This is a genomic window from Kitasatospora sp. NPDC048545, assembly GCF_040651155.1.
In the GTDB taxonomy this organism is placed as follows: domain Bacteria; phylum Actinomycetota; class Actinomycetes; order Streptomycetales; family Streptomycetaceae; genus Kitasatospora.
Genome location: NZ_JBEZIQ010000033.1, coordinates 56,154 through 112,949, shown reverse-complemented (window position 1 = coordinate 112,949; position 56,796 = coordinate 56,154). Strand labels below are relative to the sequence as shown.

The 56,796-nt window shown below is 73.2% G+C and carries 51 protein-coding genes and 1 tRNA gene (1 of these 52 cut by a window edge); 35 read left to right on the top strand and 17 right to left on the bottom strand.

The features are described 5' to 3' along the window. Window positions 1–105: 105 nt before the first annotated feature. Complete coding sequence (locus tag AB0D10_RS28285) at window positions 106–1,545, bottom strand: MFS transporter (RefSeq protein WP_360261738.1); 1,440 nt, start codon at window positions 1,543–1,545, stop codon at window positions 106–108. A 186-nt stretch (window positions 1,546–1,731) separates the two neighbouring features. Here AB0D10_RS28285 and AB0D10_RS28280 point away from each other — a divergent pair, with 186 nt between their 5' ends. Beyond that, window positions 1,732–2,079 (top strand): helix-turn-helix transcriptional regulator, encoded by a 348-nt coding sequence (locus AB0D10_RS28280; RefSeq protein WP_360261736.1) that lies wholly within the window; start codon window positions 1,732–1,734, stop codon window positions 2,077–2,079. A gap of 92 nt (window positions 2,080–2,171) precedes the next feature. On the opposite strand, the gene AB0D10_RS28275 is transcribed toward AB0D10_RS28280, so the two are convergent. The 6 genes from AB0D10_RS28275 to AB0D10_RS28250 all read right to left on the bottom strand — a co-directional run bounded on the left by AB0D10_RS28275 (window position 2,172) and on the right by AB0D10_RS28250 (window position 8,322). After that, a complete protein-coding gene (locus AB0D10_RS28275) occupies window positions 2,172–3,299 on the bottom strand; it encodes an NADH:flavin oxidoreductase (protein ID WP_360261760.1) in 1,128 nt (375 codons plus the stop codon). Between the two features lie 70 nt (window positions 3,300–3,369). Beyond that, a complete protein-coding gene (locus tag AB0D10_RS28270) occupies window positions 3,370–4,023 on the bottom strand; it encodes an NADPH-dependent F420 reductase (protein WP_360261734.1) in 654 nt (217 codons plus the stop codon). Window positions 4,024–4,146: 123 nt separating this feature from the next. Further along, window positions 4,147–4,860, bottom strand: coding sequence for an AAA family ATPase (locus tag AB0D10_RS28265; RefSeq protein ID WP_360261732.1), 714 nt, complete (start codon window positions 4,858–4,860; stop codon window positions 4,147–4,149). Window positions 4,861–5,470: 610 nt separating this feature from the next. Continuing rightward, complete coding sequence (locus tag AB0D10_RS28260; protein ID WP_360261730.1) at window positions 5,471–6,058, bottom strand: helix-turn-helix domain-containing protein; 588 nt, start codon at window positions 6,056–6,058, stop codon at window positions 5,471–5,473. 123 nt (window positions 6,059–6,181) lie between these two features. After that, window positions 6,182–7,339, bottom strand: coding sequence for an oxidoreductase (locus tag AB0D10_RS28255; RefSeq protein WP_360261728.1), 1,158 nt, complete (start codon window positions 7,337–7,339; stop codon window positions 6,182–6,184). Next, complete coding sequence (locus AB0D10_RS28250) at window positions 7,336–8,322, bottom strand: ScbA/BarX family gamma-butyrolactone biosynthesis protein (RefSeq protein ID WP_360261726.1); 987 nt, start codon at window positions 8,320–8,322, stop codon at window positions 7,336–7,338. Before AB0D10_RS28250 ends, AB0D10_RS28255 begins: the two co-directional genes overlap by 4 nt. 159 nt (window positions 8,323–8,481) lie before the next feature. Between AB0D10_RS28250 and AB0D10_RS28245 the strand changes: the two genes are divergently transcribed. From AB0D10_RS28245 to AB0D10_RS28195, 11 genes are all read left to right on the top strand, one after another. Beyond that, window positions 8,482–9,219 (top strand): ScbR family autoregulator-binding transcription factor, encoded by a 738-nt coding sequence (locus tag AB0D10_RS28245; protein ID WP_360261724.1) that lies wholly within the window; start codon window positions 8,482–8,484, stop codon window positions 9,217–9,219. 23 nt (window positions 9,220–9,242) lie between these two features. Then, window positions 9,243–9,929 (top strand): HAD-IB family hydrolase, encoded by a 687-nt coding sequence (locus AB0D10_RS28240; RefSeq protein WP_360261722.1) that lies wholly within the window; start codon window positions 9,243–9,245, stop codon window positions 9,927–9,929. A gap of 347 nt (window positions 9,930–10,276) precedes the next feature. Then, entirely contained in the window at window positions 10,277–11,488 is a 1,212-nt protein-coding gene (locus tag AB0D10_RS28235) for a hypothetical protein (protein ID WP_360261720.1), read from the top strand. Beyond that, entirely contained in the window at window positions 11,469–12,293 is an 825-nt protein-coding gene (locus AB0D10_RS28230; protein WP_360261718.1) for an alpha/beta fold hydrolase, read from the top strand. Before AB0D10_RS28235 ends, AB0D10_RS28230 begins: the two co-directional genes overlap by 20 nt. 450 nt (window positions 12,294–12,743) lie before the next feature. Continuing rightward, entirely contained in the window at window positions 12,744–13,868 is a 1,125-nt protein-coding gene (gene pdhA, locus AB0D10_RS28225; protein ID WP_360261715.1) for a pyruvate dehydrogenase (acetyl-transferring) E1 component subunit alpha, read from the top strand. A 1-nt stretch (window position 13,869) separates the two neighbouring features. Then, window positions 13,870–14,868: an alpha-ketoacid dehydrogenase subunit beta gene (locus AB0D10_RS28220; protein WP_360261712.1), complete on the top strand. Its 999-nt coding sequence runs from the start codon at window positions 13,870–13,872 to the stop codon at window positions 14,866–14,868. Window positions 14,869–14,879: 11 nt separating this feature from the next. Next, window positions 14,880–16,277, top strand: coding sequence for a dihydrolipoamide acetyltransferase family protein (locus AB0D10_RS28215; protein WP_360261710.1), 1,398 nt, complete (start codon window positions 14,880–14,882; stop codon window positions 16,275–16,277). Between the two features lie 51 nt (window positions 16,278–16,328). Next, window positions 16,329–17,345 (top strand): AvrD family protein, encoded by a 1,017-nt coding sequence (locus AB0D10_RS28210; RefSeq protein WP_360261708.1) that lies wholly within the window; start codon window positions 16,329–16,331, stop codon window positions 17,343–17,345. Between the two features lie 111 nt (window positions 17,346–17,456). Next, window positions 17,457–18,473 (top strand): beta-ketoacyl-ACP synthase III, encoded by a 1,017-nt coding sequence (locus tag AB0D10_RS28205; RefSeq protein WP_360261706.1) that lies wholly within the window; start codon window positions 17,457–17,459, stop codon window positions 18,471–18,473. A 134-nt stretch (window positions 18,474–18,607) separates the two neighbouring features. Beyond that, window positions 18,608–18,844 (top strand): phosphopantetheine-binding protein, encoded by a 237-nt coding sequence (locus AB0D10_RS28200; RefSeq protein ID WP_360261703.1) that lies wholly within the window; start codon window positions 18,608–18,610, stop codon window positions 18,842–18,844. 60 nt (window positions 18,845–18,904) lie between these two features. Further along, entirely contained in the window at window positions 18,905–20,311 is a 1,407-nt protein-coding gene (locus AB0D10_RS28195; protein WP_360261700.1) for an FAD-binding oxidoreductase, read from the top strand. Window positions 20,312–20,350: 39 nt separating this feature from the next. On the opposite strand, the gene AB0D10_RS28190 is transcribed toward AB0D10_RS28195, so the two are convergent. After that, a tRNA-Leu gene (locus AB0D10_RS28190) sits at window positions 20,351–20,435 on the bottom strand. Window positions 20,436–20,726: 291 nt separating this feature from the next. Between AB0D10_RS28190 and AB0D10_RS28185 the strand changes: the two genes are divergently transcribed. From AB0D10_RS28185 to AB0D10_RS28175, 3 genes are all read left to right on the top strand, one after another. Next, a complete protein-coding gene (locus AB0D10_RS28185) occupies window positions 20,727–22,058 on the top strand; it encodes a M20/M25/M40 family metallo-hydrolase (protein ID WP_360261697.1) in 1,332 nt (443 codons plus the stop codon). A 247-nt stretch (window positions 22,059–22,305) separates the two neighbouring features. Next, window positions 22,306–22,551 (top strand): chaplin, encoded by a 246-nt coding sequence (locus AB0D10_RS28180; protein WP_360261694.1) that lies wholly within the window; start codon window positions 22,306–22,308, stop codon window positions 22,549–22,551. Window positions 22,552–22,945: 394 nt separating this feature from the next. Then, complete coding sequence (locus tag AB0D10_RS28175; protein ID WP_360261692.1) at window positions 22,946–23,776, top strand: chaplin; 831 nt, start codon at window positions 22,946–22,948, stop codon at window positions 23,774–23,776. A 169-nt stretch (window positions 23,777–23,945) separates the two neighbouring features. Here the strand turns inward: AB0D10_RS28175 and AB0D10_RS28170 are convergent, their stop codons facing one another. Continuing rightward, complete coding sequence (locus tag AB0D10_RS28170) at window positions 23,946–24,152, bottom strand: DUF5703 family protein (RefSeq protein ID WP_360261758.1); 207 nt, start codon at window positions 24,150–24,152, stop codon at window positions 23,946–23,948. A gap of 366 nt (window positions 24,153–24,518) precedes the next feature. On the opposite strand from AB0D10_RS28170, the gene AB0D10_RS28165 reads away from it, so the two are divergent. Beyond that, window positions 24,519–25,124 carry a hypothetical protein gene (locus tag AB0D10_RS28165; RefSeq protein ID WP_360261690.1) on the top strand — a complete coding sequence of 202 codons (606 nt, stop codon included), beginning with the start codon at window positions 24,519–24,521 and terminating at the stop codon, window positions 25,122–25,124. Between the two features lie 166 nt (window positions 25,125–25,290). On the opposite strand, the gene AB0D10_RS28160 is transcribed toward AB0D10_RS28165, so the two are convergent. Together AB0D10_RS28160 and AB0D10_RS28155 are read right to left on the bottom strand one after the other, a co-directional pair. Then, window positions 25,291–27,540, bottom strand: coding sequence for an AAA family ATPase (locus AB0D10_RS28160; RefSeq protein ID WP_360261688.1), 2,250 nt, complete (start codon window positions 27,538–27,540; stop codon window positions 25,291–25,293). 59 nt (window positions 27,541–27,599) lie between these two features. Further along, a complete protein-coding gene (locus AB0D10_RS28155; protein ID WP_360261685.1) occupies window positions 27,600–28,580 on the bottom strand; it encodes an aldo/keto reductase in 981 nt (326 codons plus the stop codon). A gap of 276 nt (window positions 28,581–28,856) precedes the next feature. Between AB0D10_RS28155 and AB0D10_RS28150 the strand changes: the two genes are divergently transcribed. Continuing rightward, window positions 28,857–29,903 carry an LLM class F420-dependent oxidoreductase gene (locus tag AB0D10_RS28150; RefSeq protein WP_360261682.1) on the top strand — a complete coding sequence of 349 codons (1,047 nt, stop codon included), beginning with the start codon at window positions 28,857–28,859 and terminating at the stop codon, window positions 29,901–29,903. A 36-nt stretch (window positions 29,904–29,939) separates the two neighbouring features. Here the strand turns inward: AB0D10_RS28150 and AB0D10_RS28145 are convergent, their stop codons facing one another. Continuing rightward, on the bottom strand, window positions 29,940–30,920 hold the full coding sequence (locus tag AB0D10_RS28145) for a magnesium and cobalt transport protein CorA (protein ID WP_360261679.1): 981 nt from the start codon (window positions 30,918–30,920) through the stop codon (window positions 29,940–29,942). A gap of 196 nt (window positions 30,921–31,116) precedes the next feature. Between AB0D10_RS28145 and AB0D10_RS28140 the strand changes: the two genes are divergently transcribed. The 6 genes from AB0D10_RS28140 (at window position 31,117) to mshC (ending at window position 36,869) form a co-directional block, all read left to right on the top strand. Beyond that, complete coding sequence (locus AB0D10_RS28140) at window positions 31,117–31,809, top strand: histidine phosphatase family protein (protein WP_360261676.1); 693 nt, start codon at window positions 31,117–31,119, stop codon at window positions 31,807–31,809. A gap of 242 nt (window positions 31,810–32,051) precedes the next feature. Next, complete coding sequence (locus tag AB0D10_RS28135; RefSeq protein ID WP_360261673.1) at window positions 32,052–32,621, top strand: DUF3090 family protein; 570 nt, start codon at window positions 32,052–32,054, stop codon at window positions 32,619–32,621. Window positions 32,622–32,665: 44 nt separating this feature from the next. Continuing rightward, the gene (locus AB0D10_RS28130) at window positions 32,666–33,463 is read left to right on the top strand and encodes an SCO1664 family protein (protein ID WP_360261756.1); all 798 of its coding nucleotides are present in this window, start codon (window positions 32,666–32,668) and stop codon (window positions 33,461–33,463) included. Window positions 33,464–33,518: 55 nt separating this feature from the next. Next, on the top strand, window positions 33,519–34,448 hold the full coding sequence (locus tag AB0D10_RS28125; protein ID WP_360261670.1) for an AraC family transcriptional regulator: 930 nt from the start codon (window positions 33,519–33,521) through the stop codon (window positions 34,446–34,448). 124 nt (window positions 34,449–34,572) lie between these two features. After that, window positions 34,573–35,403, top strand: a complete 831-nt coding sequence (locus AB0D10_RS28120; protein ID WP_360261667.1) for a carbohydrate-binding protein — start codon at window positions 34,573–34,575, stop codon at window positions 35,401–35,403. Window positions 35,404–35,639: 236 nt separating this feature from the next. Further along, window positions 35,640–36,869 carry a cysteine--1-D-myo-inosityl 2-amino-2-deoxy-alpha-D-glucopyranoside ligase gene (mshC, locus tag AB0D10_RS28115; RefSeq protein ID WP_360261664.1) on the top strand — a complete coding sequence of 410 codons (1,230 nt, stop codon included), beginning with the start codon at window positions 35,640–35,642 and terminating at the stop codon, window positions 36,867–36,869. A 154-nt stretch (window positions 36,870–37,023) separates the two neighbouring features. Here the strand turns inward: mshC and AB0D10_RS28110 are convergent, their stop codons facing one another. Continuing rightward, window positions 37,024–37,977, bottom strand: coding sequence for a PAC2 family protein (locus AB0D10_RS28110; protein WP_360261661.1), 954 nt, complete (start codon window positions 37,975–37,977; stop codon window positions 37,024–37,026). A 358-nt stretch (window positions 37,978–38,335) separates the two neighbouring features. On the opposite strand from AB0D10_RS28110, the gene AB0D10_RS28105 reads away from it, so the two are divergent. Continuing rightward, window positions 38,336–38,857, top strand: coding sequence for an SRPBCC family protein (locus tag AB0D10_RS28105; protein ID WP_360261658.1), 522 nt, complete (start codon window positions 38,336–38,338; stop codon window positions 38,855–38,857). Window positions 38,858–38,863: 6 nt separating this feature from the next. Here AB0D10_RS28105 and AB0D10_RS28100 read toward each other — a convergent pair whose 3' ends face one another. Continuing rightward, a complete protein-coding gene (locus tag AB0D10_RS28100) occupies window positions 38,864–39,958 on the bottom strand; it encodes a hypothetical protein (RefSeq protein ID WP_360261655.1) in 1,095 nt (364 codons plus the stop codon). A gap of 143 nt (window positions 39,959–40,101) precedes the next feature. On the opposite strand from AB0D10_RS28100, the gene metH reads away from it, so the two are divergent. The 3 genes from metH (at window position 40,102) to AB0D10_RS28085 (ending at window position 46,306) form a co-directional block, all read left to right on the top strand. Beyond that, on the top strand, window positions 40,102–43,614 hold the full coding sequence (metH, locus tag AB0D10_RS28095) for a methionine synthase (protein ID WP_360261652.1): 3,513 nt from the start codon (window positions 40,102–40,104) through the stop codon (window positions 43,612–43,614). Window positions 43,615–43,753: 139 nt separating this feature from the next. Beyond that, window positions 43,754–44,458: an HAD family phosphatase gene (locus AB0D10_RS28090; protein ID WP_360261649.1), complete on the top strand. Its 705-nt coding sequence runs from the start codon at window positions 43,754–43,756 to the stop codon at window positions 44,456–44,458. Between the two features lie 243 nt (window positions 44,459–44,701). Further along, window positions 44,702–46,306: an ABC transporter substrate-binding protein gene (locus AB0D10_RS28085; protein ID WP_360261646.1), complete on the top strand. Its 1,605-nt coding sequence runs from the start codon at window positions 44,702–44,704 to the stop codon at window positions 46,304–46,306. Between the two features lie 100 nt (window positions 46,307–46,406). Here AB0D10_RS28085 and AB0D10_RS28080 read toward each other — a convergent pair whose 3' ends face one another. Together AB0D10_RS28080 and AB0D10_RS28075 are read right to left on the bottom strand one after the other, a co-directional pair. Further along, window positions 46,407–47,078: a response regulator transcription factor gene (locus tag AB0D10_RS28080; protein ID WP_360261643.1), complete on the bottom strand. Its 672-nt coding sequence runs from the start codon at window positions 47,076–47,078 to the stop codon at window positions 46,407–46,409. Beyond that, window positions 47,078–47,986, bottom strand: coding sequence for a RecB family exonuclease (locus AB0D10_RS28075; RefSeq protein WP_360261640.1), 909 nt, complete (start codon window positions 47,984–47,986; stop codon window positions 47,078–47,080). The genes AB0D10_RS28080 and AB0D10_RS28075 overlap by 1 nt, the downstream gene beginning before the upstream one ends. Window positions 47,987–48,154: 168 nt before the next feature. Here AB0D10_RS28075 and AB0D10_RS28070 point away from each other — a divergent pair, with 168 nt between their 5' ends. The 3 genes from AB0D10_RS28070 (at window position 48,155) to AB0D10_RS28060 (ending at window position 51,220) form a co-directional block, all read left to right on the top strand. Then, a complete protein-coding gene (locus tag AB0D10_RS28070) occupies window positions 48,155–49,366 on the top strand; it encodes a site-2 protease family protein (protein WP_360261637.1) in 1,212 nt (403 codons plus the stop codon). 120 nt (window positions 49,367–49,486) lie between these two features. Further along, the gene (locus tag AB0D10_RS28065; RefSeq protein ID WP_360261635.1) at window positions 49,487–50,446 is read left to right on the top strand and encodes a tRNA (adenine-N1)-methyltransferase; all 960 of its coding nucleotides are present in this window, start codon (window positions 49,487–49,489) and stop codon (window positions 50,444–50,446) included. Between the two features lie 114 nt (window positions 50,447–50,560). Beyond that, window positions 50,561–51,220, top strand: a complete 660-nt coding sequence (locus AB0D10_RS28060; protein WP_360261632.1) for a hypothetical protein — start codon at window positions 50,561–50,563, stop codon at window positions 51,218–51,220. Window positions 51,221–51,233: 13 nt separating this feature from the next. Here AB0D10_RS28060 and AB0D10_RS28055 read toward each other — a convergent pair whose 3' ends face one another. Then, complete coding sequence (locus tag AB0D10_RS28055) at window positions 51,234–51,539, bottom strand: ferredoxin (protein WP_360261629.1); 306 nt, start codon at window positions 51,537–51,539, stop codon at window positions 51,234–51,236. Between the two features lie 283 nt (window positions 51,540–51,822). On the opposite strand from AB0D10_RS28055, the gene arc reads away from it, so the two are divergent. The 5 genes from arc to prcA form a co-directional block, all read left to right on the top strand. After that, the gene (gene arc, locus AB0D10_RS28050; RefSeq protein WP_360261627.1) at window positions 51,823–53,589 is read left to right on the top strand and encodes a proteasome ATPase; all 1,767 of its coding nucleotides are present in this window, start codon (window positions 51,823–51,825) and stop codon (window positions 53,587–53,589) included. 228 nt (window positions 53,590–53,817) lie between these two features. Beyond that, on the top strand, window positions 53,818–55,329 hold the full coding sequence (gene dop, locus AB0D10_RS28045; RefSeq protein WP_360261624.1) for a depupylase/deamidase Dop: 1,512 nt from the start codon (window positions 53,818–53,820) through the stop codon (window positions 55,327–55,329). 184 nt (window positions 55,330–55,513) lie between these two features. Beyond that, window positions 55,514–55,732, top strand: a complete 219-nt coding sequence (locus AB0D10_RS28040) for a ubiquitin-like protein Pup (RefSeq protein ID WP_360261622.1) — start codon at window positions 55,514–55,516, stop codon at window positions 55,730–55,732. 160 nt (window positions 55,733–55,892) lie between these two features. Then, the gene (gene prcB, locus AB0D10_RS28035; RefSeq protein WP_360261620.1) at window positions 55,893–56,735 is read left to right on the top strand and encodes a proteasome subunit beta; all 843 of its coding nucleotides are present in this window, start codon (window positions 55,893–55,895) and stop codon (window positions 56,733–56,735) included. Window positions 56,736–56,766: 31 nt separating this feature from the next. Further along, window positions 56,767–56,796 carry the beginning of a proteasome subunit alpha gene (gene prcA, locus AB0D10_RS28030; protein WP_360261618.1) on the top strand. The gene runs 726 nt beyond the window's last position, so only the first 30 of its 756 coding nucleotides appear in the window; it begins with the start codon at window positions 56,767–56,769; the stop codon falls past the right edge of the window.

Sequence of the window (56,796 nt, the reverse complement as noted above, 5' to 3'; positions counted from 1 at the left end):
GCGGACGGTGGTCCGGCCGGGGAGGCCGTCGGTGCTCCCGTGCCGCCTGCGGGGGTTCAGGCGGCGGAGGAGCGGGGGTTGCGGACGCCCGGATCGCGGGGTCCGTCAGCTGCGGGCCGGCCCGGGTGTCGCCGGGGTTTCGGCGCGCCGCTCCGAGCGGGTGACGAGCCGCCAGGCGCAGAGCGCGCCGAGCAGGTAGGAGACGCCGACCAGGACGAACGAGACGGAGGCGCCGCGGCTCCAGTCCGAGGTGGCGTGCAGCACCACGCCGATCACCGCGATGCCCACCAGGGAGCCGATCTGGCGGTTGGCGTTCAGCACCGATCCGGCGACGTTGGCGTGCTCCGGCCCGGCGGAGTCCACCATCGCCGCGGTCATGCCGGGGGAGATGATGCCGGAGCCGAGGCTGGCCAGGCCGATGCCGACGGCGATCAGCCAGTAGGGGGTGGTGGCGGAGACGGCGGTCAGGGCGAGCGAGCAGACGCCCGCCAGCAGCATGAAGACCGTCAGCAGCGGTCCGTTGGCGTACCGCCCGGAGATCTTCGAGTAGACCACGTTCGCCACCGGGGACAGGACGGTGATCGGGATCAGTTCCAGGCCGGCCACGAACGGGCTGGCACCCTGGGCGTGTTGGAAGAACAGGCCGAGCATGAAGATGGTGCCGAACAACGCGAAGTTGAAGAAGAAGCCGACCAGGTTGGCGCCGGAGAACCCGGGGCGGCGGAAGAGCGTCCACGGCATGACGAGCTTGTCGCCGCGGCGCTCGCGCCGGACCAGGAGCACGGCGGCGACCAGTGCCACGGCGTACGCGACGACCACCGGGGTCGCTCCCCAGCCGAGCTGCGGGCCCTCGATCAGGGCGTAGCTGAGCGCCGCGAGGGCCACGATCCAGATCAGGTGGCCGAACGGGGCCGGCCGCGCGGAGCGGGCCTCCGGCCCCGCGACGAACCGCTTCGTCATCAGCATGCCGACGACGCCGATCGGCAGGTTGAGCAGGAAGATGCTCTGCCAGCCGAGCGAGCCCACCATGAGGCCGCCGAGCGTCGGGCCGATGCCCGAGGAGGTGGCGACGATCGCGGACCACAGGCCGAGCATCCGGGTGCGCCGGCGCTTCTCCGGGAACGAGAACACCAGCAGGGACAGCGAACTGGGCATGAACAGTGCGGCGCCGGCGCCCTGCAGCATCCGGGCGGCGATCAGCAGCTCCGGCGTGGTGGACAGCGCGCACCCGAGCGAGGCCAGCAGGAACAGGCCCATGCCCCACATGTAGACCGTTTTCGCGCCGAGCCAGTTGGCGAGGCCGCCGGCCAGCATCAGCAGGGACGCGAAGGTCAGGATGTAGCCGTCGACGACCCAGGTGAGCTGGGTGAGCGTGGCGCCCAGCTTCTCCTGGAGGGTCGCGCCGGCGACGTTGACGATGGTGACGTCCAGGGTGGCCATCACGAAGCCGGTGGCCAGCGCGGCGATCTTCAACCCGCCGGAGGTGTCCGGCGAGGCGGCGGGGGAGGTGTCGGTCTGCGCCGGACTGGTCTCGGCGGTTGTCATCGCTGGTTCCTTCGTTGCGGGTGACCGCTGCGCGCGGAGCGAGCAACTCGCTGTCGGCACGGTCGAGTTGGGTTGGAAGGCGCGGTTCAACTGAAGGGCATATGACGATGCATGTCAAATTGGATGGTGGTCGTCATATGGCTGGAGTCGTACGATGGGCGCGCAGCGAAACCAGAGAGGTGCCACGTGACTGCACACGCCGCCGCAGCAGAACGCATCGGTGACCACCCCGATGCCGCGGACATCACCCTGCAGCGCATCCTGGAGGCCTTCGCGGACCCGGTGCGCCGCAGCATCGTCCGGCAGATCGCCGACGCGCCCGGCGACACCGCCTGCGGCACCTTCGACATCTCGGTGACCAGGTCGACCGGGACCCACCACTTCCGGGTGCTGCGGCAGTCCGGGCTGATCCGGCAGTACTACGTCGGCACCTCCAAGATGAACACCCTGCGCCGCGACGACCTGGAGCAGGCCTACCCGGGCCTGCTGGACGCCCTCATCGCGGCGGCGGACCGCGAGGCCGCCGCCGGCTGAGCACCGCGGCGACGCCGCCCCCGGCCCACCGCGAGGGCACCCGGAGGGGCGCCGGCGCCCAACCCGGATGGGCGCCACCGCCGCGCCCGGAGTCAGTGCAGTGCGGCGAGTTCCGCCGCGTCGAACGGGCGCAGCCCGTCCGTCCGTCCGGTGCGCACCTGCTCGGCCCAGGCCGGGTTCGCCACCAGCGCCCGGCCGACCGCGACCAGGTCGAACTCGCCCGCCGCGAGCCGCTCGGCCACCAGGCCGATGTCGTCGACCTCCGCGCCCTTGCCCTCCACGTACCCGAGGAAGTCGCTGTCGCGCAGGCCGACCGAGCCGACGGTGATGGTGGGCCGGCCGGTCACCTTCTTCACCCAGCCCGCCAGATTGAGCCCGGAGCCCTCGAACGCGGGCTGCCAGAACCGCCGGGTCGAGCAGTGGAAGACGTCGACCCCGGCGTCCACCAGCGGCGCCAGGAAGGTCTCCAGGGCCTGCGGGTCGTCCGCGATCCGGGCCCGGTAGTGCGCCACCTTCCATTGCGAGATGCGCAGGATGACGGGGAAGTCCGGCCCGGTCGCCGCCCGGCAGGCCCGGACCACCTCGGCGGCGAACCGCGTCCGGCCGGCCGGGTCGCCGCCGTAGCGGTCGGTGCGGCGGTTGGTGACGTCCCAGAAGAACTGGTCGAACAGGTAGCCGTGGGCGGCGTGCAGCTCGACGCCGTCGAAGCCCAGGCGACGGGCGTCGGCGGCGGCTCGGGCGAAGGCCTCCACGACCTCGGCGATGTCGGACTCGGACATGGCGCGCCCGGCCGGGCTGCCCGGCTCCCGGCCGGAGGGGCTGATCAGGCCGCCCGGCGGCTCGAACAGCTCGACGCCCTTCGGCGCCGTACGGCGCGCCTCCGTCAGGGACTTGCCCCACAGCAGCGGGTCCTGGCCGACGTGCCACAGCTGGGGGACGATCCGCCCGCCGGCGTCGTGGACCGCGCGGACCACGCCGGCCCAGCCGGCCAGGGCGTCCACGCCGTGGAAGCGCGGCACCGACGGCCGGTTCCCGGCCGCGGGGTGGCCCACGAAGGTGCCCTCGGTGATGATCAACCCCACGCCGTGCCGGGCCCGGCGGGCGTAGTACTCGGCGACGTCCGCGCCGGGCACCCCGCCGGGGGACAGGTCGCGGGACATCGGGGCCATGACGATCCGGTTGTCCAGGGCCAGTCCACCGGCCTTGAACGGCTCGAACAGCGGTGCCGCGGCCGCCGGTCGCGGCGGTGTCGTGCTCACGTGACTGCCTTCCTTCCAGACGGTCCTGCGGTCAGCCGGAGAGGCCGGTCAGCGCCCGCATCTCGCCGGGGGTGAACATGTGCGGGAAGAGCACGCCGCCCGGGTCGAGCGGGGCCGAGCCGTCCAGGCCGCCGAGGTCCACCGGGGTGAAGCCGGCGTCGTGGACCAGCCGCGCCACCACGGCCTTGGCCGGGGCGTCGTCGCCCGCGATCGCGATGGCCCAGAAGTGCCGCTGCCTCGTCCCGCGGGACCAGAGCAGCTCGTCCATGACGTGGGTGAACGCCCGGACCACGGTGGCGGCCGGCAGCTGCTTCGAGGCGTGCCGGCCCTGGGTCACCCCCGGGGTGAGGGTCGAGACCACCCGGCCGTCCTCGGTGAGCGACACCGGGTTGGTGGCGTCGATGACGATCTTCCCGGCCAGGTGCTCGCCGACCTCGCCGAGCACCCCCTCCGCCGCCTCGTACGGGACGGACAGCAGCAGGACGTCGGCCGTCCGGGCCGTCTCGGCGAGCGTTGCCGCCCGGGCCCCGGCGCCCAGCGGCTCGACGAAGGAGGCCAGGTGCTCCGGGGTGCGGGAGCCGAACGTCACCGAATGGCCGGCGGCCAGCCAGTGGCGGCCGACCGGCCGGCCGATGTTGCCGGTGCCGAGGACGCCGAGCTTCAGCGGCGTCGTGGGATTGGTCATGGCAGTGGGTTCCTTCGACGGGGCGGAACGGGGCGGGAGGGGCGGCCCGGGGCGGGCGGGGCGGGCGGGGCGGTGCGTGGGCGGTGCGTGGGCGGTGCGTGGGCGGTGCGAGGAGGTGCGGGCTCAGGCCGCGAGGGACTCGGCCGCGGCGTTGCGCTCGGCCTCGGTGCGGACGTCGAGCTGCTCGTAGTCCTTCTTCGCCGCCTCGATGGCGTCCTCGATCGACAGGACCCGGGGCAGGCCGAAGACCTCGGTGATGCCCTCCAGCCGCTCGGGGATGGTGCCGCCGATGATGTGGGTGGGGATCTTCAACTCGTCCAGCACGTTCAGCAGGTGCTCGTCGGAGAGGACGCGGAAGCGCTCGTTGACCGGGCGGTGGCCGTTCGGGTCCAGCGGGAACTCGATCGGCAGGTGGACGAAGGCGTCGTAGGTCTCCTTGGCGTACTGCTTGAGCGCGACGCCGAGCTGGGCGACGACCTGCTCGTAGAAGCGGATCTCGTCGGTCTTCTCCACCGACTCCAGACCGATGGACTCGTTGGGGTTGATCCCGACGGTGACGCGCACGGTGGCGTAGGTCCACTCGTGCAGAGAGGAGCCGTCCGAGATGTAGCCGCCGGGCAGGTGGCTCTCGTGCACCGCCCGCTCGACGTAGCGGCGCATCACCAGCTGGATCAGCTCGGCCGCGTTGCACTCCTCCAGGGTCTTGCCCGGGACGGCGTGCGGCAGGATCTCCCGCATGGTCTTGGCGTGGGTGCGCGGGACCCCGGTCAGGTGGGCCAGCGCCATGGTGGTGAGGGTCTTGCCGGAGGAGTAGGTGCCGGAGATCGCGAGCTTCATCGTGTGCCTCTCGAAGAACGGACGGCTGTCAGGGCTGTCAGTGCGGCGGTATGGGCGGTGCGGGCGGTGCGGTCGGGGTGTTCGTTCCGGGCCGGCCGGGCGGGACGCGCTGGGCGGACGCACGCGGAAACCGGAGCGCTCGCAAGGGCGGCCGGACGGCGTGGGGAGAGCGGAGGGCGCGGGGGAACGGATTGCCCGGGAAAGGAGAAGCGCGGGGAGCGCTGGAGGGCGGTGGAACGGGGAGCACGGGGAAACGGGATCCACGAAAAGCGCTGAGGACGCGGCTCCCGGCCCGGGGGGCGTCACCGGCGGTCCGGTGAGTCTTTCCGGTCCGGCGGGAAGCGGTGCGTGAGAAAGGCTAGCGGCCGTCGAACTCGTGGTGCCAGGTTTCCCGTTTGCACAGCTGCGCTCTTTTCCTCCGGGCGAAAGGGAACGGCTTCGCGGGGCGAAAGGGGAGGGCTGTGCGGAGCGAAAAGGGGACGGCTTCGCGGAGCGAAAAGGGGAGGGCGGTGCGGAGCGGAACGGGCTGTGCGACTGGCGCCGGGTCCGCAGTTGCACACGGCCGGCGTCCGGTCCGGCCGGGGCCCGGCGCGGGGGAGCCGACCGCAGGTCAGCCGAGGCGGAGGGCCGTGCGCAGTACGTGCCAGGCGTCGTCGGGTTCGACCGGGACGCCGTGCGAGGCGTCCCAGGTCGGCATGTAGGAGAAGCCGTACAGGACGGCCAGGATCAGGTAGGCGAGGGATTCTGCCGGGTAGGACGGCGTGATCTCCCGTTCCTGCTGGGCTCTGCGCACACTCGTGACCATTTCCCGGCGGATGTCGCCGAAGAAACCGTCCGAATCGCCCTCGTAGCGTTCGCAGTCCGCGGCGAGCCGGAGGGCGGCCCGGAAGCGGACGTTGGTTTCGAACTGTCCGCGCATCCGGCCGAGGAGTTCGGTGAGCGCCGCGCCCGCCGTCGGCCGGGGGAGCGTGTCGGCGGGCGCGTCCCGGAGGCGTTTCCAGTGTTCGGCGCTCTCGTCGACCAGTGCGGAGGCGAGTTGGTGTTTGGAACCGAAGTGCGCGTACAGCGCGCCCTTCGTCATGCCCGTCCGGGCCACCACGGCCTCGACCTTGGTGGCGGCGAAGCCGTGGACGGCGAACTCCTCGGCTGCGGCGTCCAGTACGCGTTCACGGGTCAGCCACGCCCTGGCCTGTTTCACCACCGTGGCACCCTCGTCACTCTGTTCATCGCTGGAAACCTACCTATGCGAAGGTTTGTTGTCGAGGGTAGCCGATGCCCGGGCCGGCCACCCGCCGATGGCCGGCCGTTCGCTGACGTACCGTCAGGAGTCGGTCGGGGCCGCCGGACCGAGCAGGGCGTCGGCGTACTCGGCGGCGGCCGCCGAGGGCCCCAGCGCGCCGTGCGTGGCCGCGGTGGTGATGTCGCGCCAGTACCGCTGGAACGGGGAGCCGTCCCGGTGGACGTGCGAGCCCGAGGTGTGGAAGAGGCGGTCCACGGCGGCCGCGCACCAGCGCACGGCCGTGACGGCGTCCCGCCGGTTCTCCGCCACCAGCAGCGGCGTCACCGGGTCCTCGTCGGCGCGCCGGGCCGCCCGCTCCAGGAGCAGCCGGGCCGCCGCGATCTGCGCCGAGCCCTCGCTCAGCGCCCGGTCCGACTCCGTCCGCCGGGCGGTCGCGGCGGCGCTCCAGGCATCCAGGGCGCCCCGGGCCGCGCCGGCCACCGGCGCCGCGAACATCAGCGCGCCGACCAGCTGCACCGGGACCCGGTGGCAGCGGGCCGCGTCCTGCGAGACGGGGTGCCGCAGGTCCGCCATGGTGAAGGAGAGCCGGTCGGGGACGAACGCCTCCGCCACCTCGACCGCGTGGCTGCCCGTCCCGCGCATGCCCAGACTGCGCCAGGTGTCCAGCGCGGTCCAGTCCGCCCTGGGGACGGCGAGGATCCGGTGCTCGGGGCGGTCCGGCGTGCCGGTGCGGCTCGCCAGCAGCAGCCAGTCCGCGTGGTCGACCCCGCTCGCCGTGTCCCACCGGCCGCTGAGCAGCCAGCCGCCCGGCACCCGTACGGCCCGGCCGCGCGGCGGCATGATGGCGGTGGCGACCAGCACGTCGGGGGAGTCGCGCCACAGCGCCGTCCGGCCTTCCTCGGGCAGGTAGGAGGCAAGCCGCCCGTGCGCCGCGAACAGGGCGGCGCACCAGGCGGTGGACGGGCAGGTCCGCGCGACGCTCGTCGAGGCGGCGAGGAGCGCGGAGAACGTCCCGGCCGTGCCGCCGAACCCGCGCGCCACGAAGTGCCGGGGGAACCCGGCGGCGGTGATCGCGGCCACCGTCTCCGCGCCGAGCCGGCGCCGGTCCTCCAGCGCGGGCAGATCCCGCTCCGCCGCCCGGACCACCCGTCCGACGGCCTCGGCGGGGAGCTCCGCGGCATCGGCGGGAAGCTCCGAGGTTTCGGCGGGGCGCTCCGCGGCGTCGGCGGCCCCGCTCACGGGGCGTCCCCGCGGGCCGTCACGTCGTCGAGCGGTGCGTACCCGAGCAGGGCCGAGGCGAGGGTCGCCCCGCTCTGGACGGCGGCGACCTCCGTCGTCCCCGGCTCCGGTCCGGGCCGCGCGGCGACGCGCACCGGCGCGTCCGGCTCCCCGAACGCGGTGAAGGCCGCGCGGACGCGGGTGGGGTCGGGCGGTGCGCCGATCGCGCGGGCGGCCTGCCGGAACGCTTCCAGCAGCACCATGCCCGGCACGTGGTCGGACGGGTGGTCGAAGAGCACCGGGTGGCCGGGGTCGGGGTCGAGCAGGAACGCGCCGGGCGCGCTCCCCGGAGTGCGGGCGAGCAGCACGTGCCGGCCGTCCGCGTACCCGGCCTCCCGGGGGGCGAGCCGCCGGGACTCCCCGGCGGGCGGCCCGGAAGGGGCCGCCGCCTTCCGCCGGGCGCGGTCGCGGACCAGGGCGTAGAACTCGGGGTCCCGGACCTCCCAGTGGATCCCGGCCCGGCCGGCGGTCACGCCGTCGACCGACACCACGGCGTCCAGCGCCAGGCCGGTGCGGTGCGGCGTGGTCGTCGTCCTCGTGCAGACGGCGTCGAGCACGGCGTGCTGCGGGCCGGCGGGCCGGTGCGTCGAACCGGCCCGGGTCAGCCGGAGGTCGAGGGTGTCGAGGACGAACGGGTGGCCCTGCGGGACGCCGTGGAACCGGTGGGACAGGTGGATCAGGGCCTGGCGGACCGTCTCGACCACCAGCAGCGGGTCGGTCGGCAGGCCCGTCCCGCCGTGGTGCAGGAAGCGGTGGCGGTCCCAGCGGGCGGCGACGCGGAACCGGTCGTCGCCCGTGCGGGCGGCGTCGGTGAGGAGGACCTCGCCGGGGGCGGCCTTGTGGACGGCGGCGGCCGGCAGGCGGTGCCGGAACGAGAGTCCGCGCCGGGGCGAGGCCCGGGCGGCCGGTGGCAGGTACCTTGGCGATGCGGTGATGCTGGACATACGAGCACGTCCCCCGTTGGTGAGCCGTTCCCTAAGGTGGTGCCACCCCGCTGCGGACGCGGGTCACCCCCCAGGTGGCCGTTGATCACGGCCCGAAAATATACCTGGGAGAAGGTATATAGCCAGGATCGACGGGACGCGAGAGAGGAACAGAGAACAGTGAGCCAGAGCAAGAGCGCCGCCACCGAGCCGCTGTGGCCGGCGCTGCGCACCGGCGCGACCGGGCCGTGTCTGCGCCAGGAGCGCGCCGAGCGCACCAGGGAGCAGATCCTGCACTGCGCCGCGCGGATCTTCGCCGAGCGCGGCTACGAGCGCACCGGCATCAAGGACGTGGCCGACGAGGTGGCCATGACCAAGGGCGCGGTCTACTTCCACTTCCCCAACAAGCAGGCGCTGGCCGTCGCTGTCGTCGAGGAGCTGTACTCCCGCTGGCCGGTGACGCTGGAGGCGGTGCGGGCCAAGGGCCTCTCGCCGCTGGACACGGTGATCGAGATGTTCAACGCGGCCACCACCGCGTTCCTGGAGGACCCGATCATGCAGGCCGGCACCCGGCTGCAGAACGAGCGCGCCGCCATCGACGTCGAACTGCCGCTGCCGTACGTGGACTGGACGAACCTGATCTCGATGCTGCTGCGCGAGGCCGGGGAGCAGGGGCAGCTGGCGGACCACGTCGACCCCGACGTGGCCGCCCGGGTCGCGGTCGCGGCCTTCTTCGGCGCCCAGCACATCTCCGACAACCTTTACGCACGCGCCGACTTCGCGGAACGCTGGCGCGAGGTGCGCGACACGCTGTTCCCGGCGCTGCGCGCCCGGCCGCGGTCCGCGACCGGGACGCGTGCCGCCGGCGGTGCCCGCGCCGCGAGCACCCGACCCGCCCGAAGCGTCACCCCGAGGTGACCCGAGCCCCCCGAGGAGCCCCCGTGGCCCTGCCCGACCGTCTGGCGTTCAGCGACGTCGACGAGACACTGATCGACTGCAAGAGCATGTTCGACTTCCTCGACCACTACCTCGGCGCCCGGTACGGCCCGCCGGGCGTCCGGCGCGGCCGCCGGCTCCGGGAGGAGATCACCGCGCTGGCCGCCGCCGGGAGCCCGCGCGAGCGGAACAGCCGGACGTACTACCGGGAGTGGGCCGGGGAGCCGGCCGGGGACGTCGCCGCGGCCGGCCGCGCGTGGTTCGCGGAGCGCAGCGCGCAGGCCGGCTTCTGGATCGCCCCCGTCCGGGACGCCCTGGCGCGCCACCGGGCGGCGGGCGGCGCGGTCGTGCTGGTCTCCGGAGCGTTCCCGGCGATCCTCGACCCGATCGCGGAACGGGTCGGGGCGGCGCACCTGGTGTGCAGCCGACCCGAGGTGCGCGGGGGAGTGCTCACCGGCGAACTGGTCGGCGAGCCGGTCATCGGGGAGGAGAAGCGCCGGGCGGTGCGTGCCCTGTTCGACGCCCATCCGCACGTCGATCCGGCGGACTGCCACGGCTACGGCGACCACGCCTCCGACCTGCCGATGCTCACCGAGGTCGGGCACCCGGTGGTGGTCGGTGACCCGGGGCTGGCCGAACTGCTCCCGGGCGCACGGTTGTTGCTGGTCGACGGGGTGGCGGCAGCCGACTGACGGGCACCCGGGCGGCGGTCGCCATGTGACGGTATTGCTGCGGCACGTTACACCCTCGTTAAAATACCTTCCCAAAGGTATGTTCGTGTGCCACGATCGCGGCGGAGCATTCGGCAGCTGCGTCGTGGAGCCACCCGGAGTCCGCGCCGACGGACCCCGCCCCTGCGGGCGCCGTCGGCCGGCCGGGTCCCGCGGCAGCGCGGGCCGGTGCCCCTTTGGCCTGTCTCGACGAGGAGACGACCCAGCAGACCCAGGGAACGGGGCGGTACTTCCCCGAGCCGGGCGGTGACGGCACCACGCACCGCCCGGCCGGCCGCCCTCCCGCGACGCACGCCAGAGGACCCGCCGTGAAGCAAGAGACCGTCAGCGACCGCGCCGAACCGCCCCTCACGCCCCGGCCCGGTCGACCCTCCCCCACACCCCGGACCAGCCGGACACCCCCGGAAGCCGGAGGCTCGGCCCCGGAACCCGGCCGCCCGCCCCAGGAGTGGTCGCCGGCCCTGTCCGAGGTGGTGCCGGTCCCGGTCGTCGCACTGCTGCCGGCCGACTCGCCGCGCACCGGCGGCGAGGACCCCGAACACCTGAGGACCCTGGCCGGACTCGACCAGGACCTCCCGCCGATCATCGTCCACCGCCCCAGCATGCGGGTGATCGACGGCATGCACCGGCTGCGGGTCGCCGCCGCCCAGGGCAGACCCGTCATCCCCGCCCGCTTCTTCGAAGGTTCCGAACGCGACGCCTTCGTGCTCTCCGTCCAGAGCAACACCCGCCACGGCCTCCCCCTGTCCCGGGCGGACCGGGTGGGCGCCGCCCGGCGGATCCTCACCTCGCACGCCGAGTGGTCGGACCGGATGGTCGCCTCCGTCACCGGGCTGTCCACCAAGGCGGTCCGCGAGCTGCGGCGCAGCGAGAGCGGGACCATCCCGCACGCCGCGGCCCGGGTCGGCCGGGACGGCCGGGTCCGGCCGCTGGACAGCGCACTCGGCCGACTGCGCGCGGGCGAGCTGATCACCGCCAACCCCCTCGCCTCGCTCCGCGCGGTCGCCGACGAGGCGGGCATCTCCCCGGGGACCGTCCGCGACGTCCGGGACCGGCTGCGGCGCGGCGAGGATCCGGTGCCCGCCGGGCGCCGCACGACCCGGCCCGCGGACCGGGCCCGCCCGGACCGGACCCGCCCCGCGCCGCCGGCGGTGGGCCCGGCCCCCGGCGCCCGGCAGGCCGGCCCCGGCCCGCAGCAACCCGCCCAGGACCTGGCCCGCGTCATGGAACGGCTGATGAGCGACCCCGCGCTCCGGCTGACGGAGAGCGGCCGCCACCTGCTGCGGATGCTCACCAGCAGCCTCCTGCCGCCCGACCAGCGTGACCAGCTGGCCCGCAGCATCCCGCCGCACTGTGCCGATCGGGTCTCCCGGCTCGCGCTCGAATGCGCCGCCGCCTGGCGGGAGTTCGCGCACCAGGTGGAGACCGCCCGGCCGGGGCAGGATCCCGGCCGCGGTGCCGAGCAGCCGTCGTCCCCCCAGCCCGTGACGGGGAGGGCCGGTGTTCCGGCAGCCGTCTGACCCGGCGCGCCGCCGGCCGGTCGGCGGCGCGCCGCCCGCGGCCGTGGTGTGCAACCGGGCCCGGGCCTCAGTCGCACAGCCGATCGACCCGCGCGTCGGCCCGGTCAGCCTGCTCGGGCTGCACCCGGCCGGCGGCAGTACGGCCTTCTTCTCCGGCTGGCAACGGGCCCTGGGCGAGCGGGTGGAGGTGGTCCCGGTCCGGATCCCCGGCCGGGACCCCGCCGGGGGCCACTGTCGCCAGGGGCTGCCCGGTCTCGTCGCCGCACTGGAACGCGACCTCGGCCCGCTCCTGGAACGGCCCCACCTCCTCTACGGGCACAGCATGGGTGCGCTGCTCGCCTACCGGCTCGCCCGCCGCAGGGCCGAGCACGGGCGACGGCTGCCCGAGCGGCTGCTGGTCGGCGCCTACCCGGCACCCCACCTGCCGCATCCGCTGCAGCGGGCGGCCCGTCTCACGGACGCCGAACTCGTCTCCTGGCTGGTCGACTTCGGGTCGCTCCCGGCCGCGCTGCGCGCCGACACCGGCTGGCTGCGCGAACGGATCTCCCTGGTGCGGGCGGAGATCGGCCTCTGTGCCGGGAATTCCGAGGGATTCACCCACCGGACGCTGCCGTGCCCGGTCGAGGTGTTCTCCGGGGAGGACGATCCGCTGGTTTCGGCGGCGTCCGTGGCCGCCTGGTCCGAACACGCCGGCGGGGGTTTCGCATTGCACCGCCTCCCCGGGGGGCATTTCTTCCCCCGGGAATCGAAGGACGCCTTCTTTCGCCGCCTCGGCGACCTGGTCGCACCGCTGGCGGCCGTCTGACGGCGCCTGCCCGGCCGGAATCCGGGGCCGTGCACAGTGGTTCGGGGCCGTGCGCCGGAACTCGGGGCCGGCTCTCGCGCGGGGCTTCCGAGCCGGTTCCGAGCCGGTTCCGCCCGGAATCCGTACCGGTTTCCGGCCCGGTGCCCCGGCGCGGACCTTACGGTCCGGCGGCACGTTCCGATCGGATGCCCGCGCCGCTTGCGTGACGGCGTGGGCGGCAGGCAGAGTTCTCCGTGCCGGGCCCGAACTCGCCTTTAGGAAAAGGGAGTTCGAATGTCAGGGAAAGGCGGGGCGAGACGCCCGCCGGGCGCCCCGAGCCGCGCCGCCGGCCGACACCGATCCGAGTCGGCCGTGCTCCCCGCTCCCGCTCCCGCATCCGCTCCCGCAGCACCGTCGATCGCACCGGCGACACCCGCTCGCCGACACCCCGCCCAGAGGAAGGAGGTCGCCATGCCGCACGCGCACACGCCGGCCGAGGCCGTACAACTGCTGACCCCGGACGGCGAACGGAAGCACCACCCCGACTACCGGTTCGATCCGACGCCGGACCGACTCCTCGGCCTCTACGAGGACATGGTCCGCGCCCGCCGGATCGACGCCGAGGGGGTGCTGCTCCAGCGCCAGGGCGAACTCGCCCTCTGGCCCTCGCTGTTGGGGCAGGAGGCAGCCCAGATCGGCTCCGCCCGGGCGCTCGACGACGAGGACCACGTCTTCCCCAGCTACCGCGACCACGGCGTGGCGCTCGCCCGGAACGTCGACCCCCTCGACCTCTTCGCACTGTTCCGGGGCACCACCAACGGCGGCTGGGACCCGCGGGAGCACAACGTCCACCTCTACACCCTCGTCATCGGCGCCCAGACGTTGCATGCCACCGGCTACGCGATGGGCGTCGCCAAGGACGGCGCGGAGTCCGCCGTCATCGTCTACTTCGGCGACGGCGCGACCAGCCAGGGCGACGTCAGCGAGGCCTTCAACTTCGCGGCCCTGAACGACGCCCCCGTCGTCTTCTTCTGCCAGAACAACCAGTGGGCCATCTCCGAACCCGCCGACAGGCAGAGCCGGGTGCCGATCCACCGGCGGGCCGCCGGTTTCGGTTTCCCCGGGATCCTGGTGGACGGCAACGACGTGCTGGCCTGCCTCGCCGTCACCCGGGAGGCCCTGCGGCGGGCCCGCAGCGGCGAGGGGCCGACGCTGATCGAGGCCTTCACCTACCGGATGGGCGCGCACACCACCTCCGACGACCCCACCCGCTACCGCGACGCCGAGGAGGTGCGCGCCTGGGAGCTGAAGGACCCGATCACCCGGCTGCGGACGCACCTGCTGGCCAACGGCTGGGCGGACGAGGAGTCCCTCGCACGGATCGACCGGGCGTGCGACGAAGCGGCCCGCTCCGTACGCGCGGCCGTGCGCTCGATGGCCGCGCCCCCGGCGGAGGCCATGTTCGCGCACGTCTACGCGGACGGCCACACCCTGGTGGCGGAGGAGGCCGCGCAGTTCGCCGCCCTCGCCGCCGGTTCGGCCCATACCGCCGGTTCCGCCCACGTGGCCGGTTCCGCCTCCACGGAAGGGGCCTGAGATGGCAGCGCACCGGAATCCGGCCGAGGGGCCGGCCCGCACGGTCGCGCAGGCGATCAACTCGGCCCTGCGCGCCGCCCTGGAGGAGGACCCCCGGGTCCTGGTGACGGGCGAGGACGTCGGCCGGCTCGGCGGTGTCTTCCGGGTGACCGACGGCCTGCAGAAGGACTTCGGCGACGGCCGGGTGATCGACACCCCGCTGGCCGAGTCCGGCATCGTCGGCACGGCGATCGGCCTGGCGCTGCGCGGCTACCGCCCGGTGGTGGAGATCCAGTTCGACGGCTTCGTGTTCCCCGCCTTCGACCAGATCGTCACGCAGCTGGCGAAGCTGCACGCCCGCTCGAACGGCAGGCTCACCCTGCCGGTGGTCATCCGGATCCCGTACGGCGGCGGCATCGGCGCGGTCGAGCACCACAGCGAGTCCCCCGAGGCACTGTTCGCGCACGTCGGGGGAGTGAAGGTGGTCTCGCCCTCGAACCCGGCCGACGCGCACTGGATGCTCCGGCAGGCCATCGCCGGGAACGACCCGGTCGTCTTCTTCGAGCCCAAGCGCCGCTACTACGACCGCGGTCCGGTGCCCCCCGCCGCCGAACTGCCCCTGCACGCGGCCCGGGTGGTCCGGCCGGGGCGGGACCTGACGCTCCTCGGCTACGGGCCGACGGTCGCGACCTGCCTGGAGGCGGCCGCGGCCGCCGGGGAGGAGGGCGACAGTCTGGAGGTGATCGACCTGCGCTCGGTGTCGCCGATGGACTTCGACACGATCGAGGCCTCGGTGCGCCGCACCGGGCGGCTGGTCGTCGTGCACGAGGCGCCGGTCTTCTTCGGCGCCGGCGCCGAGATCGCGGGCCGGATCACCGAGCGCTGCTTCCACCACCTGGAGGCCCCCGTCCTGCGGGTCGGCGGCTACCACATGCCGTACCCGCCCGCCTCCTTCGAGGACTCGTACCTGCCGGACGTCGACCGCGTCCTGGACACCGTCGACCGCGCCTTGGCGTACTGAGGAGAGGAACCGTGACCACGACCGCGCAACGCGTCCGCGACTTCCCCCTGCCCGACGTGGGCGAGGGGCTCGTGGACGCGGAGATCCTCGCCTGGCACGTGCGGCAGGGCGACCGGGTGACCGACGGCCAGGTCGTCTGCGAGGTGGAGACCGCCAAGGCCAGTGTCGAGCTGCCGATCCCGTACGACGGCGTGGTGCACCGGGTCCACGTCGAGGCCGGGACGACGGTCGCGGTGGGTGCCGTCATCATCTCGATCGACACCGGTGCGCAGGGTCCGGAGGCCCCGGCGCCCGAACCGGCCGTGCCCGTCGCCTCCGCCGCCACTGCGTCCGTAGTGCGCGTCGACGTGCCCGCCGAGGAGCCGGACGCGCAGCCCACCGTCCGGCAGCCGGTCCTGGTCGGCTACGGAGTGGCCCCCGGGCGCTCCGGCCGCAGGCCCCGCCGGAACGGATCGGCCGCGCCCGTCCCGGCCGCGCCCGCTGAGCGGGCTGCCGCCAAGCCGCCCGTCCGCAAGCTGGCCAAGGACCTCGGGGTGGACCTGGCCGCGGTCGTCCCCACGGGCGCCGGCGGCGTGGTGACCAGGTCGGACGTGCACGCGGCCCACCAGGCACCGAGCGCTCGGTCCGCCGCGCTCCCGGCCGCCGCACCCCCTGCGGGCGCGTCCCCGGCCGCCGCGCCCCCGGTGGCCCCCGGCCCGTCCGGGGCCGAGGGCGAGATCCGGGTCCCGGTGAAGGGGGTGCGCCGGGCGACCGCCCGGGCGATGGTCGCCAGCGCCTTCACCGCCCCGCACGTCACCGAGTTCGTCACCGTCGACGTGACCCGCACCATGGCCCTGGTCCGGGACCTGAAGCAGGACCCGGAGCTGGCCGGTCTGCGGGTGAATCCGCTGCTGCTGGTGGCGAGGGCGTTCCTGCTCGCGGTCCGGCGTCATCCGGAGGTCAACGCCCGCTGGGACGAGGAGAACCAGGAGATCGTCCGCAAGGAGCGGGTCAACCTGGGCATCGCCGCCGCCACCGAGCGCGGTCTGATCGTCCCCAACATCAAGGACGCGGGCGCCCTGACCCTGCCCCGGCTCGCCCGTGCGCTGGGGGAACTGGTCGCGACCGCCCGCGCGGGCAGGACCGCACCGGCCGCGCTGGCGGGGGGCACGGTCACCCTCACCAACATCGGCGTCTTCGGCGTGGACACCGGGACGCCGATCCTCAACCCGGGGGAGTCGGCGATCCTCGCCTTCGGCGCCGTCCGGGAGCGGCCCTGGGTCCACAAGGGCGAGGTGGTGCCCCGGCAGGTGACTACCCTGGCGCTCTCCTTCGACCACCGGCTGGTCGACGGCGAGCTGGGGTCGAGGGTGCTGGCCGACACCGCAGCCGTCCTGGAACACCCGAAGCGCCTGCTCACCTGGGCCTAGCCGCATCGGGCCCCGCCACTTCCGGGTCCCGCCGACTCTCCGAGGGAAGCCATGACTGACACCGCAGCGCCGATCCGCCCCCGTCGCGTCACCGTCGACGACTACCTGGGCCCGGGAGAGAAACGTTTCTTTGGCGAGGGGTACAAGCGCGCCCGCCAGCGGCTGAGCGACATCCGGGTCGGCGTCGGCCGGGACGGCACCGCCTCCGTTCGCGCGCTCGCCTCCGTCAGCTACCCGGACGACTGGTCGAAGAAGGGCCGGCACAACCAGCGCCCGCACCTCAGCAGCATCGACGTCCTGCTGCTCGCCGGCGAAGCCGCCGAGCTGTACCTCGCCCACGTCCTGGGCCTGGACCCCGAGCAGCGCGGCACCGCACGGCTGCGCCGGGTGCGGATGAAGGCCGGCACCAGCCCCGTAGAGGAGGAGCTCGACGAGTTCCCGGTGGAGGCGACCGTCACCGAACTCCCCGGCGTCGGCCGCGGTCCCCGGCAGCGGGTGTCCGCCGTCGACTGCAGGGTCGGCGCCCTGCGGGTGCGCCTGGAGATCGAGCACCCGGCCGGCACCGCCCACACCGGACCCGGCTCGTACACCGACCCCGACGAGCTGCTCGGCAGCGCGGCGCTGCGCCCGTACGGGACGGCCCACCGGTCCAAGTACCAGGTGATCGAAGGCCTCTCGGTCGACTTCGCGGCGAACTCGGCCGCAGCCACGGTCAGTTCCCGGTTCCGGACGGACGAGGACCGCCCGGTGCGGGGACTGGAGAGCTACAGCCACCGGGCGACCTCGATCCTGGACGTCTTCGTCGCCGCCATCCAGCTCGGCCAGATCCTGCTCTACGAGATCGACGGCGTACCGCGTTCGGAGAGCAACACCCTGTGGATGCGGCAGACCGTGCTCGACATCGCAGACCCGCACCGGCCGGTGACCACACCGGAACGGCTCTCCGTACACCTCGACGGGACCGAACTGCTCACCTCGCGCGACGGCGAGACCTGGCGGCTGGTCGACATCGTCGGCGGCTTCCGGCACATGTCGGTCCGCTGCTCGGCCGCCCACCGGCTGCCGTGACCGCCCCGCCCCCGGCACCCGCCCCGCGAACGCACACCGTGGAAAGGACATCGTGGAAAGGACCCAGACCATGACCGATCGACTCCGCCGCGCCACCCCCGGAGGCCGGTCATGAGCCGGGCCGCCGTCCTCGCGGGCCTCGGCGCCATGGTGCCCGAGCGGGCCGTGGACAACGAGGAGATCTCCCGGATCGTCGACACCGACGACGAGTGGATCCGGACCAGGACGGGCATCGGCCGCCGCTACTGGGCCGACCCCGGCACCGCCACCGGCGACCTCGCGGCGGTCGCCGGCCGACGGGCGCTGGAGTCCGCCGGCGTCGACACCGTCGACCAGGTGATCCTGGCCACCAGCACGCCGAACCGCCCGATGCCCGCCACCGCCCCGGAGGTCGCCAGCGCGCTGGGTCTCGACGGGGTGCCCGGCTTCGACCTGTCCGCCGCCTGCGCCGGGTTCGTCTACGGCCTCCAGTCCGCCGCCGGCGCGATCGCGGCCGGATTCGCCGAACGCGTCCTGGTGATCGGCGCGGACATCTGGTCGACCCGGCTGGACCCGGAGGACCGCGCCACCGCCATCATCTTCGGCGACGGCGCCGGTGCGGCCGTCCTGCGCGCCGGGGACGCCGCCGAGCCGGGCGCCCTGCTCGGCTTCGACCTCGGCAGCGACGGTGCCAACCGGGACCTCGCGTTCCTGCCCGCCGGCGGATCCCGGCAGCGCTCCGAGCGGGCCCCGCTGCGCGACGCGGACAACTACCTCGCCATGCGCGGCAAGGAGATCTTCACGCACGCGGTCGAGCGGATGGCGGGCTCCTCGGAGGCGCTGCTGGACTCGGTCGGCTGGACCGCCGCGGACGTCGACCGGTTCGTCGGCCACCAGGCGAACGTCCGCATCCTGCACACCGTGGCCGACGTGATGACGGTGCCGCGGGAGCGGGTGGTGGTGCACCTCGACAAGGTCGGGAACACCTCGGCCGCCTCGATCCCCCTCGCGCTCACCGACGCCGCCGCCGAGGGCCGGCTCACGCCGGGCCAGAAGGTCCTGCTGACCTCCTTCGGCGGCGGACTGAGCTGGGGTTCGACGGCCCTCAGCTGGCCCGACATCAAGGTGTCCGGCATCGAGACCGCCTGATCCCGGCGCCCCTCTCGTTCCCGGTCCGCCCCGTGCCCCGCCCGGGGCGTCCCGGGCATCCCGTGCACCCGGAGCGACCTGTGCGACCCGTGCAACCCCGTGCGACCCGTGCAACCCGTGTGAAAGGACAGACGATGGACCGCATCACCGAGCGCATCCTGACCATCCTGCAGGACAAGTTCTCCCTCGACGGCGAGCTCACCGCCACGACCGCCTTCTCCGACCTCGACCTCGACTCCCTCGTGCTGCTGGAGCTGTCGGTGATCCTGGAGCGCGAGTTCGGCGCCCGCATCCCGGAGGACGAGATGGCCGAGGCGGGCAGCGTGGCCGGCCTGGCCGCCCTGATCTCCGCCCGGACCGCCGCGGTCTGACGCCCGCCGCCGCACCCCCCTTCCCGCGACCGCCACCCCTCCGACCCACAGGAGTCACCGATGACGCTGAAGAACCGCTCGGGACAGCCCGTCGAGCAGGACCGCATCGACGCCCTCCGCGCCGCGGTCCGCGGCGAGGTGCTCGCCCAGGACGACGAGGGGTACGCCCGGGCGAGGCTGGTGTGGAACGGCTACTTCAACCGCCGCCCGGGCCTGATCGTGCGCTGCGCGGGCGCCGCCGACGTGGTCGACGCGGTCCGCTTCGCCACCGAGAACGACGTGCTGCTCGCCGTGCGCAGTGGCGGGCACAGCTACCCCGGGCACTCGACCATCGACGACGGCCTGGTCGTCGACCTGAGCCGGCTGAAGGGCATCCGGGTCGACCTGCAGCGCGGCGTCGCGATCTGCGAGCCCGGCCTGCTGCTGGCCGAACTCGACGACGAGACCTACCGGTTCGGGCTCGCCGTCACCGGCGGCCAGGTGTCGCACACCGGCATCGCCGGGCTGACGCTCGGCGGCGGGATCGGCTGGCTGTGCCGCGCCCGGGGGCTCACCGTGGACAACCTGGTCGCGGCGGACGTCGTCCTGGCCGACGGCGAGGTGCGGCGGGCGAGCGCGGAGGACGACGCCGACCTGTTCTGGGCGATCCGCGGCGGCGGCGGCAACTTCGGCATCGTCACCTCCTTCGAGTACCGGCTGCACCCGCAGGGCGCCTGCCGCACCGGCGTCGTGGCCTACCGCGCCGCCGACCACGCGGCGGTGGCCCGCGGCCTGTCCGCGTTCGCCGCCACCGCGCCGGACCGGCTGGGCCTGGCCGCCGGGTTCTTCGACCTGGAGGACGGTTCGACGGGCATCGCCGTCCGCTACGTCGACACCGCACCGGCCGGGGACACGGACGCGCTGGTCGACGCCCTGGCCGGGTTCGGCCCCGAGCCGGTGCTGCGGACCGCCGAGACCCTGCCGTACCCGGAGGTGCAGCAGCTCGCCGACGCCGACATGGCCCACCACCGCCGCTACTACACCCGGTCGTTCATGGTCGACACGGTGACCGAGGAGGCCCTCGCCGCCCTGGCCGAGGGGTACCGGTCCCGGACGTCGGAGCTGTCCCAGATCGGCCTGATGCTGCTCGGCGGCCAGGTCGCCCGGGTCGCCCCGGAGGCCACCGCCTACCCGCACCGCGCCCCCGGGTTCCTGGTCACCCTGCTCGGCGGCTGGACCGAGGAGCGGGACGACCGGGCCAACACCGACTGGTGCCGCTCGGTCTACGACACCTTGCAGGAGTTCACCTCGGGCGGCGTCTACGTCAACGAGCTGGTCGACGAGGGCGAGCGCCGCATCCTCTCCGCCTACGGCGAGGGCCACTACCGGCGGCTGTCGGAACTGAAGGCGAAGTACGACCCCAACAACGTCTTCCGGGTCAACCAGAACATCAAGCCCGCCGAGCCCGCCGGGCCGACCGGGCCCTGAAACGAAAAGAACCCCAGACGAATCTGGGGTTCCTGCCGGTGTCCGAGGGGGGACTTGAACCCCCACGCCCGATAAAGGGCACTAGCACCTCAAGCTAGCGCGTCTGCCATTCCGCCACCCGGACCGGGTGTCGCCCTCGCGGCTTCCGATCTCTCGTCCGTCGCGCTGACAGATGTAACTGTAGCAAAGATCGGCTTGGGCTCCCAAAACGGTTCCCGGCCGGGGTGCGGAGCGGGTGGCGGGAGCAAGGGGTGGCGTGTGGCGGGGGCGTGACCAGGGGGTTTCGAGGACGTGCGGGGGGTGGATCCGGCCCGGGGGCTGGGGGAGGATGGACGGACGTGCTCGTACGGCCCGGGTGCAGGTCCCGGGGGTGGCGCGCTGGTGCGTCGGTGCGGGCCAGAGACGAGGAGTGACCGTGAGCGAGCGGAGCGAGTCGGCGGCGCCGAAGGTGACGGCTGAGTCGGAAGTCGCCGGGATCTGTCGCGATCTGATCCGGATCGACACCAGCAACTACGGGGACGGCTCCGGTCCGGGCGAGCGCAAGGCGGCCGAGTACGTGGCCGAGCAACTCGCCGAGTTCGGGCTGGAGCCGCAGATCTTCGAGTCGGCCAAGGGCCGCGCCTCGACGGTCGTCCGGATCGAGGGCGAGGACCGCTCCCGCCCGGGCCTGCTGATCCACGGCCACACCGACGTGGTGCCGGCCAACGCCGCGGACTGGACGTACGACCCGTTCGGCGGCGAGATCGCCGACGGCTGCGTCTGGGGCCGCGGCGCGGTCGACATGAAGGACATGGACGCGATGACCCTGGCGGTCGTCCGCGACCGGCTGCGCACGGGTCGCAAGCCCCCGCGCGACATCGTGCTGGCCTTCCTCGCCGACGAGGAGGCGGGCGGCACCTACGGGGCGCGCTACCTGGTGGACAAGCACCCGGGGCTGTTCGAGGGCGTGACCGAGGCGATCGGAGAGGTCGGCGGCTTCTCCTTCACGGTCAACGACCAGGTCCGCCTCTACCTGGTGGAGACGGCCGAGAAGGGCATGCACTGGATGCGCCTGACGGTCGAGGGCCGGGCCGGCCACGGCTCGATGGAGAACGACGACAACGCGATCACCGAGCTGTGCGAGGCGGTCGCCCGGCTCGGCCGGCACCAGTTCCCGCTGCGGATCACCAAGACCGTCCGGGCCTTCCTGGACGAGCTGTCGGACGCGCTCGGGGTCGAGCTGGACCCGGAGAACATGGACGAGACGCTGCGCGTCCTCGGCGGCATCGCCAAGATGATCGGCACCACGCTGCGCAACACCGCCCAGCCGACCATGCTCGGCGCCGGGTACAAGGTGAACGTGATCCCCGGGCAGGCCACCGCGCACGTGGACGGGCGCTTCCTGCCCGGCTACGAGGAGGAGTTCCTGGCCGAGCTGGACAGCGTCCTCGGTCCGCGCGTGAAGCGCGAGAGCCTGCACTCGGACAAGGCGATCGAGACCGGTTTCGACGGGGCGCTGGTCGAGGCGATGCAGACCGCACTGCGGGCCGAGGACCCGATCGCCCGGGCGGTGCCGTACTGCCTGTCGGGCGGGACGGACGCCAAGTCCTTCCAGGACCTGGGGATCCGCTGCTTCGGCTTCGCGCCGCTGCAGCTGCCGCCGGAGCTGGACTTCGCCGGGATGTTCCACGGCGTGGACGAGCGGGTGCCGGTGGACGGCCTGACGTTCGGCGTCCGGGTGCTGGACCGCTTCATCGACGCCTGCTGATCAGACGACTGGGTCGGCCCGCTCCCGAGGTGTCGGGGGCGGGCCGACCGCATTGTCGGAGCGAATGATTGTGGGATGGGTCGAGGGAGATCGACAGAAACGATTCTTCCCTGAAATCTGGGCCGACTATGTGTGCGAGACCTCACCGTTGCGGGTGAATGGGAAATCTGTTCCGTACCCCGTTCGCCGCAGCGTCGTTCATCCCTGTGCAGCCCGCCGAACGGGTTGCGTTGTCCGTACAGGAGGAATGATGAAGGTCAAGAAGATCGCCGCTGTCGCCGCCGCCACCGGTGGCCTGGTGCTCGCCGCCGCCGGTGTCGCGTCCGCTCACGGCGGTGCGGGTGCCGAGGGTGTGGCCGCCGGTTCCCCGGGTGTCGTCTCCGGCAACCAGATCCAGATCCCGGTGCACGTTCCGGTGAACGCCTGCGGCAACACCGTCAGCGTGATCGGTGTGCTGAACCCGGCGTTCGGCAACCACTGCGCCAACGTCTGAGTCGACCCTCCGGGCCGCCGAGGCCCGTCGAGAGGACCGGACCCGGCCCCCGGGCGGCGGACGCGCCGCCCGGGGGCCTTCGCGCGCGTCGGCCGGCCGACGCACGGCCGGCGGCTCCGGGCGGGCGTGCGGCGGCCCCGGGCGCGTGCGGGGTGACCCCGGGGTGCATGCAGGACGAACCCGGATGCATGCCCGGCGGGCCCGGATACATGCCCGCCGACGCGATCGCTCGATCGGGTGAAGAAGCCGCGTTCGGCCCAACCTCCCCGTTCGCCTCTCGTTAACTCCTGTGCAGCCGAAGACTTTGCGTGATTTGCGGATATATCAAAATTCCGACTTTCATAAGGTTCATGCCAAGGTCGAATACGTCGTCTCGAAAACGTCAGGGGAAAACATGAGGAATGTAGCCAAGAAGGGGATCCTCACGGCCGTGGCCACCGGCAGTGTGCTGGCCTCGACCGCCGGCTACGCCTACGCGGGCGCCGAGGCGCAGGGAGGTGCGGTCGGATCACCCGGCGTCGCCTCGGGCAACTCGGTGCAGGTGCCGGTCGAGGTGCCGATCAACGCCTGCGGCAACACGGTCGACGTGATCGGTGTGCTGAACCCGGCGTTCGGCAACCACTGCGCCAGCGTCAGCGGCGGCCGGCAGGCGGCGCCCCAGGGCGGCCAGGCCGGTCAGTCCGGCCACGGCGGCCAGGGCGGTACCGCGAGTTCCGGCACCGGCGGGAGCCGGGGCACCACCACCGCGGGTTCCTCCGCCTCCGGCACCGCCGCGGGCTCGCCCGGCGTCGCCTCCGGCAACAGCATCCAGGCCCCGGTCCACGTCCCGGTCAACGCCTGCGGCAACTCCGTGGACGTCGTCGGCGTCGCCAACCCGGCCTTCGGCAACGACTGCGCCAATGTCGCGCAGCCCGCCCCGAAGCCCGCCCCGAAGCCGAGCGACGACTGCCCGGAGGCCAGCCACCCGACCCCGCCGCGCACCGGCGGCGAGACCGTCCCGGGCATCCCGCGCGCCGGTGGCCCGTCCACCACGACCCCGGCCGGCGCTCCGAGCATCCAGGCCGTCCCGGTCGCCGACCGCACGCCGGCCGCGCCGGCCACCCCCGCCACGGCCCAGCTGGCCTCCACCGGTGCCGGTGGTGTCGAGCTGCTCGGCGCGGCCGGGCTCGCCCTGCTGCTCGGCGGCGGCGTCCTCTACCGCCGCGCCCGCGCCGGGGCCCGCTGACCCGGTAGGTCGCGGACCCGCGCGTCCTCACCCGCGGCGGCGCGCAGCCGCGCCGGGAACGACACACCCGCGGTGGGAACGACACACCCGCGGCTGCCCGACGATCGGGCGGCCGCGGGTGTCCGAGGATCTCGGGTGGACCCCCGCTCCGGACGGGTCGACCCGCCCGTCACCAGCTCCGGACCTGGCGGATGATCCTCCGCTTGAGCCGGACCGTCCGGCTGCCGTCGGGGAACAGCCTCAGCCGGTCGAGCTCCCAGTGCCCGTACTCGGCGTGCTCGGTGAGCAGTTGGCGTGCCGCGTTGCGCGTGGTGCCGCGCGGCATGCGCAGCGACTGGTACTCGTACTCCGGCTGCCGGACCGGCTTGCGTGGGATCAAAACGCTCCTCCTGGGGATCACCTGCCGGCAAGCCTACGGCCTGCCCCGGACAGTCGGCCCGGGAATTTCCGGCCGTCCTCCCGTGTGGAAGCGGCGGCCCGGGGGCTCCCGGCCCGGGCGGTCGACTGACAGTGCATCAGTCCTGTTGCTGCTGTGGAGGGGATACCCCGATCCCGGAGCGCGAAGCGGTCCCCGGACGGCCCCGCCGGCCCCGTCGCGCGCCCTCTGCGCCGGTCCCGCGCCGGTGCCGCAGGGGGACGTACGTGTGCAGATCGGACATCAGGGGGGAAGTTGCGGTGAAATCGCGGGTGTAGGTGACAACCGCTGTGCGTACCGACACCGCGGGGAGATAGCGTCTGCACCATGTCTGATGCCGCGCAGCCCACCATTGCCGAGGTACGCGCCGCCGCTGAGGCGGTCAAGGCCGCCATCGACCGTCATCTGGAAGCGGTGTCAACCCCCAACGCAGCCGATGATCCCGCCGTGTCCGCCGCCTACGAGCAGCTCGCGACGGCGGCCATCGCCTACGACCAGCTCCTGTACGAGGCCTACGACGAGGTCACGCCCTTCGAGATCCCCGGGGACGAGGGGCCCGGCGGGTACCACGGCCCCGAACAGCCCGAGGCGATCAGCGTGTTGATCCGCCGCGACTACCACGTCGTCGACTCCGAGCGGTTGCGCGCCCAGGCCGAGCGGCTGGACGAGTCGCTGACTCCGGGCGGCGCCGGCGCGGGCGGGGTGAACGCCGCGATCGGCGTGCTGTTCGGCGAATACGAGCCGGACGAGATCGCCGCCCGCAGCGAGGAGTTCGGCCTGGAGGAGGCGGACTCGACGCTCTGGGTCGCGGCGGCGGAGTCGACGGAGCCCGGGGAGTGGCTGCCGGAGCCCTTCGAACACGCCGATCCGCAGCTGCTGATCTGCCGGTTCGACGTGAGCGAGGTCTACGACGACGAGGACCCGGACGACTGAGGCCGTCCGGGACGGGCGACGCCCGGGCGCCCTCAGTCGGCCGGGCGCCGGACACCCGAAACGCACGACGTCCGGGGCGTGCACGACGGGCGGGCCCCATGACCCCGGGGCCCGCCCGTCGTGCACGTCCGCGGCCCGGTCACGCCGGGCCCGAGGACGCCGGGCCTCAGGACACCGAGGCGGCGTTCTCGGCGAGGACCGCCCGCAGCCGGGTGGTGCGCGACTGCGCCGGGCGCTCGGCGACGGCCTGGGCGAGCGCCGGACCCGCCGCGTGCACCACGGACAGGTGCCGCTCGGCCCGGCCGAAGGCGGTGTAGACCCACTGCCGGGTGAGCGCCGGGGCGGCGTCCTCGGGGAGCACGACCACGGCGCCCGGCCAGCGGCGGCCCAGCGCCTGGTGGGCCGTCAGTGCCCAGCCGTGCCGCAGCCGGGCGGCCTCGGCGGGCGGGACCGTCCGGCGCGAGCCGTCCACGTACTCCAGGTGCAGGCCGGTGGCGTCGGCGTCCAGCACCCGGGCCGGGTGGGTGACGCCGGGCGCGGGGGAGTCGACCACCCGGTCGCCCGGGTCGAAGCCGCCGAACCGGCCGGGGCCGGGGTTCAGCCGCGCCTTGGCGGCCGCGTTGAGCACCCGGGTGCCGGCCGCACCGCCGTGGCCGGGGGTGAGCAGCACCACCTGCTCGGCCGGGATGCCGAGGGCGCGCGGGATGGAGTCGGTGAGCAGCTGGACGGCGCGGTGGACGGCCTCGCCCGCGTCCTTGGCGGTCAGGATGACCACCTCCTTGTCCGGCGCGTCGACCGGCTGGAGCTCGCCGATGCCGACGCCGGAGACCAGCTCGCCGATCGGACCGAAGTCCGGGGTGCGGGAGGCGACCGCCGGGCAGACCTTGGCAGCCAGCAGGTCGGCGAAGATGCGGCCCGGTCCGGCCGACCAGAGCTGGCCCGGGTCACCGCTGAGCACCAGTCGGGTGCCGTCGGCGAGCGACTCCAGGACGGTCGCGGCCAGTTCCAGGTCCAGCAGCGGTGCGTCCAGGACGACCAGCAGGTCCAGGGCGAGCATGCCGTCCGGGGCGCGACCGGGGCCGCCGACGCCGGAGAGCAGGTCGGCGAGGGTGGTGACAACGGGAGTCCCGGCCTGGGCCTCGGCCCCGGCCCCGGCCGCGTGGAGCGCGGCGAAGGAGTCCCGGCCCTGGTCGGTCCAGGCGGCGGCCCAGGCCCGCAGCCCGAGGCCGCGGGCGGCGGCGATCAGTGCGGCGGGTTCGGCGCGGGACGCCTCGCCGCCGGTGTGCAGCACCAGGGCGCCGTCGGCGACGGCGCGGATCAGGGCGGTCGCCGAGGAGGAGGGCGCGGCCGCGGCGGCGGCCTCCCAGGCGGTCGGCCCGGGGGCGGCGGGGGCGCCGACGGCCTCACCCGGCTCACCCGGGCCTTCGGCCTCCGCGCTGTCGTCCTCCTGCTCCTCGGCCCCGGGGGCGGCGTCGGACGGGACGGTCTCCTGCTCGGGCCCGGCAGCGGCAGCCTCCTCGGCGTCCGCCTCGCCGACGTCCTCGCCCGGGACGAAGGTGGCCATCAGCTTGACGAGTTCCTCGGCGAGGGTGTCCTCCGCCATCGCCAGCCGCTCCAGCGCGAGCAGTGTCCGGGTCGGCGGCTCGTCGTCGTCCTCGCCCCCGGCCGCGTGCGCCTCGGGGCCGGTCAGCTCCTCCTGGGAGGGCAGCACCCGCCCGTCCTCGACGGCGGACTGGATCGCGGCCGCCGGGTCGGGCATCCGGAGCCGTTCCAGCCCGGCGGCCACCTCGGCCAGGTCCAGGGCCGAGTGTCCGCGCAGCACCGCCTGTTCCAGCAGCCACGGCACCAGCGCCCTGGCGCGGCGCGCGTCGCCGGGCCCGGCGTCGGGGCCCAGCAGCCCGCGGGCGAAGCCGTCCGCCTGCTCGGGGCGGACGCCGGGCAGGCCCAGCACCGCCCACGGGTCCGTGCGCAGCCGCTCGGCCGCGCCCTCGCCGAACTCGGCCACGGCGGCCGGAGCCAGGTCTGCCGGGGCGCCGCCGGCGGTCAGCACCGCGGCGGTCGCCTGGAGCGCGTCGTCGTGCTGCTCGTCGGGCGCCCCGGTGGTCGCCGCGGTCGCGGCCGCCGCAACCGTCGGCCCGGAAGGCCCGGAAGGCCCGGAAGGCGCGACCGGCGAGGGGGCGGCCGGAGCCGCGGCCTGCTCGGCCTGCTCGCCCGGTTCCGCCGGTTCCGCCGTTCGCTGCGCCGGAGCGGCAGCACTGCCGCGTGGACCCAGGCCCTCGGGCCTGGCCCCTCCCAGCCCCTGCGGCCTGGTGCTGAGCATGTCCTTCCGCAGCTGTGCGACCCTGGCCGCCTTCTCCTCCGGAGTCAGCTGAGCCCCGCCGGCCCCCTCCGGAGCGCCGTTGCCCGTGTCACTCATCGTCGTCCGCTCCAAAGGTCACTCCACTGCACGTTCCGCTCGACGATCCGGCCCGGGCCTCACAGCTCGGTCCACCCCTGGTCCGGGTAGCGGTGCACCGGGGACGAGACGTCGTCCAGCGCGCCGCGGATCTCACCCGGAAGCGTAAGCTCCTCCACCGACAACGCCGCCTGCAGCTGTGCCACCGTCCGCGCGCCGACCAGGGCGCTCGCCACCCCGGGCCGGTCCCGGACCCAGGCCAGCGCGACCGCCAGCGGGCTGCTGGCGAGGCCGTCGGCGGCGGTGGCGAGGGCGTCCACGATCCGTCGCGAGCGCTCCCCGAGGTACGGCTGGACGAAGCCGGCCAGGTACGGGGAGGCCCCGCGCGAGTCCGGCGGGACGCCGTGCCGGTACTTCCCGGTGAGCACCCCGCGGCCGAGCGGAGAGCCGGCCAGCACCCCGATCCCGGCGTCCAGCGCGGCGGGCAGCGCCTCCCGCTCGATCCCGCGCTGGAGCAGCGAGTACTCCAGCTGCGCGCCGGCCGGCGGCACCCGCCCATGGTGGGCGCGCTGCCAGGTGGCGGCCTTGGCGAGCTGCCAGCCGCTGAAGTCGCAGACCCCGACGTAGCGGGCGCGCCCGGAGGACACGGCGATGTCGAGGGCGCTGAGCGTCTCCTCGACCGGGGTCGTCGGGTCGAAGGAGTGCACCTGCCAGAGGTCGACGTGGTCGGTGCCGAGGCGGTGCAGCGAGGCGTCCAGGGCGGAGAGCAGGTGGCCGCGCGAGCAGTCGAAGCGGCGGGCGGACTCGGGGACGCTGCCGGCCTTGGTGGCGATGACGAGTTCGGAGCGGGGGATCAGGTTGTCGGTGAGTCGGGACAGCAGGTACTCGGCGCCGCCGTCGGCGTACACGTCGGCCGTGTCGACCAGGTTGCCGCCGGCGTCCACGAACGCCTTGAGCTGCTCGGCGGCCTCGTGTTCGTCGGTGTCGCGGCCCCAGGTCATGGTGCCGAGGCCGAGCCGGGAGACCTGCAGGCCGGTGCGGCCCAGGTGACGCTGTTCCATCGGACGGGCCCTCCACTGGCCGGTGGCCCCGGGTGCCCCGGCAGCCCTGTGAACGCGCAGGTGGGGCAGAGCGCTCCCCACGTCGGCCGAGCGTAGCGGCCGGTGTGCGGACAGGTGCGGAGACCCGCAGAACGATCATCACTGGGGGTGCCGCTCGCCCGCCCGCCCGCGGGGTGGGGCGACCGTGTGACCCGGCCCACCACTACCCGTCAGTAGCATGGCGGGTGCGGGCGCGGTTACCCTCGGCCCGACCCAACCCACTGGAAGGTGCGGCAGATGCGACTCGGTATCAACCTCGGCTACTGGGGACTCGGCATGGACGCCGACAACATCGCCGTGGCCCAGGAGGCGGACCGGCTCGGCTACGCGGTCTGCTGGGCGGCGGAGGCGTACGGCTCGGACGCCGCGACGGTGCTCAGCTACGTCGCCGCGAAGACGGAGCGGATCGACGTCGGCTCGGCCATCTTCCAGATCCCGGCCCGCACGCCGGCGATGACCGCGATGACCGCCGCGACCCTGGACACCCTGTCGGGCGGCCGGTTCCGGCTCGGCCTCGGAGTCTCCGGCCCGCAGGTGTCCGAGGGCTGGTACGGCGTGAAGTTCGACAAGCCGCTGGCCCGCACCCGCGAGTACGTGGAGATCATCCGCAAGGCGATGTCCCGCGAGCGCCTGGTCCACGAGGGCGCGCACTGGACGCTGCCGCTGCCCGGCGGCCCGGGCAAGCCGATCAAGCTCACCGTGCACCCGGTGCGCGAGCAGATCCCGCTGTACATCGCCGCGATCGGCCCCAGGAACCTGGAGCTGACCGGAGAGATCGCCGACGGCTGGCTCGGCATCTTCTTCTCGCCCGAGCACGCCGCGATGTCCCTCGACCCGCTGACCGCCGGTCGCGCCAAGGCCGGGAGGACGCTGGACGGCTTCGACCTCTGCCCGACCGTGAACCTCGCGGTCGGCGAGGACATCAAGGCCGGGGTCGACGCCCTGCGCTCGTACGCCGCGCTCTACATCGGCGGCATGGGCAGCAAGGAGAAGAACTTCTACAACCAGCTGACCCGGCGGATGGGCTACGAGCAGGCCGCCGACGAGATCCAGGAGAAGTACCTGGCCAGGGACTACGCGGGGGCCGCGGCCGCCGTTCCGCACGACCTGATCGACGCCACCTCGCTGATCGGCGACACCGCCCGGATCGCCGACCGGATGCAGGCCTACGCCGACGCGGGCGTCACCACGCTCACCCTGGCCCCCTCCGGGTTCACCCTGGACGAGCGGATCCTGGCGCTGCGCACGGGTGTCGAGGCGCTGGAGCGGGCCGGGCTGGCGTAGCGCCGGACCGGCGGCGCGGACCGGGGGTCGGCGGCACTACAGCCAGTCGTGCCGCTTGAACACCCGGTGCAGGACCGCGCAGACCGCGGCCATCAGCACCAGCACCGCCGGGTACCCCCAGGGCTGGTGGAGTTCGGGCATGTCGTCGAAGTTCATCCCGTAGATGCCGGCGATCATCGTCGGCACGGCGGCCAGCGCCGCCCAGGCCGAGATCTTCCGCATGTCGTTGTTCTGCTGCACGCTGACCTGCGCCAGGTTCGCGTTGAGGATGTCGGACAGCAGCCGGTCCATGCCGTCCACCTGGTCGTTCACCCGGGCCAGGTGGTCGGCGACGTCCCGCAGGTAGGGCGCGGTCTCGGGGCGGACGAAGCGGGTGCCCTGCTCCAGCGTCAGCATCGGTTCCAGCAGCGGGCCGGTGGCGCGGCGCACGGCCATCACCTGACGCTTGTAACCGTAGATCCGCCCGGCGGTGTCGCGGCCGACCCGGCCGGGGGTGAAGATGTCGGACTCCAGCTCGTCCAGGTCGGTCTGCAGTGCGGTGGTGACCTCCATGTAGCCGTCCACGATGGTGTCGGCGACCGAGTGCAGCACCGAGCTGGGGCCGTAGCGCAGCAGTTCGGGTTCCTGTTCCAGCAGGGCCCGCAGGCCGCCGAGCGGGCTGTCCTGGCCGTGCCGGACGGTCATCACGAAGTCGGGGCCGAGGAAGACCATCACCTCGCCGACCGTGGCGACGTGCGCGCCGGGGGCGTAGCCGAGGGTCTTGAGGGCGATGAACAGCGAGCCCTGGTAGGCCTCGACCTTGGGGCGCTGGTGGGCGCGGACCGCGTCCTCGACGGCGAGCGGGTGCAGCCCGAACTCCTCGCCGACGTGGTCGAGTTCCTCGGCGGTCGGCTCGAGGAGGCCTATCCAGACGAAGCCGTCCGGACCGGCCGCGCGGGCGGCGGCGAGCGCGCCGGCCAGGTCGTCGGGGGCCTCGATCCGGCGGCCGTCGCAGTAGGCGGCGCATTGGACGATCATGCGTGCCATTGTCACCCGGCCGCGGCCGGGCGAAACGGACCCGGGGTGGAACGGTTCGCCGGGAGGAGCGCCGACTCCGGGTCGGAGCGGGCCCGGAGCGCCCGGAGCGCCGGGCGCGGGACCGCCCGGTCAGCCGACGGCGACCGGACGGCGACCGGCCTCCACGGCCGGGCCCGGAGGCCGTAGGCTAGGCCCCATGCCCACCCTGCTGCTCGTCCGTCACGGCCGCTCCACCGCGAACACTGCTGGGATCCTGGCCGGTTGGACCCCCGGCGTCGACCTCGACGACACCGGGCGGGCGCAGGCCGTCGCGCTGGCCGACCGGTTGGCCGGCGTCCCGCTGGCGCGGGCCGTCAGCAGTCCGCTGGAGCGTTGTCGGCAGACGCTGGAACCGCTGCTGGCCGCCCGGCCCGAGCTGGGTGGGCCGGCCGAGGACGACCGGCTGGGGGAGTGCCACTACGGCGAGTGGACCGGCCGGCCGCTGGCCGAGCTGGCCAAGGAGCCGCTCTGGCGCACCGTCCAGGACCACGCCGCCGCGGCGGCGTTCCCCGGCGGCGAGTCACTGCGCGAACTGAGCCACCGCACGGTGAGCGCGGTGCGCGAGTGGAACGGGAAGATCGCCGCCGAGCACGGCGAGGACGCGGTCTGGATCGCCTGCTCGCACGGTGACGTGATCAAGGCGGTGGTGGCCGACGCGCTGGGCCTGCACCTGGACCACTTCCAGCGGATCAGCGTCGAGCCCTGCTCGGTCACCGCGATCCGCTACACCCCGCAGCGGCCCTTCGTGCTGAGAATGGGCGACACCGGTGACCTCGCCTCGCTGGCGCCGAGGAGCGGCCCGGCCCCGGCCGCCCCGGTCGGTGACGCGGTGGTCGGCGGCACCGCCTGAGGGGCGCCGTCCGAGCGGTACGGCCCGCGACCCCCGAGGCGCGAGCCCGTGGCGCCGGCTGCGGCGCAAGCCCGCGACACCCGTCCGGGCGGCACCGCCCGCGCCGCGGTGTGCCACCCGCCCGCGGCCGTCGGCTCGGCTCCCCGGCCGGAGCCCGAAGGTCGTAGGGTGACTAACAAGTCCGAACACCCGCGATCCCCCACGGCGGATCCGCGCCGACCGACACGATCCGGAGCGAGAGCGTGACCCGTCAGGTCTTCTTCTACGACCAGCCCGAGCGGTTCGTGGCCGGCACCGTCGGCCAGCCCGGTGCCAGGGCGTTCTACCTGCAGGCCAGTGCCCGGGGCCGGATCACCAGCGTGCTGCTGGAGAAGACCCAGGTCGCGGCGCTCGCCGAGCGCATCGAGGAGGTCCTGGACGAGGCGCTGCGGCGCAGCGGCGGCGACGCCTCCATCCCGGCCGCCGCCCCGAAGGACCTGCTCGACACCGCCCCGCTGGACCTGCCGCTGGAGCAGGAGTTCCGGGTCGGCACGATGGCCCTGGCCTGGGACAGCGTGGACGGCTGCCTGGTGGTCGAGGCGCAGGCGCTGGTCGAGGAGGAGGAAGAGGAGGAGGCCGCCGCCGCGGTCTTCACCGACGACGACGCCGGCCCGGACATGCTGCGGGTGCGCCTGTCCGGCGCGATGGCACGGGTGTTCGCCCGGCGCGCGCTGGACCTGGTCGAGGCGGGCCGCAAGCCCTGCCCGTTCTGCAACCTGCCGCTCGACCCGGAGGGCCACCTGTGCCCGCGCGCGAACGGCTACCGGCGCTGAACACCGAGACGCCGCCGCAGGCCGATCCGGCGGCCGCCGCCGCGCTGGCCGCCGATGTGCCCACCGCCCTCGCGCTGCTGCGCCAGGGCGAACTGACCGTGCACGGCCGGCTGACCGAGGCCTCCAACGCCGCGCTGTACTGCACGGTCGCGCACGGATCGCTGAGCGCGCAGTGCGTCTACAAGCCGGTGGCCGGGGAGCGTCCGCTCTGGGACTTCCCGGACGGCACGCTGGCCGGCCGCGAGGTCGCCGCGTACGAGCTGTCCGCGGCGACCGGCTGGGCGCTGATCCCGCCCACCGTGCTGCGGGACGGCCCGCACGGGCCGGGCATGGTGCAGCTGTGGGTCGAGCCCGACCCGGGGGCCGATCCGCTGCTCGCGCTGCAGGACCCGCGCGGCCCGGAGGAGGGCTGGCTGCCGATCGTCCGGGCCGAGGTCGAGGGCGGGCGCACCGCGCTGCTGGTGCACCACGACGACCGGCGGCTGCGCCGGCTCGCCGTGCTGGACGCGGTGCTCAACAACGCCGACCGCAAGGGCGGTCACCTGATCCCGGCCGCCGACGGCCGGGTGTACGGCATCGACCACGGCGTCACCTTCAACACCGAGGGCAAGTTGCGCACCCTGCTCTGGGGCTGGGCGGGGGATCCGCTGCCGGCCGAGGCGCTGGAGGTGCTGGCCGGGCTCGCGGGGCAGTTGGACGGCGAGCTCGCCGAGCGCCTCGCCCCGCACCTGACGGAGGCGGAGCTGGACGCGACCAGAGCCCGGGTGGCCGAACTGCGTGGCTCCGGCCGCCATCCGCTGCCCTCCGAGGACTGGCCCGCGATTCCCTGGCCGCCGGTCTAGACCGCACTCGCTGATGGTCTGGACCTTTCGCCGGAATCGGTCGCACACTGCTCCGATGGACGCGCGACGGACCACCCCCACCCCCCGAACCGCACCGGACCTGCCGTTGCACCGCCTGCAGGTCCCGCTGCCCCAGCTGCTGCCCTTCGCGATCGGCAGTTTCGACGCGATCGGCCCGCTCTCCCGGGCCGGTTTCCCCCACCGGCACTCGTTCCACGAGATCGTCCACGTCACCGGCGGCCGCGGCGCCCACGTCCTGGACCTCGTCCACCGGCCGCTGGCGCCGCCGCAGTTGTGCGTGATCACCCCCGGTCAGGTGCACTACTGGGCGGAGACCGAGGAACTCACCGGCCGGGTCGTCCTGTTCAACGAGGACTTCCTGCTCGGCCACCCGCAGGACCTGGCCGCCTTGCGGGCCCTGGCCACCCGCCCGGCCCTCGCGCTCGGCGGGCAGGCCGACGCGATCGCCGCCCTGTTCGCCGACATGGAGCACGAGTACCTGACCAGGGCGCCCGGCTACCAGGGCGTGCTGCGGGCGAGCCTGCACATCCTGATCGTCCGGGCGCTGCGCGCCTGCGCCCCGCACGGCGCCCCCGCGGTGCCCGGCCGGCCGGCCGAGGTGGCCGCCGCCTTCACCCGGCTGATCGCCAGGCCGGGCGGGGTGCGGCACTCGGTGGCCTCCACGGCCCAGGAGCTCGGCGTCTCCCCGGGGCACCTGCAGACCCTGGTCAAGCAGGCGACCGGCCGCACCCCGGGCGGGCTGATCCGCCGCCAGCAGACCCTGGAGGCCAAACGGCTGCTCGCCTGCACGGATCTGACGATCCGTCAGGTGGCGAAGGAGGCGGGCTTCGTGGATCCGGCGTACTTCTGTCGCTTCTTCCGGCGGGAGACCGGGATGACGCCGGGGGAGTTCCGGGCCCGGGTCGACGGAAATCACCACGATCCCCGGATCATGTCCATCGCGGTCGCGCCGGACGGCCCGTAGTTTTGCTGCTGGCCGCCGGTGGCCGGTCCGGCGCGCGCGGACGGGCGGCCGGTCCGGCCCTTGTCATGCCCCCACCATGGCAAGGGCCACCCCCACCCCCCGCCTCACGAGAAGGAGACGGCGCATGCCCGAGCCCGACGGCATGATCAGCCGCAAGACCGTACTGAAAGCCGCCGCCGCGCTCGGGGCCGCCCCGCTGCTGGTCGGCGGCGGGGTCGCGCTGGCCCGCGAGCAGGCCGGCGCCGGCCGGACCCCGGACCTCACGCCCGAGTGCCACGACGGCGACGCCCCCACGATCGAGCAGACCGAGGGCCCCTACTTCAAGCCCGACTCCCCGCTGCGCAGCTCCATGGTCAACGACGGCCCCGGTACCCGGCTGGTCGTCAGCGGCTACGTCTTCGGCCTCGCCTGCCGGCCGGTCTCCGGCGTGCTGCTGGACTTCTGGCAGGCCGACGACAGCGGGAACTACGACAACTCCGGCTACACCTTCCGCGGCCACCAGTTCAGCGACGCCAACGGCGCGTTCAAGCTGGACACCATCGTGCCCGGGCTCTACCCCGGCCGCACCCGGCACATCCACGTGAAGCTCCAGGCGCCCGGCCGCCAGGTCGTCACCACCCAGCTGTACTTCCCGGGCGAGCCCCGCAACAGCACCGACACCATCTACGACGCCCGGCTGCTGATGAACGTCCGGCAGAACGGCAACGTCCGCGAGGGCAGCTACGACTTCGTGCTGAACGTGCCGCAGACCCCCGGCACGCCGAGCCCGACGCCCACCACCACCCCCACCGGGACGCCCACCACGCCGCCGAGCGGCACCTGGGCCCCGGGCACCTCCTACCGCGCGGGCGACCGCGTCACCTACTCCGGCGTCTCCTACGTCTGCCTCCAGGCGCACACCGCCATGGCCGGCTGGGAGCCGCCGAACGTGCCGGCCCTCTGGCAGCGGTCGTAGCGGCTCCGGCCGCGTTCCCCGGGGAGCCGGGCGCCCGGTCGGCGGCAGGGCCGGCCGGGCGCTCACCTCTGCCCGGCTCCGGGCGGCCGGGTCCGGAACGGGGGTGCGACTCCGCATGTGGTCGGGAAACCGTGCAATACCAGTCCGGAAGCGGTCGGGCAACGGCAGGAAGCGAATCCAGTCGATCTTGCGCACTGGTTAGGCTTTCAAATGTTCGCAAGGTTAAAGTTGTTTCCATGCATGCCTGGCCCGCCTCCGAGGTTCCCGCCCTGCCTGGTCAGGGTCTCCCCCTCCGTATCCACGACACCGCAGCGGGTACGGTCCGCGAGGTCGTGCCGCAGGACGGCACCGCCCGGATCTACGTCTGCGGCATCACCCCCTACGACGCGACCCACATGGGCCACGCCGCCACCTACAACGCGTTCGACCTGGTCCAGCGCGTCTGGAAGGACGCCGGCCACGACGTCCTGTACATCCAGAACGTGACCGACGTGGACGACCCGCTGCTGCAGCGCGCGGTCGAGACCGGCCAGGACTGGACCGCCCTGGCCGAGCGCGAGACGGCCCTGTTCCGCGAGGACATGACCGCCCTGCGCCTGCTCCCGCCGGCCCACTACATCGGTGCCGTCGAGTCGATCCCGTGGATCGTCCCGATCGTCCAGAAGCTGCTGGCCGCCGGCGCGGCGTACGAGGTGGACGGCGACATCTACTTCTCGGTCGACGCCGACCCGCACTTCGGCGAGGTCTCCGGCCTCACCCGCGAGGCCATGCGCCCGGTCTTCGCCGAGCGCGGCGGCGACCCGGACCGCCCCGGCAAGCGCAACCCGCTGGACGCCCTGCTCTGGCTGGCCGCCCGCCCGGGTGAGCCCGCCTGGGACACCGAGCTCGGCCACGGCCGCCCCGGCTGGCACATCGAGTGCGTCGCCATCGCACTGCAGTACCTCGGCATGTCCTTCGACATCCAGGGCGGCGGCAGCGACCTCTCCTTCCCGCACCACGAGATGGGCGCCGCGCACGCCCAGGTCGCCACCGGCACCCACCCGTACGCCAAGGCGTACGTGCACGCCGGCATGGTCGCCCTGGACGGCCACAAGATGTCCAAGTCGCGCGGCAACCTGGTCTTCGTCTCGGCGCTGCGCCGCGAGGGCGTCGACCCGGCGGCGATCCGCCTGGCGCTGCTCTCGCACCACTACCGCGCGGACTGGGAGTGGACCAAGGACGTCCTGGACGAGGCCGTCGAGCGCCTCGCCCGCTGGCGCGCCGCGGTCTCCCGGCCCGACGGCCCGTCGGCCGAGCAGCTGCTCGCCGAGGTCCGCACCGCGCTCGCCGACGACCTGGACGCGCCCGCCGCGCTGGCCGCCGTCGACCGCTGGGCCGAGCGGCAGGAGGCCGAGGGCGGCACCGACATCGGCGCGCCCGGCCTGGTGAGCCGCACCGTGGACGCCCTGCTCGGCGTCGCGCTGTAGCCCGGCGCCGCACGCGCCACGGCACCACCCGCAGCACCCGCACCACAGCACCACCCGCACCACAGCACCACACGCACCACAGCACCACACGCCGAAGGGGCGTCAGGACCGGTCGTCCTGACGCCCCTTCGGCGGTGCGGTGCCTGCTCCCCGTCTACTCCTCCTCGGAGCCGTCCTGGCTCTCCCGGGCCGGGCCCGGCGCCTCCGGCTCGACCGGACGCTCCGCCGTGGCGTGCCCGGACACCGGCTTCTCGCCGGTCGGCCCGACGTTCTCCCGGCGGCGCAGGTAGCGCTCGAACTCGCGGGCGATGGCGTCCCCGGAGGCCTCCGGCAGCTCCGCGGTGTCCTGCGCCTCCTCCAACTGCTGGACGTACTCGGCGACCTCGGTGTCCTCGGCGGCCAGCTGGTCCACGCCGAGCTGCCAGGCCCGGGCGTCCTCGCCGAGCTCGCCCGGCGGGATGCGCAGGTCCAGCAGGTCCTCCAGCTTGTTGAGCAGCGCCAGCGTGGCCTTGGGGTTCGGTGGCTGCGAGACGTAGTGCGGCACTGCCGCCCAGAGCGTCACGGCCGGGACCCCGGCATGCGTGCAGGCCTCCTGGAGCACGCCCACGATGCCGGTCGGGCCCTCGTAGCGGCTCTCCTCCAGGTCAAGCCGGCGGGCCAGGTCCGGGTCGGAGGTGACCCCGCTGACCGGGACCGGGCGGCTGTGCGGGGTGTCGCCGAGCAGCGCGCCCAGGATCACCACCAGCTCGATGCCCAGCTCGTGCGCGAAGCCCAGCAGCTCGTTGCAGAACGAGCGCCAGCGCATGCTCGGCTCGATGCCGCGCACCAGCACGACGTCCCGGGTCGTCGGCTCGGTCACCCGGATCACCGACAGCCGGGTGGTCGGCCAGGTGATCCGGCGGATGCCGCCGTCCATCCAGACCGTGGGCCGGTTGACCTGGAAGTCGTAGTAGTCCTCCGCGTCCAGGGCGGCGAACACCTTGCCGCCCCAGGTCTCGTCCAGGTGCGCCAGGGCGGAGGAGGCGGCGTCGCCCGCGTCGTTCCAGCCCTCGAAGGCGCAGACCATGACCGGGTCGATCAACTCGGGAACATCTTCCAGCTCGATCACCCAGCGTCTCCCTCCGGTCGGCGACAGGACCGGTGCCGCCCCGGCTGGGTTGCCGGGGCGCCGACGGGCCGGCTGCCGACTGTCGAACCTCTCGTCTCCCATGGAACGCCTCGCCCCATGGTCCCTACCTGCCCAGCCTACGGGCTTTGATGCGCACAGCGGCCGGGCACCGGGACAGTCTGGGGGAGCCGGCCGCCCCGATCCAGCGGATATCGGCGACCCCTTGCCTGGCGGATCGTCAGCGGAGCGTCCGGGCGCGGACCGCTGCGGACCGGTGGCGCAGCGCGACGGGCGTGCCGCGTCGGCCCGGCGGCGCGATGATGAACGGGTGGGGACCGGGCGGAAGGGGCCGACACCCATGAACCGATGGCTGTGGATCGGCGCGGGCGCGGGTGCGGCCGCGCTCGCCGGCGCCGCGCTGCTCGTGGCGGACCGGGCCGGGCGCCGGCTCCCGGTGGAGCACGTCACCGAGGGCGGACTCGAACTGGCCCAGCCGCCCGGCGCGGTCTGGGACGTGCTGACCGACATCGACCTGTACCCGGCCTGGCGCCCCGGCCTCACCCACGTCGAGCGGCTGCCCGCCGCGGCCGGCGGCCGGGTGCGCTGGCGCGAGTACGACCGGCACGGCCACACCACGTTCGAGGTGGTGGCGAGCGAGGCCCCACACCGCCTGGTCACCGGCGTGGCCGACCCGGACCTGCCGTACGGCGGTACCTGGACGTACGTGCTCACCCCGGCCGGGCCGGGCTGCTCGCTGACGGTCACCGAGCGCGGCGAGGTCCGCCGGCCGCTGTACCGGGCCGTCTCGCACTACCTGACCGGCGAGGACGCGACGGTCCACCGCTACCTGGGCGCCCTGGCGCACCGGCTGGCCGGCTGACGGCGGCTACCGCACGTCCACCCAGCCGCGCCGGTACGCCGCCCAGTTCTCGGGCGTCGAGGCGAAGTCCACGTACAGCGCGACGCCGAAGTTCGGCCGCCGCAGGTCCTCCCGGCCCAGGCCCAGCCGGACGCCGCGGACGGCCGCGTCGACGGTCTCCGCGTCGCCCCAGTGACCCCACTTGTCGTCCCAGTAGAACGGCAGGCCGATCAGCAGGTCCACGTCGGCCGGGGTGGCCCGCAGGGCGAGCTCGGTCTGCTGGGCGACGTAGCCGCCGTACAGCGGCTCGGTCGGCATCGAGGTGTCGTAGGTCATCACGGCGATCTGGTCGACCCGGCGGGCGGTCTCGGCGAAGTACGCCGGGTCCCACCACTTGCCGTGGCCGGTGAGCAGGATGCCGGCCGTGTGCAGGCCCGGGACGGGGTCGATCTGCGGGGCCGCGACCGAGAGGGCGGCGCCGCGGGCCGCGGTGACCGGCCGGACCAGGTCGAGCAGGGTCAGCCAGCCGGCCGAGCCGGGGCGGATCGGTTCCATGTCGAAGTGCACGCCGTCGAAGCCCTGGTCCAGCACCTGGCGGGCGGAGGCGGTGACCCGGTCCCTGGTCGGGGCGTCCTCCAGGTCCAGGGCGTCCTTCTCCGGCTTGACCTCGTCGCCCAGCCAGCCCTGCAGCCGCACGCCGGGCAGGGCCCGGTGCACGGTGTCGGTGAACCAGCGGGCGCGCGGGTGGACGGCCGGCGGCAGCGAGCCGTCGTGCTCCAGCGGGCCGGTGTGCACGTAGAGGTCGCGAATGCCGGTACCGGAAAGTTGCCGGGTGAGGGCCTCGACGTCGGCCTCGGTCTTGCGGCCGTCCACCCAGGCGTGACCGAGCCAGACCGCGTCCCGCCCCCGGGTGCGGGCCTCGGCGGCCGGTTCACCCGTGTAGTGCAGTCGGATCGAGACGAACACCGAGCCCAGCGCGGTCACTGGCACGGCCGCCGCCAGCACCAGGACCAGCAGCGCCCGGCGCCACCGGGACCACCGCCGCCAGCGCTCGCGCAGCGCCCGTAGCGGGGCCGTCACGCCCTTGCCGGTTTGCCGTATGCGGCTCCTGAAACTCGCCACGCGGTTGCTCCCCCCTTGCGGTCGAGCGCTCAGGATACGGAATGGGTCGGCGAGCCGACCCGCCGTCCGGATACGCTGGCCACGTGCTTCCCCGAGCAAGCGGGGACGCAAAGCCGACAGCCGTCGCACCAGGGAGAAGCCCCATGGCCACTGCAGCCGATCCGTCCGTCACCCAGCAGAGTCGAGCGAACGCTCTGCGTGAAGCCCTCGCCACCCGGGTGGTGGTGGCCGATGGTGCGATGGGCACCATGCTCCAGGCGCAGGATCCGACGCTGGAGGACTTCCAGAACCTCGAAGGCTGCAACGAGGTCCTCAACATCACGCGGCCCGACATCGTCCGCTCCGTCCACGAGGCCTACTTCGGCGTGGGCGTGGACTGCGTGGAGACCAACACCTTCGGCGCCAACTTCGCCGCGCTCGGCGAGTACGACATCCCCGAGCGGGTCTTCGAGCTCTCCGAGGCCGGCGCCCGGATCGCCCGCGAGGTGGCCGACGCCCACACCGCCGCCGACGGCCGCACCCGTTGGGTGCTCGGCTCGATCGGCCCCGGCACCAAGCTGCCGACCCTCGGCCACGCCCCGTACGAGGCGCTGCGCGAGGGCTTCCAGCAGAACGCGGCCGGCCTGATCGCCGGCGGCGCCGACGCGCTGCTGGTCGAGACCAGCCAGGACCTGCTGCAGACCAAGGCCGCCATCCTGGGCTCCAAGCGCGCGCTCGCCGAGGCCGGGCTGGACCTGCCGGTGCTGGTGCAGGTCACGGTGGAGACCACCGGCACCATGCTGCTCGGCTCCGAGATCGGCGCCGCGCTCACCGCGCTGGAGCCGCTCGGCGTCGACTACATCGGCCTCAACTGCGCCACCGGCCCGGCCGAGATGAGCGAGCACCTGCGCTACCTGGCCAAGAACGCCCGGATCGGCCTGTCCTGCATGCCGAACGCGGGCCTGCCGGTGCTCGGCAAGGACGGCGCCCACTACCCGCTCTCCCCGGCCGAACTGGCCGACGCGCACGACGTGTTCACCCGCGAGTACGGCCTGTCGCTGGTCGGCGGCTGCTGCGGCACCACGCCCGAGCACCTGCGCCAGGTGGTCGAGCGGGTCCAGGGCCGGCCGGTCACCGCGCGCGAGCCGCAGCCCGAGCCCTCGGCGGCCTCGCTGTACCAGGCGGTGCCGTTCCGCCAGGACACCTCCTACCTCGCGATCGGCGAGCGGACCAACGCCAACGGCTCCAAGAAGTTCCGCGAGTCGATGCTGGCCGGTGACTGGCAGGCCTGCGTGGAGATCGCCCGCGACCAGATCCGGGACGGCTCCCACCTGCTGGACCTCTGCGTGGACTACGTCGGCCGCGACGGCGTCGCCGACATGAAGGAGATCGCCGGCCGCCTGGCCACCGCCTCCACCCTGCCGATCGTGCTGGACTCCACCGAGCCGCCCGTGCTGCGGGCCGGCCTGGAGGCCCTCGGCGGCCGCGCGGTGCTCAACTCGGTCAACTACGAGGACGGCAATGCCCCGGACTCGCGCTTCGCCAGGATCGCCTCGCTGGCCCGCGAGCACGGCGCCGGCCTGATCGCGCTGACCATCGACGAGCAGGGCCAGGCCCGGACCGCCGACACCAAGGTGGAGATCGCCGAGCGGCTGATCGCCGAGCTCACCGCCGACTACGGCATCGACGAGGGCTCGATCCTGGTCGACTGCCTCACCTTCACCCTGGCCACCGGCCAGGAGGAGTCCCGCCGGGACGGCATCGAGACCATCGGGGCGATCCGCGAGCTCAAGCGCCGCCACCCGAAGGTGCAGACCACGCTCGGCCTGTCCAACATCTCCTTCGGCCTCAACCCGGCCGCCCGCGTGGTGCTCAACTCGGTCTTCCTGCACGAGTGCGTGGAGGCCGGGCTGGACTCGGCGATCGTGCACGCCTCCAAGATCCTGCCGATCTCCAGGATCCCCGAGGACCAGCGCGAGGCCGCCCTCGACCTGGTCTACGACCGCCGCCGGGACGGCTACGACCCGCTGCAGCGCCTGCTGGAGCTGTTCGAGGGCGTCTCCTCGGCCTCGGTCAAGGCCTCCAAGGCCGAGGAGCTGGCCGCGCTCCCGCTGGACGAGCGACTGCAGCGCCGGATCATCGACGGCGAGCGGAACGGCCTGGAGGCCGACCTGGACGAGGCGCTGACCGGGCGCCCCGCGCTGGAGATCATCAACGACACCCTGCTGGCCGGCATGAAGGTGGTCGGCGAGCTCTTCGGCTCCGGCCAGATGCAGCTGCCGTTCGTGCTCCAGTCCGCCGAGGTCATGAAGACCGCGGTGGCCCACCTGGAGCCGCACATGGAGAAGTCCGACAGCGAGGGCAAGGGCACGATCGTGCTGGCCACCGTCAAGGGCGACGTCCACGACATCGGCAAGAACCTGGTCGACATCATCCTGTCCAACAACGGCTACAACGTGGTCAACCTGGGCATCAAGCAGCCGGTCTCGGCGATCCTGGACGCCGCGCAGGAGCACCGGGCGGACGTCATCGGGATGTCCGGTCTGCTGGTGAAGTCCACCGTGATCATGAAGGAGAACCTGGAGGAGCTCAACCAGCGCAAGCTGGCCTCCAGCTACCCGGTGATCCTCGGCGGTGCGGCGCTCACCCGGGCCTACGTCGAACAGGACCTGCACGAGATCTACGAGGGCGAGGTCCGCTACGCCCGGGACGCCTTCGAGGGCCTGCGGCTGATGGACGCGCTGATCGCGGTCAAGCGCGGCGTGCCCGGCGCGACCCTGCCGGAGCTCAAGCAGCGCCGGCACGCCCGGGTCGAGGCGGAGGAGCCGGAGCCGGAGGTCAACCTCGGGCAGATCCGCTCCGACGTCGCCGTCGACAACGCCGTGCCCGCCCCGCCGTTCTGGGGCGACCGGATCGTCAAGGGCATCCCGTTCGCCGACTACGCCTCCTGGCTGGACGAGGACGCTCTGTTCAAGGGGCAGTGGGGTCTGAAGGCCTCCCGCACCGGTGACGGGCCGTCCTACGAGGAGCTGGTGGAGACCGAGGGCCGGCCGCGGCTGCGGGCCTGGCTCGACCGGCTGCAGACCGAGGGCTGGCTGGAGGCCGCCGTGGTCTACGGCTACTACCCGGCCAACTCCAAGGGCGACGACCTGATCGTCTTTCACGAGGACGGCACCGAGCGCACCCGCTTCACCTTCCCGCGCCAGCGCCGCGGCCGCCGGCTCTGCCTGGCCGACTTCTTCCGCCCGGAGGAGTCCGGCGTGCGGGACGTGGTCGGCCTGCAGGTGGTCACCATGGGCAACCGGATCTCGGAGGCGGCCAACGAGCTGTTCGCCGGGAACTCCTACCGGGACTACCTGGAGCTGCACGGCCTCTCGGTGCAGCTGGCCGAGGCACTGGCCGAGTTCTGGCACGCCCGGGTCCGCTACGAGCTGGGCTTCTCCGGCGAGGACCCGCAGGACGTCAGGGACATGTTCGCGCTCAAGTACCGGGGCGCCCGCTTCTCGCTCGGCTACGGGGCCTGCCCCGAGCTGGAGGACCGCGCCAAGATCGCCGAGCTGCTGAAGCCCGAGCGGATCGGCGTGGTGCTCTCGGAGGAGTTCCAGCTGCACCCCGAGCAGTCCACCGACGCGATCGTGATCCACCACCCGGAGGCGAAGTACTTCAACGCGCGGTAACCCCTCCGTTCTGCTCCGTTCGCGCTTTCCGGACGAAGCGGGCGTATTCTGGATGATCCTGAACGGGCCGGTCCGCTCACCAGCGGGTCGGCCCGTGCCATCCCCGGGCGCCGCCGGGGCCTGCCGGAAGGATCCCACCATGACCACCAGCCCCACCGCCACCCGTGTCCTGGACCACGGGGACGACCGCGGCCTGCAGGCGGTGCTGCTGGACATGGACGGGACGCTGGTGGACACCGAGGACTTCTGGTGGCAGGCCGAGGTCTCGCTCTTCGCCGAGCTGGGCCACCGGCTGGACGAGGCGGACCGCACCCACGTGGTCGGCGGCCCGATGACCCGGGTGATGGACTACCTGGTCGCCAGGACCGGGGTGGACATCGCCCCGGCCGACCTGGGGGTGCTGGTCAACCAGCGCTTCGTGGACCTGCTGGCCGATGGCGTGCCGCTCATGCCGGGCGCCGAGCGCCTGCTCAACACCCTTGCCGCGCACGGGATCCCGGCCGCCATGGTGTCCGCGTCGCACCGGCACGTGATCGACATCGTGCTGCGTTCGCTGGGTGCCCACCACTTCGCCTTCACCATCGGCGGGGACGAGGTGCCGCGCACCAAGCCGTTCCCGGACCCGTACCTGGAGGCGGCCCGCCGGCTGGGTGCGGAGCCGGCCCGCTGCGTGGTGGTCGAGGACACCCCGACCGGGGTGCGCGCGGGCGAGGCGGCCGGCTGCCCGGTGATCGCGGTGCCCTCGGTCGCGGCGATCGAGCCGGCCCCCGGGCGCCTGGTGCTGCCCTCGCTGGAGCAGGTCGACCTCGACCTGCTGCGCTCGCTGGTCGCCTCGCGGGTCTGAAGGTCCGTCAGCTCGGATGTGATTGTCATCTCATTGCGGCTCGGGCCTACCGGCCGGTAAGCGGCTCGACGGGGCTCCGACCCCGGGAGGCGGGGGGAGAAAAAGGGCATTGGCTGACATCTTGTCGGTCGGGCGGGATGCCCCGAACCGCCGTGTCCCAAACGTCACCTGCGCGGGTATCGGTCGTGCGTGTTCGATATGGCACGCTACTCGGGTTTCGTGCCACCGATAAGGACGCGCCCCGTGAAGACTTCAGGTGAACGCCTCGCCGTACTCGGCTGTGCCGGTCTGGTCGCCATGACGGTGGCCGGCTGCGGATCGGTGACCGACGCCGTCAAGGGGGACAGCGGCAAGTCCATCACCATGGGCACCGCCCAGCTGACCGGCAGGTTGGACCCGGCGACCTCGTACGACTCCGGTTCCTGGCTGGTCACGCGCAACGCCTTCCAGTCGCTGCTGACCTTCCCCGCCGCCGCCAGCACGCCCACCCCGGACGCCGCGCAGTCGTGCGAGTTCACCGGTGGCGAGGCCACCGAGTACCACTGCACCCTGCGGCCCGGGCTGAAGTTCTCCAACGGTCACCCGCTGACCGCCGAGGACGTGGTCTTCTCGATCGAGCGCACCAAGAAGATCAACGACGAGAACGGTCCGGCCTCGCTGCTCTCCTCGATCAAGTCCGTCGAGGCCAAGGGCGACGCCGAGGTGCTCTTCCACCTCACCGCGCCCGACGCCACCCTGCCGGCCAAGCTGGCCACCCCGGCCGGCGCCATCGTGGACCACCAGGTCTACCCGGCGGACAAGGCGCTGCCCAACGACAAGCTGGTCGGCTCGGGCCCGTACCGCGTGGACTCGGTCGAATCGGTGAACGGCGGCAAGCAGATCGCCAAGGTCGCGCTGTCGGCCAACGACAAGTACGGCGGCGACGCCAAGCTGCGCAACAGCAAGTTCACCGTGAAGTACTTCGACAAGGCCGACGACCTCAAGGCCGCACTCGACAAGGGCGACGTCGACCTCACCGACAACAGCCTGGAGCCGAACACCGCCGCCCAGATCCGGTCCGACCAGCAGGGCGGCAAGACCGACCTGCAGGTGACCGAGGGCGACAGCAACGACACCCGCTCGCTGGTCTTCAACACCAAGGACCCGGTCTTCGGCAACCCCGCCGTCCGCCAGGCCGCCGCGCAGCTGATGGACCGCAAGGCCCTCGCCCGCGACGTCTTCGCCCGGACCGTCCAGCCGCTGTACGCGATGGTCCCGGCCGGCGTCACCGGCCACACCACGGCCTTCTTCGACCGCTACGGCGACCAGGACGCGGCCAAGGCCAAGAAGATCCTCACCGACGCCAAGGTCCAGACCCCGGTCAAGCTCACGCTCACCTGGTCCCGTTCGCGGGCCGGCAGCAACGAGGCCGACACGCTGAAGAAGCAGCTGGAGGCCGGCGGCCTCTTCCAGGTCACCGTCCAGCAGGAGGCGGACTGGGAGGCCTACAAGAAGGGCTGGGCCGACGGCAAGTACCAGGCGTACGTCATCGGCTGGTTCGCCGACTACCCGGACCCGGACAACTACATCGCCCCGCTGCTGGTCAACGGCGGTGCCTACCACCACGGTTGGGACGACCCGCGGATCAGCGGCAGGCTGGTGCCGGACGGCCTCAAGCAGGCCGACCGCAGCGCGGCCGCGGCCGGCTACGGGCAGATCCAGCAGATCGAGGCCGAGAGCGTGCCGCTGATCCCGCTGTACCAGAACAAGGCCTTCTACGCGGCCCGTTCGTACGTCACCGGCGTCGAGTCCACCGTCGACACCACCGGCTTCTTCCGCTTCTGGGAGATCAGCCGCAGCGGCAAGTAGCGCACGCACCACGGCGGCCCGTCCGCTCCCCCCGTCGCCACGGGGGAGCGGACGGGCCGCCGTCGTGTTCCCGCAGGCCGTCACCGGCCGCGGGAGGCCGTCACAGGGTGCCCGGACGCACCAGGCCGCTCTCGTAGGCGTACACCGCCGCCTGCACCCGGTCGCGCAGCTGGAGCTTGGTCAGCACGTGGCCGACGTGGGTCTTCACGGTGGTCTCGCTGACGAACAGCTCGGCCGCGATCTCCGCGTTCGACAGCCCGCGCGCCACCAGCTTCAGCACCTCCAGCTCACGGTCGGTCAGCGCGCTCAGCGCCTGCGGCGGCGCTTCGTCGCCCGACGGCAGCTTGGTGGCGTACATGTCCAGCAGCCTGCGGGTGATGCTCGGCGCCAGCATCGCCGCGCCGTCCGCGACCACCCGGATCGCCTGCACCAGCTCCTCGGCCGGCACGTCCTTCAGCAGGAAGCCGCTGGCGCCCGCGCGCAGCGCCTCCACCACGTACTCGTCCAGGTCGAAGGTGGTCAGCACCAGCACCTTGGCCGGGCCGTCCCGCCCCGGGCCGGCGATCCGGCGGGTCGCCTCGACGCCGTCCATCCTGGGCATCCGGATGTCCATCAGCACCACGTCGGGCTGCAGCGCCCGCACCTGGTCCAGCGCCTGCTGACCGTCCCCGGCCTCGCCGACCACCACCAGGTCGGACTCGGCCTCCAGGATCATCCGGAAACCGGTGCGCAGCAACGGCTGGTCGTCGACCAGCAGCACACGGATCGTCACTAGGACTCCTTGCTCATCGGATCCCCCGTGGGATCGTCTTCATCCGACGTACGGGCCAGCGGAAGCGGGTACGGCGGCGGGGTGCCGCCGAACTCCGGGCAGCTGGCCTGGTGGTCGCACCAGTCGCAGAGGCGGTTGCGGGTGGCCGGGAAGTCCCCGGTGGCCACCGCGAGCCCGATGCGCTCCCACAGCGCCTGCAGCTTGCGCTCCACCGCGAGCAGATCGGCCTGGTCCGGGTCGTAGCTGACCACGTCCCCGCCCCCGCCGAGGTAGACCAGCTGGAGGCGCTTGGGGATCACGCCCTTCCAGCGCCACACCACCAGCGCGTAGAACTTCATCTGGAACATCGCCTTGCCCTCGAAGTCCCGCGAGGGCGCCCGGCCGGTCTTGTAGTCGACCAGCCGGACCTCGCCGGTCGGGGCGACGTCGACCCGGTCGATGTAGCCGCGCAGCAGCAGCCCCGAGTCCAGGGCCGTCTCCACGTACAGCTCCCGTTCGACCGGGTGCAGCCGGGTCGGGTCCTCCAGCCGGAACCACTGGCCGACCAGCTTCTCGGCGTCCGCCAGCCAGCGGGTCAGCGCCGCGCCGTCCGGGCCGTCCGGGAACAACGAGCCCAGCTCCGGCCGTTCACCGAGCAGCCGCTCCCACTGCGGGCGCAGCAGGCCCAGCGCCCGTTCCGGCGTGCGCTCGGCTGCCGGACTGTCGAACAGCCGCTCCAGCACGGCGTGCACCAGCGTGCCCCTGGTCGCCGCCGAGCTCGGCGGCTCGGGCAGCCGGTCGATCACCCGCAGCCGGTACAGCAGGGGACAGGTGAGGAAGTCCCCCGCCCGGGACGGGGACAGGCCGGTCGGCGGCGTCGCCGGGCGCACCGGGGCCCCGGTGGCGCTGGTGGTGTCGGTCTGCTGCATGGCTACGACCCTATTGCCCTTTGCTGTCATCCCGCTGCCACCGTGCTGCCACCGGGACGCGCACAGTGGGTATGAAGGCACCAGGAGGGGCGCGAGGCCTCGGAGCGCCACGATCACGTAGCGTGGGCGCACCGGGGTACGACGGGGGCGACGACCGAAGGGATCACGGTGAGCGACAGCAGGGGGCAGCAGACCTCCGACCAGCCACCGCAGGACGACCGCGGGCGCCCGGCCGGGCAGCCACCGGAGCGCCGCGGCGGCCTCCTGATGGGCCGGCCCTTCGGTGTGCCGATCTACGTCACCCCCTCCTGGTTCGTCATCGCCGCGCTGATCACCTGGGTGTTCGGCGGGCAGCTGAACGACGTGCTGCCGGACCTCGGCGGTGCCCGCTACCTGGTCGCGTTCTCCTTCGCGGTCGCCTTCTACGCCTCCGTCCTGGTCCACGAACTCGCCCACACCCTGGTCGCGCTGCGCTACCGGCTCGGGGTGCGGCGGATCCAACTGCAGTTCTTCGGCGGCGTCTCCGAGATCGAGAACGAGGCCACCACGCCCTGGCGCGAGTTCTGGCTGGCCTTCGTCGGCCCGCTGCTCTCGCTGGTGCTCGGCGGCGTGTTCTACCTCGCGACGCGGTTCGTGGAGCTGTCCTCCGTGCCCGGGGTGCTGCTCGCCGGCCTGATGGTGTCCAACCTGGTCGTGGCGGCCTTCAACCTGCTGCCGGGCCTGCCGCTGGACGGCGGGCGGATGTTGCGCGCCGTCGTCTGGGCCGTCACCGGCAAGCCGATGACCGGCACGGTGGCCGCCTCCTGGGTCGGCCGGGCGCTGGCGATCGCCGTCCTGATCGGCCTGCCGCTGGTCAGCGCCGCCCGCGGGGTCGAACGCACCACCACCGACACCCTGGTGGACGCGGTGCTGGCCGCCGTGCTCGCCGCGATCATCTGGAACGGCGCCACCGGCAGCGTGCGCAACGCCCGGCTCAAGGAGGCGCTGCCCGGCCTGCGGCTGCGCGAACTCGCCCGCCGGGCCGTCGAGGTCACCTCCGACACCCCGCTCGGCGAGGCGATGCGCCGCGCCCGCGAGGCCCGGGCCGGCGCGGTGGTCGTGGTCGACGGCCGGGGCGAGCCGATCGCCATCGTGCGGGAGTCGGCGGTCAGGGCGGTGCCCGAGCACCGCCGCCCCTGGGTGGCCGTGGGCGCCCTCTCCCGCGACCTCGAACCCGGGCTGCGACTGGACGCCGACCTGAGCGGCGAGGACCTGCTGCGGGCCGTCCAGGCGACTCCGGCGGGGGAGTACCTGGTGGTCGAGGCGGACGGCCGGGTGTACGGCGTCGCCGCGCTCAGCGACATCGAGCAGCGCCTGACCGCCGCCGTCTCCGGCCGGTGACGGTCACCGACGCAGCCGCGGTGCCGATGGTGCCGATGGTGCCGGTGCGACGCCGGGCGTGATCGGGCGTGATCCGGGCCCGGTGAGGCGGGGCGTCCCGCTTCCCTTAGGATTGGCCGCATGTCCGAACCGACCGGTGCCGCCCGCCGACGCGGGCCCTTCCAGGTCGGGGACCAGGTCCAGCTGACCGACCCCAAGGGTCGCCACTACACGTTCACGCTCCAGGCCGGGAACCAGTTCCACACCCACAAGGGTGCGTTCCCCCACGACGAGCTGATCGGCGCCCCCGAAGGCACGGTCGTGCGCACCACGGGGAACGTCCCGTACCTCGCGCTGCGCCCCCTGCTCCCCGACTACGTCCTGTCCATGCCGCGAGGCGCCGCCGTGATCTACCCCAAGGACGCGGGGCAGATCCTGGCGATGGCCGACATCTTCGCGGGCGCCCGCGTGATCGAGGCCGGCGTCGGCTCCGGCGCGCTCAGCATGTACCTGCTGCGCGCCGTCGGCGAGCACGGCATGCTGGCCTCCTACGAGCGCCGGCAGGACTTCGCCGACATCGCCCAGGGCAACGTCGAGCGCTACTTCGGCGGGCCCCACCCGGCGTGGAAGCTCACCGTCGGCGACCTCCAGGACAACCTGGTCGAGACCGACGTCGACCGCGTCATCCTCGACATGCTGGCCCCCTGGGAGTGCCTGGACGTCGCCTCCGAGGCGCTCGTCCCCGGCGGCCTCATCTGCTGCTACGTGGCCACCACCACGCAGATGTCCCGGACCGTCGAGGCGCTGCGCGAGCACGGCACCTTCACCGAGCCGCAGGCGTGGGAGACCATGGTCCGCACCTGGCACCTGGAGGGTCTGGCCGTCCGCCCGGACCACCGGATGATCGGCCACACCGGCTTCCTGCTCACCGCCCGCCGCCTGGCGGACGGCGTCGAGCCGCCGCTGCGCCGCCGCCGCCCGGCCAAGGGCGCCTACGGCGAGGACTACGACAACGGGTCGCCGGAGCCGAGCCTGCAGGAGCGCGCCGCCGCCCGCAAGGCCGCCCGGGCCGTCGAGGGCGACCAGCCCGACCTGGGCTGAGCCCGCACACCACACAGGGGTGGCACGAGTGATCTCGTGCCACCCCTCCCGTCGTCCCCGGCCCGCCCGGCGACCCGCTCCCCGGTCACCGGCCCGCCCGCGCCGTGTGGGACGATGCTCGCGCACGCAGACCAGCTCCTGGAGCTCTGGAGGGGACGCCTGGTGGAGACCGCGGTCGGGACGAAGGCGACGGCTGGACAGCAGACACCGCGGGGCCGCACCCGGCCCGGGCATGTGCGCACCGCCCCCTGGCACTGGGCCCTCGCCCTGGCCGGCAGCGGCGCGGTGGTGGGCGCCGCCCTCGCCGCCTCCCCGGCGACCGGCACCCCGGTGCCCGTCCACGGCACCCCCAGGGCCCTCGCCGCGAGTGCCGCCCCCGACCCGGCTGCGGCCCAACTCCCGCTCGACTGCGGTCCGTTCCCGGTCAAGACGGTGCTCAGCGTGCCCGTCGAACTGGGCGACGGCCGCCCCGGCACGGTGGTCGCCGCGCACTGCGCCGCCGAGAACGGCACCCCGCCCGACGCGGTCCTCCTGCTCGGCTTCGGCCCCGACGGCCGCCCGGCCGTGCTGGCCACCCTGCTCACCGAACGCGAGAACCTCACCGTGAGCCGGCTCGCGGTCCGCTCCGACGGCGCCATCACCGGTCACGCGCAGGGGTATTCGAGCGAGGACGTGCCGCGCTTCCGGCCCGACATCTCACTGGACCTCACCTGGACGCACAAGGGCGGCGGCTGGGAACGCTCCCAGACCACCGCCCCGCTCGCCCAGACCTGACCGGTCCGGCTCCCTACTCCGCGTCCGGCCCGTACACCTCGACCCGGTCCGCGGTCCGGCGCACGTGGATGCAGTCGCCGGGGCACTCCTTCGCCGAGTCCACCACGTCCTGAAGGAGCGTCAGCGGCACCGGGGCGGTCTCCCCGGGCTGCTGGCGCAGCTCGTCGTCCGGCCCCTTCACGTAGGCGAGGCCGTCGATGTCGAGCTCGAAGACCTCCGGTGCGTACTGGACGCAGATGCCGTCGCCGGTGCACAGATCCTGGTCGATCCACACCTCCAGCTCCTCGGTCGCCCGCGCGGTCTCCTCGGTCACCGACATGTCCCCTGCCGTTTCTGTCCCGGGTCGCCCATTTCTGGGAGCAATCCCGCCATTCGTACAACGATCGGACCTCGCGTCGCGGTCGCGATCGGATATCACTTCGCTCGACGATACATCCGGCCCGCTTTGGGCGGTGCGCGGTGGGTATCCCCTTAGCAGAGGGGAAGCACGCTGGGGCGAAGATCGGACACGCCCGTTCCATCTTTCTTGATCTAGGGGTTTACGGACCCCTGGTCCCAGGTAGGGTCTGGAAGCGTCCAGCTCCCCGGAGGAGGTGAGGACCGTGGCAGCCCACGATGACGACTACAACCGCAGCACCGGCAGGCCCGCTCGTGGTTCCGACGAGGCCGCTCAGGTCTCGTACCTTGAGCAGGAAATCGCCGTGCTGCGCCGCAAGCTCGCCGACTCGCCGCGCAATTCGAGAATCCTCGAAGAGCGGATCGTCGAGCTCCAGACCAACCTGGCCGGCGTGTCCGCCCAGAACGAACGGCTCGCCTCCACCCTGCGTGAGGCCCGCGACCAGATCGTGGCCCTCAAGGAGGAAGTGGACCGGCTGGCACAGCCCCCGGCCGGCTTCGGCACCTTCCTCGACGCGAACGAGGACGGCACCGCGGACATCTTCACCGGGGGGCGCAAGCTCCGCGTGAACGTCAGCCCCAACGTCGCCCTCGACGAGCTGCGGCGCGGCCAGGAGGTGATGCTCAACGAGGCCCTCAACATCGTGGACGCGATGGCCTTCGAGCGCATCGGCGAGATCGTCACCCTCAAGGAGGTCCTGGAGGACGGCGAGCGCGCCCTGGTACTCGGCCACACCGACGAGGAGCGCGTGGTGCGCCTCGCCGAACCGCTGCGCGAGCTCACCATCCGGGCGGGGGACGCCCTGCTGCTGGAGCCCCGCTCCGGCTACGTGTACGAGGTCGTGCCGAAGTCCGAGGTCGAGGAGCTGGTCCTCGAAGAGGTCCCGGACATCGACTACCGCCAGATCGGCGGCCTGAGCAACCAGATCGAGCTGATCCGCGACGCGGTCGAGCTGCCGTACCTGCACGCCGACCTCTTCAAGGAGTACGAGCTGCGGCCGCCCAAGGGCGTCCTGCTCTACGGCCCGCCCGGCTGCGGCAAGACGCTGATCGCCAAGGCGGTCGCCAACTCGCTGGCCAAGAAGGTCGCCGAGGTCACCGGCCGCCCGCAGGGGAAGAGCTACTTCCTCAACATCAAGGGCCCCGAGCTGCTCAACAAGTACGTGGGCGAGACCGAGCGGCAGATCCGCCTGGTCTTCCAGCGGGCCCGGGAGAAGGCGAGCGAGGGCACGCCCGTCATCGTCTTCTTCGACGAGATGGAGTCGCTGTTCCGCACCCGCGGTTCCGGTGTCAGCTCGGACGTGGAGAACACCATCGTCCCGCAGCTGCTGGCCGAGATCGACGGCGTGGAGGGCCTGGAGAACGTCATCGTCATCGGCGCCTCGAACCGCGAGGACATGATCGACCCGGCGATCCTGCGGCCCGGCCGCCTGGACGTCAAGATCAAGATCGAGCGCCCGGACGCCGAGGCCGCGAAGGACATCTTCTCCAAGTACCTCAAGGACTCGCTGCCGTTCCACCCCGACGACCTCAAGGAGCACGACGGCTCCGTCGGGGCCACGGTGGCCGCGATGATCCAGTCGGTGGTCGAGCGGATGTACTCCGAGACCGAGGAGAACCGCTTCCTGGAGGTCACCTACGCCAACGGTGACAAGGAGGTCCTGTACTTCAAGGACTTCAACTCCGGCGCGATGATCCAGAACATCGTCGACCGCTCGAAGAAGATGGCCATCAAGGACTTCCTCGACCACGGTCAGCGCGGTCTGCGCGTCTCCCACCTGCTCGCCGCCTGCGTGGACGAGTTCAAGGAGAACGAGGACCTCCCGAACACCACCAACCCGGACGACTGGGCCCGCATCTCCGGCAAGAAGGGCGAGCGGATCGTCTTCATCCGCACGCTGGTCACCGGCAAGCAGGGCGCCGAGTCCGGCCGCTCCATCGACACTGTCGCCAACACGGGGCAGTACCTGTAAGCACGCGGTGACCCGGGCCGGCAGCGGTCCCCGGAGCTGTACGCACCCCGTCCGGCTGTGGCGCCTCGCGGCCCCGCAGCCGGACGGCGCGTCTCGGGGCCCGCCGGTCGGCGCCGGGTCCTAGGCTCGACCCACCGTCCGCGGGCAGATGGCCGGCGCCGGTGTTGTTCAGCGGTACGTCAGCGTGTTCCGCCCGCCGGGGGCGGCACACCGGGCAAGGAGGGCCGCATGACCGTACGGCGCGTGATGGGCATCGAGACCGAGTACGGGATCTCCGTGCCCGGCCACCCCAACGCCAACGCCATGCTCACCTCGTCCCAGATCGTCAACGCCTACGCGGCGGCGATGCACCGGGCCCGGCGGGCCCGCTGGGACTTCGAGGAGGAGAACCCGCTGCGCGACGCGCGGGGCTTCGACCTGGCGCGCGAGGTGGCGGACGCGAGCCAGCTGACCGACGAGGACATCGGCCTCGCCAACGTCATCCTCACCAACGGGGCCCGGTTCTACGTGGACCACGCGCACCCCGAGTACAGCTCGCCCGAGGTGACCAACCCGCGCGACGCCGTGCTGTGGGACAAGGCCGGGGAGCGGATCATGGCCGCCGCCGCGCAGCGCGCGCTGGAGCTGCCCAACGGGCAGAACATCCTCCTGTACAAGAACAACACCGACAACAAGGGCGCCTCCTACGGCACCCACGAGAACTACCTGATGAAGCGGGCGACGCCGTTCGCCGACATCGTGCGCCACCTGACCCCGTTCTTCGTCTCCCGCCAGGTGGTCACCGGCGCGGGCCGGGTCGGCATCGGCCAGGACGGCTCGGCGCACGGCTTCCAGATCAGCCAGCGGGCGGACTACTTCGAGGTCGAGGTCGGCCTGGAGACCACGCTCAAGCGGCCGATCATCAACACCCGGGACGAACCGCACGCCGACGCCGAGAAGTACCGCCGGCTGCACGTGATCATCGGGGACGCGAACCTCTCCGAGATCTCCACGTACCTCAAGCTGGGCACCACCTCGCTGGTCCTGTCGATGATCGAGGACTCCTTCATCGCCTCCGACCTCGCCGTCGACCAGCCGGTGCGCACCCTGCACCGGGTCTCCCACGACCCGACGCTCAAGCACCTGATCACCCTGCGCAACGGGCGCAAGCTCACCGCCGTCCAGCTCCAGCTCGAGTACTTCGAGCTGGCCCGCAAGTACGTCGAGGACCGCTTCGGCACCGACGCGGACGAGCAGACGGTGGACGTGCTGGCGCGCTGGGAGGACGTCCTCGGCCGGCTGGAGCGCGACCCGATGTCGCTGTCGAGGCAGCTGGACTGGATCGCCAAGCGGGAGATCCTGGAGGGCTACCGCAGCCGGGACGCCGTGGAGTGGGACAACCCGCGGCTGCACCTGGTCGACCTCCAGTACAGCGACGTGCGGCCCGAGAAGGGCCTCTACAACCGCCTGGTGGCCCGCGGGCGCTTCGATCGGCTGCTGACCGAGGACGAGGTCGAGCGGGCCGTCTCCAAGCCCCCGGAGGACACCAGGGCGTACTTCCGCGGGCGCTGCCTGGAGCAGTACGCGGACCACGTCGCGGCGGCCTCCTGGGACTCGGTGATCTTCGACCTGCCGGGCCGGGACTCGCTGCAGCGGGTGCCCACGCTGGAGCCGCTGCGCGGCACCCGCAACCACGTCAAGGAGCTGCTGGACCGCTGCCGCACGGCCGAGGACCTGCTACGGGTCCTGTCCGGCGGGTAACTTTTCGATCACCACGGGTGAACGTCCGCCGAATGGGAATCATCCGGGGTGGCAGCGGGTGTTGGACAGGAAGCGCCACCGGCAAACCGGGAGCGGCAGTCGCACCTTGTGTATAGGGTCGGTGTCAACCGGCAACGACCCGACCGACCAAACCGTGCCAGACGATTCGAGCGGGGTGAGGGAAATGGCGAGCAAGGACACCGGCGGCGGCCAGCAGCGGGCAAACCGCTCCTCCGAGGAGGTCGAGGAGCAGGCCGCGGAAACGCAGAATTCCGAGGACCTCAAGGAACGCCAGGAAAAGCTGAGCGACGACGTCGACGCGGTGCTGGACGAAATCGACGAGGTCCTCGAATCCAACGCCGAGGATTTCGTCCGCGGATTCGTGCAGAAGGGCGGGCAATAGCCCGTCCCCGGTCATCGGGAATTCACGGTCGCGACCGTCGAGGGCGGTCGGGCGGCGTCGGCCGCCCGGCCGCCCGGCGCCTCCGGCCACGCTCCGACAGTGATCGTCGGGCGGGTAGGGTGCGGGCAGCGCGCGCCTCAAGCTACCTGGAAGGAATCGTGTGGAAGCCAACACTCGCGGCACCGGGCGTCTACCGGCTGCCTTCCTGACCCCGGGGTCGTCCTCGTTCCTCGACTTCCTCGCCGACCACAAGCCGGAGCTGCTCCCCGGCCACCGCGGGCTCCCCGCGGGCTCGGTGGTCGAGGCCCCGCACGGGACCACGATCGTGGCCGCGGTCTTCGACGGCGGCGTGGTGATCGCCGGTGACCGCCGGGCGACGATGGGCAACGTGATCGCCCAGCGCGACATCGAGAAGGTCTTCCCGGCCGACGAGTACAGCGCGGTCGGCATCGCCGGCACCGCCGGCCTCGCGGTCGAGATGGTCCGGCTGTTCCAACTGGAGCTGGAGCACTACGAGAAGATCGAGGGCACCGTGCTCTCCCTGGAGGGCAAGGCGAACCGCCTCACCACCATGATCCGGGGCAACCTGGGCATGGCGATGCAGGGGCTGGCGGTGGTGCCGATGTTCGCCGGCTACGACCTGGACCTCGGCCGCGGCCGGATCTTCAACTACGACGTCACCGGCGGGCGTTCCGAGGAACGCGGCTTCGCCGCCACCGGCTCGGGCTCGGTCTTCGCCCGCGGCTCGATGAAGAAGCTCTACCGCGACGGCCTGACGGCCGAACAGGCCGTCACCCTGGTCGTCCAGGCGCTCTACGACGCGGCGGACGACGACTCCGCCACCGGCGGCCCGGACCTCGCCCGCAAGATCTTCCCGATCGTCTCGCTGATCACCGAGGACGGCTTCCGCCGGCTCACCGAAGCGGAGGTCGCCGAGACCACCGTGGCCATCACCGACGAGCGCCTGACCCACCCCAACGGCCCGCAGGCCCCGCTGCTCTAGCCAGCACCTCACAGGAAAGGGACGACCGCCGGTGTCGACACCGTTCTACGTCTCGCCCCAG

What these genes read in the sequence shown, in the direction of transcription:
- AB0D10_RS28120 (WP_360261667.1), top strand. Translation starts at nt 34,573, where the DNA reads ATGCCCGAGCCCGACGGCATGATCAGCCGCAAGACCGTACTGAAAGCC.
- AB0D10_RS28175 (WP_360261692.1), top strand. Translation starts at nt 22,946, where the DNA reads ATGAGGAATGTAGCCAAGAAGGGGATCCTCACGGCCGTGGCCACCGGC.
- AB0D10_RS28220 (WP_360261712.1), top strand. Translation starts at nt 13,870, where the DNA reads ATGGCAGCGCACCGGAATCCGGCCGAGGGGCCGGCCCGCACGGTCGCG.
- pdhA (WP_360261715.1), top strand. Translation starts at nt 12,744, where the DNA reads ATGCCGCACGCGCACACGCCGGCCGAGGCCGTACAACTGCTGACCCCG.
- AB0D10_RS28105 (WP_360261658.1), top strand. Translation starts at nt 38,336, where the DNA reads ATGAACCGATGGCTGTGGATCGGCGCGGGCGCGGGTGCGGCCGCGCTC.
- AB0D10_RS28040 (WP_360261622.1), top strand. Translation starts at nt 55,514, where the DNA reads ATGGCGAGCAAGGACACCGGCGGCGGCCAGCAGCGGGCAAACCGCTCC.
- AB0D10_RS28210 (WP_360261708.1), top strand. Translation starts at nt 16,329, where the DNA reads ATGACTGACACCGCAGCGCCGATCCGCCCCCGTCGCGTCACCGTCGAC.
- AB0D10_RS28265 (WP_360261732.1), bottom strand. Translation starts at nt 4,860, where the DNA reads ATGAAGCTCGCGATCTCCGGCACCTACTCCTCCGGCAAGACCCTCACC.
- AB0D10_RS28075 (WP_360261640.1), bottom strand. Translation starts at nt 47,986, where the DNA reads ATGCAGCAGACCGACACCACCAGCGCCACCGGGGCCCCGGTGCGCCCG.
- AB0D10_RS28195 (WP_360261700.1), top strand. Translation starts at nt 18,905, where the DNA reads ATGACGCTGAAGAACCGCTCGGGACAGCCCGTCGAGCAGGACCGCATC.
- AB0D10_RS28205 (WP_360261706.1), top strand. Translation starts at nt 17,457, where the DNA reads ATGAGCCGGGCCGCCGTCCTCGCGGGCCTCGGCGCCATGGTGCCCGAG.
- dop (WP_360261624.1), top strand. Translation starts at nt 53,818, where the DNA reads ATGACCGTACGGCGCGTGATGGGCATCGAGACCGAGTACGGGATCTCC.
- AB0D10_RS28090 (WP_360261649.1), top strand. Translation starts at nt 43,754, where the DNA reads ATGACCACCAGCCCCACCGCCACCCGTGTCCTGGACCACGGGGACGAC.
- AB0D10_RS28150 (WP_360261682.1), top strand. Translation starts at nt 28,857, where the DNA reads ATGCGACTCGGTATCAACCTCGGCTACTGGGGACTCGGCATGGACGCC.
- AB0D10_RS28145 (WP_360261679.1), bottom strand. Translation starts at nt 30,920, where the DNA reads ATGATCGTCCAATGCGCCGCCTACTGCGACGGCCGCCGGATCGAGGCC.
- AB0D10_RS28065 (WP_360261635.1), top strand. Translation starts at nt 49,487, where the DNA reads ATGTCCGAACCGACCGGTGCCGCCCGCCGACGCGGGCCCTTCCAGGTC.
- AB0D10_RS28180 (WP_360261694.1), top strand. Translation starts at nt 22,306, where the DNA reads ATGATGAAGGTCAAGAAGATCGCCGCTGTCGCCGCCGCCACCGGTGGC.
- AB0D10_RS28060 (WP_360261632.1), top strand. Translation starts at nt 50,561, where the DNA reads ATGCTCGCGCACGCAGACCAGCTCCTGGAGCTCTGGAGGGGACGCCTG.
- AB0D10_RS28285 (WP_360261738.1), bottom strand. Translation starts at nt 1,545, where the DNA reads ATGACAACCGCCGAGACCAGTCCGGCGCAGACCGACACCTCCCCCGCC.
- AB0D10_RS28200 (WP_360261703.1), top strand. Translation starts at nt 18,608, where the DNA reads ATGGACCGCATCACCGAGCGCATCCTGACCATCCTGCAGGACAAGTTC.
- AB0D10_RS28155 (WP_360261685.1), bottom strand. Translation starts at nt 28,580, where the DNA reads ATGGAACAGCGTCACCTGGGCCGCACCGGCCTGCAGGTCTCCCGGCTC.
- AB0D10_RS28140 (WP_360261676.1), top strand. Translation starts at nt 31,117, where the DNA reads ATGCCCACCCTGCTGCTCGTCCGTCACGGCCGCTCCACCGCGAACACT.
- AB0D10_RS28250 (WP_360261726.1), bottom strand. Translation starts at nt 8,322, where the DNA reads ATGTCCAGCATCACCGCATCGCCAAGGTACCTGCCACCGGCCGCCCGG.
- metH (WP_360261652.1), top strand. Translation starts at nt 40,102, where the DNA reads ATGGCCACTGCAGCCGATCCGTCCGTCACCCAGCAGAGTCGAGCGAAC.
- AB0D10_RS28270 (WP_360261734.1), bottom strand. Translation starts at nt 4,023, where the DNA reads ATGACCAATCCCACGACGCCGCTGAAGCTCGGCGTCCTCGGCACCGGC.
- AB0D10_RS28055 (WP_360261629.1), bottom strand. Translation starts at nt 51,539, where the DNA reads ATGTCGGTGACCGAGGAGACCGCGCGGGCGACCGAGGAGCTGGAGGTG.
- AB0D10_RS28165 (WP_360261690.1), top strand. Translation starts at nt 24,519, where the DNA reads ATGTCTGATGCCGCGCAGCCCACCATTGCCGAGGTACGCGCCGCCGCT.
- AB0D10_RS28125 (WP_360261670.1), top strand. Translation starts at nt 33,519, where the DNA reads ATGGACGCGCGACGGACCACCCCCACCCCCCGAACCGCACCGGACCTG.
- mshC (WP_360261664.1), top strand. Translation starts at nt 35,640, where the DNA reads ATGCATGCCTGGCCCGCCTCCGAGGTTCCCGCCCTGCCTGGTCAGGGT.
- AB0D10_RS28160 (WP_360261688.1), bottom strand. Translation starts at nt 27,540, where the DNA reads ATGAGTGACACGGGCAACGGCGCTCCGGAGGGGGCCGGCGGGGCTCAG.